Annotated in this window: 62 protein-coding genes, 1 pseudogene and 1 riboswitch (1 of these 64 running past the window's edge); of the genes and pseudogenes, 19 read left to right on the top strand and 44 right to left on the bottom strand. The window is 39.1% G+C overall.

Annotation, left to right across the window (positions count from 1 at the left end):
• Positions 1–159 carry the 3' portion of a class I SAM-dependent methyltransferase gene (locus ACHFIZ_RS15935; RefSeq protein WP_410887621.1) on the top strand. It extends 138 nt beyond the left edge of the window, so only the last 159 of its 297 coding nucleotides appear in the window; its start codon lies beyond the left edge, outside the window; its stop codon occupies positions 157–159.
• Positions 156–422, top strand: coding sequence for a hypothetical protein (locus ACHFIZ_RS15930; protein WP_410887619.1), 267 nt, complete (start codon positions 156–158; stop codon positions 420–422). The genes ACHFIZ_RS15935 and ACHFIZ_RS15930 overlap by 4 nt, the downstream gene beginning before the upstream one ends.
• A gap of 35 nt (positions 423–457) precedes the next feature.
• Here ACHFIZ_RS15930 and ACHFIZ_RS15925 read toward each other — a convergent pair whose 3' ends face one another.
• From ACHFIZ_RS15925 to ACHFIZ_RS15915, 3 genes are all read right to left on the bottom strand, one after another.
• Positions 458–2,137, bottom strand: coding sequence for a protein-disulfide reductase DsbD family protein (locus ACHFIZ_RS15925; RefSeq protein WP_410887617.1), 1,680 nt, complete (start codon positions 2,135–2,137; stop codon positions 458–460).
• A 4-nt stretch (positions 2,138–2,141) separates the two neighbouring features.
• Positions 2,142–2,588: a protein-disulfide reductase DsbD N-terminal domain-containing protein gene (locus tag ACHFIZ_RS15920; protein ID WP_410887615.1), complete on the bottom strand. Its 447-nt coding sequence runs from the start codon at positions 2,586–2,588 to the stop codon at positions 2,142–2,144.
• A gap of 275 nt (positions 2,589–2,863) precedes the next feature.
• On the bottom strand, positions 2,864–3,022 hold the full coding sequence (locus ACHFIZ_RS15915) for a hypothetical protein (protein WP_410887613.1): 159 nt from the start codon (positions 3,020–3,022) through the stop codon (positions 2,864–2,866).
• 569 nt (positions 3,023–3,591) lie between these two features.
• Between ACHFIZ_RS15915 and ACHFIZ_RS15910 the strand changes: the two genes are divergently transcribed.
• From ACHFIZ_RS15910 to ACHFIZ_RS15900, 3 genes are all read left to right on the top strand, one after another.
• Positions 3,592–4,635, top strand: coding sequence for a LacI family DNA-binding transcriptional regulator (locus ACHFIZ_RS15910; RefSeq protein WP_410887611.1), 1,044 nt, complete (start codon positions 3,592–3,594; stop codon positions 4,633–4,635).
• A gap of 63 nt (positions 4,636–4,698) precedes the next feature.
• A complete protein-coding gene (locus ACHFIZ_RS15905) occupies positions 4,699–5,694 on the top strand; it encodes a PfkB family carbohydrate kinase (RefSeq protein WP_410887609.1) in 996 nt (331 codons plus the stop codon).
• A 13-nt stretch (positions 5,695–5,707) separates the two neighbouring features.
• Positions 5,708–6,364, top strand: a complete 657-nt coding sequence (locus ACHFIZ_RS15900; protein WP_410887607.1) for a bifunctional 4-hydroxy-2-oxoglutarate aldolase/2-dehydro-3-deoxy-phosphogluconate aldolase — start codon at positions 5,708–5,710, stop codon at positions 6,362–6,364.
• Between the two features lie 267 nt (positions 6,365–6,631).
• Here ACHFIZ_RS15900 and ACHFIZ_RS15895 read toward each other — a convergent pair whose 3' ends face one another.
• The 13 genes from ACHFIZ_RS15895 to ACHFIZ_RS15835 all read right to left on the bottom strand — a co-directional run bounded on the left by ACHFIZ_RS15895 (position 6,632) and on the right by ACHFIZ_RS15835 (position 19,405).
• Positions 6,632–8,689, bottom strand: a complete 2,058-nt coding sequence (locus ACHFIZ_RS15895; protein WP_410887605.1) for an alpha-galactosidase — start codon at positions 8,687–8,689, stop codon at positions 6,632–6,634.
• A gap of 54 nt (positions 8,690–8,743) precedes the next feature.
• The gene (locus tag ACHFIZ_RS15890) at positions 8,744–10,117 is read right to left on the bottom strand and encodes an MFS transporter (protein WP_410887603.1); all 1,374 of its coding nucleotides are present in this window, start codon (positions 10,115–10,117) and stop codon (positions 8,744–8,746) included.
• Between the two features lie 21 nt (positions 10,118–10,138).
• Positions 10,139–11,596: a tagaturonate reductase gene (locus tag ACHFIZ_RS15885; protein ID WP_410887601.1), complete on the bottom strand. Its 1,458-nt coding sequence runs from the start codon at positions 11,594–11,596 to the stop codon at positions 10,139–10,141.
• Positions 11,597–11,693: 97 nt separating this feature from the next.
• Positions 11,694–12,566, bottom strand: a complete 873-nt coding sequence (gene cysM, locus ACHFIZ_RS15880; protein ID WP_410887599.1) for a cysteine synthase CysM — start codon at positions 12,564–12,566, stop codon at positions 11,694–11,696.
• Between the two features lie 3 nt (positions 12,567–12,569).
• Positions 12,570–13,382: a serine O-acetyltransferase EpsC gene (gene epsC / locus ACHFIZ_RS15875; RefSeq protein ID WP_410887596.1), complete on the bottom strand. Its 813-nt coding sequence runs from the start codon at positions 13,380–13,382 to the stop codon at positions 12,570–12,572.
• Between the two features lie 42 nt (positions 13,383–13,424).
• Positions 13,425–13,814, bottom strand: coding sequence for a DUF3037 domain-containing protein (locus ACHFIZ_RS15870; RefSeq protein WP_410887594.1), 390 nt, complete (start codon positions 13,812–13,814; stop codon positions 13,425–13,427).
• Positions 13,792–14,589, bottom strand: coding sequence for a HipA family kinase (locus ACHFIZ_RS15865; protein WP_410887592.1), 798 nt, complete (start codon positions 14,587–14,589; stop codon positions 13,792–13,794). The genes ACHFIZ_RS15870 and ACHFIZ_RS15865 overlap by 23 nt, the downstream gene beginning before the upstream one ends.
• Positions 14,590–14,643: 54 nt before the next feature.
• Complete coding sequence (locus tag ACHFIZ_RS15860) at positions 14,644–15,162, bottom strand: beta-carotene hydroxylase (RefSeq protein ID WP_410887590.1); 519 nt, start codon at positions 15,160–15,162, stop codon at positions 14,644–14,646.
• Entirely contained in the window at positions 15,162–15,683 is a 522-nt protein-coding gene (idi, locus tag ACHFIZ_RS15855; RefSeq protein WP_410887589.1) for an isopentenyl-diphosphate Delta-isomerase, read from the bottom strand. Before idi ends, ACHFIZ_RS15860 begins: the two co-directional genes overlap by 1 nt.
• Positions 15,680–16,180, bottom strand: a complete 501-nt coding sequence (locus tag ACHFIZ_RS15850; protein WP_410887588.1) for a hypothetical protein — start codon at positions 16,178–16,180, stop codon at positions 15,680–15,682. Before ACHFIZ_RS15850 ends, idi begins: the two co-directional genes overlap by 4 nt.
• Complete coding sequence (locus tag ACHFIZ_RS15845) at positions 16,177–17,013, bottom strand: phytoene/squalene synthase family protein (RefSeq protein WP_410887587.1); 837 nt, start codon at positions 17,011–17,013, stop codon at positions 16,177–16,179. The genes ACHFIZ_RS15850 and ACHFIZ_RS15845 overlap by 4 nt, the downstream gene beginning before the upstream one ends.
• Positions 17,014–17,016: 3 nt before the next feature.
• Entirely contained in the window at positions 17,017–18,516 is a 1,500-nt protein-coding gene (locus ACHFIZ_RS15840; RefSeq protein WP_410887586.1) for a phytoene desaturase family protein, read from the bottom strand.
• A complete protein-coding gene (locus ACHFIZ_RS15835) occupies positions 18,506–19,405 on the bottom strand; it encodes a MerR family transcriptional regulator (protein ID WP_410887584.1) in 900 nt (299 codons plus the stop codon). Before ACHFIZ_RS15835 ends, ACHFIZ_RS15840 begins: the two co-directional genes overlap by 11 nt.
• Positions 19,406–19,490: 85 nt before the next feature.
• Here ACHFIZ_RS15835 and ACHFIZ_RS15830 point away from each other — a divergent pair, with 85 nt between their 5' ends.
• Positions 19,491–20,225, top strand: a complete 735-nt coding sequence (locus ACHFIZ_RS15830; protein WP_410887582.1) for a DNA-formamidopyrimidine glycosylase family protein — start codon at positions 19,491–19,493, stop codon at positions 20,223–20,225.
• Here ACHFIZ_RS15830 and ACHFIZ_RS15825 read toward each other — a convergent pair.
• A complete protein-coding gene (locus ACHFIZ_RS15825; RefSeq protein WP_410887580.1) occupies positions 20,222–20,416 on the bottom strand; it encodes a hypothetical protein in 195 nt (64 codons plus the stop codon). The two genes, ACHFIZ_RS15830 and ACHFIZ_RS15825, sit on opposite strands and share 4 nt — an antisense overlap.
• Before the next feature lie 257 nt (positions 20,417–20,673).
• Here ACHFIZ_RS15825 and ACHFIZ_RS15820 point away from each other — a divergent pair, with 257 nt between their 5' ends.
• The 3 genes from ACHFIZ_RS15820 to ACHFIZ_RS15810 are packed head-to-tail and all read left to right on the top strand — an operon-like array spanning position 20,674 to position 21,915.
• Positions 20,674–21,153 carry an RNA polymerase sigma factor gene (locus tag ACHFIZ_RS15820; RefSeq protein ID WP_410887578.1) on the top strand — a complete coding sequence of 160 codons (480 nt, stop codon included), beginning with the start codon at positions 20,674–20,676 and terminating at the stop codon, positions 21,151–21,153.
• Positions 21,137–21,721 carry a hypothetical protein gene (locus tag ACHFIZ_RS15815; protein WP_410887576.1) on the top strand — a complete coding sequence of 195 codons (585 nt, stop codon included), beginning with the start codon at positions 21,137–21,139 and terminating at the stop codon, positions 21,719–21,721. Before ACHFIZ_RS15820 ends, ACHFIZ_RS15815 begins: the two co-directional genes overlap by 17 nt.
• 2 nt (positions 21,722–21,723) lie before the next feature.
• A complete protein-coding gene (locus ACHFIZ_RS15810) occupies positions 21,724–21,915 on the top strand; it encodes a hypothetical protein (RefSeq protein WP_410887574.1) in 192 nt (63 codons plus the stop codon).
• On the opposite strand, the gene ACHFIZ_RS15805 is transcribed toward ACHFIZ_RS15810, so the two are convergent.
• The 4 genes from ACHFIZ_RS15805 to ACHFIZ_RS15790 form a co-directional block, all read right to left on the bottom strand.
• Positions 21,912–22,217, bottom strand: coding sequence for a PLDc N-terminal domain-containing protein (locus tag ACHFIZ_RS15805; RefSeq protein WP_410887572.1), 306 nt, complete (start codon positions 22,215–22,217; stop codon positions 21,912–21,914). The genes ACHFIZ_RS15810 and ACHFIZ_RS15805 overlap by 4 nt on opposite strands.
• A gap of 99 nt (positions 22,218–22,316) precedes the next feature.
• Positions 22,317–22,838 (bottom strand): plastocyanin/azurin family copper-binding protein, encoded by a 522-nt coding sequence (locus tag ACHFIZ_RS15800; protein ID WP_410887570.1) that lies wholly within the window; start codon positions 22,836–22,838, stop codon positions 22,317–22,319.
• A gap of 257 nt (positions 22,839–23,095) precedes the next feature.
• Positions 23,096–24,298, bottom strand: coding sequence for a PQQ-dependent sugar dehydrogenase (locus tag ACHFIZ_RS15795; RefSeq protein WP_410887568.1), 1,203 nt, complete (start codon positions 24,296–24,298; stop codon positions 23,096–23,098).
• A gap of 249 nt (positions 24,299–24,547) precedes the next feature.
• The gene (locus ACHFIZ_RS15790; protein ID WP_410887566.1) at positions 24,548–25,591 is read right to left on the bottom strand and encodes an NAD(P)-dependent alcohol dehydrogenase; all 1,044 of its coding nucleotides are present in this window, start codon (positions 25,589–25,591) and stop codon (positions 24,548–24,550) included.
• Positions 25,592–25,749: 158 nt separating this feature from the next.
• Between ACHFIZ_RS15790 and ACHFIZ_RS15785 the strand changes: the two genes are divergently transcribed.
• Positions 25,750–26,829, top strand: coding sequence for an NAD(P)-dependent alcohol dehydrogenase (locus ACHFIZ_RS15785; protein WP_410887564.1), 1,080 nt, complete (start codon positions 25,750–25,752; stop codon positions 26,827–26,829).
• A gap of 400 nt (positions 26,830–27,229) precedes the next feature.
• On the opposite strand, the gene ACHFIZ_RS15780 is transcribed toward ACHFIZ_RS15785, so the two are convergent.
• Entirely contained in the window at positions 27,230–27,538 is a 309-nt protein-coding gene (locus ACHFIZ_RS15780; RefSeq protein ID WP_410887562.1) for a hypothetical protein, read from the bottom strand.
• 341 nt (positions 27,539–27,879) lie between these two features.
• Between ACHFIZ_RS15780 and ACHFIZ_RS15775 the strand changes: the two genes are divergently transcribed.
• Positions 27,880–28,287 (top strand): fasciclin domain-containing protein, encoded by a 408-nt coding sequence (locus ACHFIZ_RS15775; protein WP_410887560.1) that lies wholly within the window; start codon positions 27,880–27,882, stop codon positions 28,285–28,287.
• A 184-nt stretch (positions 28,288–28,471) separates the two neighbouring features.
• Here ACHFIZ_RS15775 and ACHFIZ_RS15770 read toward each other — a convergent pair whose 3' ends face one another.
• The 4 genes from ACHFIZ_RS15770 to msrA form a co-directional block, all read right to left on the bottom strand.
• On the bottom strand, positions 28,472–28,867 hold the full coding sequence (locus ACHFIZ_RS15770) for a VOC family protein (protein WP_410887558.1): 396 nt from the start codon (positions 28,865–28,867) through the stop codon (positions 28,472–28,474).
• Positions 28,868–28,966: 99 nt separating this feature from the next.
• Positions 28,967–29,878, bottom strand: a complete 912-nt coding sequence (locus ACHFIZ_RS15765) for a hypothetical protein (RefSeq protein WP_410887556.1) — start codon at positions 29,876–29,878, stop codon at positions 28,967–28,969.
• Between the two features lie 52 nt (positions 29,879–29,930).
• On the bottom strand, positions 29,931–30,185 hold the full coding sequence (locus tag ACHFIZ_RS15760) for a hypothetical protein (RefSeq protein WP_410887554.1): 255 nt from the start codon (positions 30,183–30,185) through the stop codon (positions 29,931–29,933).
• A gap of 196 nt (positions 30,186–30,381) precedes the next feature.
• Positions 30,382–30,870, bottom strand: a complete 489-nt coding sequence (gene msrA / locus ACHFIZ_RS15755) for a peptide-methionine (S)-S-oxide reductase MsrA (protein ID WP_410887552.1) — start codon at positions 30,868–30,870, stop codon at positions 30,382–30,384.
• Between the two features lie 203 nt (positions 30,871–31,073).
• Here msrA and ACHFIZ_RS15750 point away from each other — a divergent pair, with 203 nt between their 5' ends.
• The 4 genes from ACHFIZ_RS15750 (at position 31,074) to ACHFIZ_RS15735 (ending at position 33,387) form a co-directional block, all read left to right on the top strand.
• Positions 31,074–31,520 (top strand): ferritin-like domain-containing protein, encoded by a 447-nt coding sequence (locus tag ACHFIZ_RS15750; RefSeq protein ID WP_410887550.1) that lies wholly within the window; start codon positions 31,074–31,076, stop codon positions 31,518–31,520.
• Between the two features lie 195 nt (positions 31,521–31,715).
• Positions 31,716–32,135 (top strand): VOC family protein, encoded by a 420-nt coding sequence (locus tag ACHFIZ_RS15745; protein ID WP_410887548.1) that lies wholly within the window; start codon positions 31,716–31,718, stop codon positions 32,133–32,135.
• A 10-nt stretch (positions 32,136–32,145) separates the two neighbouring features.
• Positions 32,146–32,994 (top strand): VOC family protein, encoded by an 849-nt coding sequence (locus ACHFIZ_RS15740; protein ID WP_410887546.1) that lies wholly within the window; start codon positions 32,146–32,148, stop codon positions 32,992–32,994.
• A gap of 15 nt (positions 32,995–33,009) precedes the next feature.
• The gene (locus tag ACHFIZ_RS15735) at positions 33,010–33,387 is read left to right on the top strand and encodes a DoxX family membrane protein (protein ID WP_410887544.1); all 378 of its coding nucleotides are present in this window, start codon (positions 33,010–33,012) and stop codon (positions 33,385–33,387) included.
• Positions 33,388–33,548: 161 nt separating this feature from the next.
• Here the strand turns inward: ACHFIZ_RS15735 and ACHFIZ_RS15730 are convergent, their stop codons facing one another.
• Positions 33,549–33,932 carry an RNA recognition motif domain-containing protein gene (locus tag ACHFIZ_RS15730; RefSeq protein ID WP_410887542.1) on the bottom strand — a complete coding sequence of 128 codons (384 nt, stop codon included), beginning with the start codon at positions 33,930–33,932 and terminating at the stop codon, positions 33,549–33,551.
• Between the two features lie 48 nt (positions 33,933–33,980).
• On the opposite strand from ACHFIZ_RS15730, the pseudogene ACHFIZ_RS15725 reads away from it, so the two are divergent.
• Positions 33,981–34,076, top strand: a pseudogene (locus ACHFIZ_RS15725) (DUF6766 family protein); the annotation flags it as partial.
• Positions 34,077–34,085: 9 nt separating this feature from the next.
• On the opposite strand, the gene ACHFIZ_RS15720 reads toward ACHFIZ_RS15725, so the two are convergent.
• Entirely contained in the window at positions 34,086–34,961 is an 876-nt protein-coding gene (locus ACHFIZ_RS15720; protein WP_410887540.1) for a RimK family alpha-L-glutamate ligase, read from the bottom strand.
• 196 nt (positions 34,962–35,157) lie between these two features.
• Here ACHFIZ_RS15720 and ACHFIZ_RS15715 point away from each other — a divergent pair, with 196 nt between their 5' ends.
• The gene (locus ACHFIZ_RS15715; RefSeq protein ID WP_410887538.1) at positions 35,158–35,568 is read left to right on the top strand and encodes a hypothetical protein; all 411 of its coding nucleotides are present in this window, start codon (positions 35,158–35,160) and stop codon (positions 35,566–35,568) included.
• Between the two features lie 31 nt (positions 35,569–35,599).
• On the opposite strand, the gene ACHFIZ_RS15710 is transcribed toward ACHFIZ_RS15715, so the two are convergent.
• The 14 genes from ACHFIZ_RS15710 to ACHFIZ_RS15645 all read right to left on the bottom strand — a co-directional run bounded on the left by ACHFIZ_RS15710 (position 35,600) and on the right by ACHFIZ_RS15645 (position 52,775).
• Entirely contained in the window at positions 35,600–36,211 is a 612-nt protein-coding gene (locus ACHFIZ_RS15710; protein WP_410887536.1) for a GIN domain-containing protein, read from the bottom strand.
• 194 nt (positions 36,212–36,405) lie between these two features.
• Positions 36,406–37,899, bottom strand: coding sequence for a family 43 glycosylhydrolase (locus tag ACHFIZ_RS15705; RefSeq protein WP_410887534.1), 1,494 nt, complete (start codon positions 37,897–37,899; stop codon positions 36,406–36,408).
• 205 nt (positions 37,900–38,104) lie between these two features.
• Positions 38,105–38,932, bottom strand: a complete 828-nt coding sequence (gene thiD / locus ACHFIZ_RS15700) for a bifunctional hydroxymethylpyrimidine kinase/phosphomethylpyrimidine kinase (RefSeq protein ID WP_410887532.1) — start codon at positions 38,930–38,932, stop codon at positions 38,105–38,107.
• A gap of 4 nt (positions 38,933–38,936) precedes the next feature.
• Entirely contained in the window at positions 38,937–39,977 is a 1,041-nt protein-coding gene (gene moeB / locus ACHFIZ_RS15695) for a molybdopterin-synthase adenylyltransferase MoeB (RefSeq protein ID WP_410887530.1), read from the bottom strand.
• A gap of 2 nt (positions 39,978–39,979) precedes the next feature.
• Positions 39,980–41,095 (bottom strand): 2-iminoacetate synthase ThiH, encoded by a 1,116-nt coding sequence (gene thiH, locus ACHFIZ_RS15690; RefSeq protein WP_410887528.1) that lies wholly within the window; start codon positions 41,093–41,095, stop codon positions 39,980–39,982.
• Positions 41,088–41,855 carry a thiazole synthase gene (locus tag ACHFIZ_RS15685; protein WP_410887526.1) on the bottom strand — a complete coding sequence of 256 codons (768 nt, stop codon included), beginning with the start codon at positions 41,853–41,855 and terminating at the stop codon, positions 41,088–41,090. Before ACHFIZ_RS15685 ends, thiH begins: the two co-directional genes overlap by 8 nt.
• A complete protein-coding gene (locus tag ACHFIZ_RS15680; protein WP_410887524.1) occupies positions 41,849–42,484 on the bottom strand; it encodes a thiamine phosphate synthase in 636 nt (211 codons plus the stop codon). Before ACHFIZ_RS15680 ends, ACHFIZ_RS15685 begins: the two co-directional genes overlap by 7 nt.
• Positions 42,468–43,073, bottom strand: a complete 606-nt coding sequence (locus ACHFIZ_RS15675) for a thiamine phosphate synthase (RefSeq protein ID WP_410887522.1) — start codon at positions 43,071–43,073, stop codon at positions 42,468–42,470. Before ACHFIZ_RS15675 ends, ACHFIZ_RS15680 begins: the two co-directional genes overlap by 17 nt.
• Positions 43,073–44,956 carry a phosphomethylpyrimidine synthase ThiC gene (thiC, locus tag ACHFIZ_RS15670; RefSeq protein WP_410887520.1) on the bottom strand — a complete coding sequence of 628 codons (1,884 nt, stop codon included), beginning with the start codon at positions 44,954–44,956 and terminating at the stop codon, positions 43,073–43,075. Before thiC ends, ACHFIZ_RS15675 begins: the two co-directional genes overlap by 1 nt.
• 11 nt (positions 44,957–44,967) lie before the next feature.
• Entirely contained in the window at positions 44,968–45,171 is a 204-nt protein-coding gene (thiS, locus tag ACHFIZ_RS15665; protein ID WP_410887518.1) for a sulfur carrier protein ThiS, read from the bottom strand.
• A 58-nt stretch (positions 45,172–45,229) separates the two neighbouring features.
• A riboswitch (TPP riboswitch) is annotated at positions 45,230–45,317 on the bottom strand.
• Positions 45,318–45,359: 42 nt separating this feature from the next.
• Positions 45,360–46,724, bottom strand: coding sequence for an SGNH/GDSL hydrolase family protein (locus ACHFIZ_RS15660; RefSeq protein WP_410887516.1), 1,365 nt, complete (start codon positions 46,722–46,724; stop codon positions 45,360–45,362).
• Between the two features lie 1,911 nt (positions 46,725–48,635).
• Entirely contained in the window at positions 48,636–51,638 is a 3,003-nt protein-coding gene (locus ACHFIZ_RS15655) for a glycosyl hydrolase (protein WP_410887514.1), read from the bottom strand.
• 237 nt (positions 51,639–51,875) lie between these two features.
• Positions 51,876–52,115: a transposase gene (locus ACHFIZ_RS15650; protein WP_410887512.1), complete on the bottom strand. Its 240-nt coding sequence runs from the start codon at positions 52,113–52,115 to the stop codon at positions 51,876–51,878.
• Positions 52,116–52,205: 90 nt separating this feature from the next.
• Positions 52,206–52,775 (bottom strand): DUF6088 family protein, encoded by a 570-nt coding sequence (locus ACHFIZ_RS15645; RefSeq protein ID WP_410887510.1) that lies wholly within the window; start codon positions 52,773–52,775, stop codon positions 52,206–52,208.
• 271 nt (positions 52,776–53,046) lie between these two features.
• Here ACHFIZ_RS15645 and ACHFIZ_RS15640 point away from each other — a divergent pair, with 271 nt between their 5' ends.
• Together ACHFIZ_RS15640 and ACHFIZ_RS15635 are read left to right on the top strand one after the other, a co-directional pair.
• On the top strand, positions 53,047–53,286 hold the full coding sequence (locus tag ACHFIZ_RS15640) for a hypothetical protein (RefSeq protein ID WP_410887508.1): 240 nt from the start codon (positions 53,047–53,049) through the stop codon (positions 53,284–53,286).
• A gap of 121 nt (positions 53,287–53,407) precedes the next feature.
• A complete protein-coding gene (locus ACHFIZ_RS15635) occupies positions 53,408–53,686 on the top strand; it encodes a hypothetical protein (protein WP_410887506.1) in 279 nt (92 codons plus the stop codon).
• A gap of 335 nt (positions 53,687–54,021) precedes the next feature.
• Here ACHFIZ_RS15635 and ACHFIZ_RS15630 read toward each other — a convergent pair whose 3' ends face one another.
• Both ACHFIZ_RS15630 and ACHFIZ_RS15625 read right to left on the bottom strand, forming a co-directional pair.
• Complete coding sequence (locus tag ACHFIZ_RS15630) at positions 54,022–54,615, bottom strand: nucleotidyl transferase AbiEii/AbiGii toxin family protein (RefSeq protein WP_410887504.1); 594 nt, start codon at positions 54,613–54,615, stop codon at positions 54,022–54,024.
• A gap of 66 nt (positions 54,616–54,681) precedes the next feature.
• Positions 54,682–55,167 carry a transcriptional regulator gene (locus tag ACHFIZ_RS15625; RefSeq protein WP_410887502.1) on the bottom strand — a complete coding sequence of 162 codons (486 nt, stop codon included), beginning with the start codon at positions 55,165–55,167 and terminating at the stop codon, positions 54,682–54,684.
• Positions 55,168–55,595: the final 428 nt, after the last annotated feature.

Here is a 55,595-nt window from a genome sequence, read left to right as displayed (position 1 = left end):
CATATTACGTCTAGAAAGGTTAAAACCATCCAATTGGACATGCGAGAATTAGAATTGGGAGCCGAGACCTTTGATATCATTTTTGCAGCTGCTGTCCTACATCATTTGCGTGATGACGAAGACTGGCTTAATGTTTCACAAAGATTTACAATGCCTTGACACCGGGTGGAAGCTTTTGGATTTATGATTTAATCACCCATGACAGCGAAGCCCTTAACCAGCTTTTTAAAGAATCCTATGGAACATATCTCGAAACGCTTGGCGGACTTCAGTATCGTCAAAATGTGTTTGACTACATTGACTATGAAGATACCCCAAGATCTATCGGATATCAACTGGTTTTGATGAATCGAGTGGGGTTTACAAACGTAAAAATATTGCACAAAAGCATTTGCGTCGTCGCATTTGGCGGTATGAAATAATAAAAAGACGGTACCCGACCTACTATATCTTAAAATTACTTTCCAGCAAAAGCATCCAGCCCGCTTTGTAGGTACTTAGCGTAATCTCCTGCATCAAATATAGCTCCTTGTGGAGTAACCAATGGTTTCAAATCATGACCTGCCAGCACATAAAATGGTTGCGAATTGGTATTGTAATTCGTTGCCTGAAAATCTCCGTTCCACCAGCCAAGGTCATCGGTATTATGCCTCAAGATCTTAGAATAATGAACCTTTTCCTTAGGCATCCTAATCTTACGTTCATCAACATACAGTTGGATCAATACATATTCTTTAATCAGCCTGCCAACTTCTGGTTTTATCCAGACGTTATCTTCCATCCTCCGACAATTTACACAAGCCCATCCAGTAAAATCGATCATTATCGGCTTGTTTACTTTCTTAGCATAATTCAGGCCTTCTTCTAAATCGAAGAAAGGGCTGAAACCAACAGGCTTCTTAAATACATCATCATACTTCACTGTGGAAGGAAACCCTTTGTCTGTACTTGATGATGAAGATCCACCTGACGTCAGGATAAAGTCCTGTGTATTCATTGGAGGGGCTAAACCACTAAGTACGCTAACTGGTGCTCCCCACAATCCCGGAATCATGTATATCGCAAAAGCCAAAGAAAACATTGCCAAAAACAACCGGGGAACAGAGATAAAAGGTAAGTCACTATCATGTGAGAACTTGAGTTTTCCTAACAGATAGAAACCCATCAATATAAAAATTACGATCCACAAAACCAGGAAGACCTCACGGTCGAACCATTCCCAGTGCCAAACCAGGTCTGCAGCGGAAAGGAATTTTAATGCAAATGCCAATTCTAAAAATCCAAGACATACTTTAACGCTGTTTAGCCAACCACCAGATTTAGGCATCGAGCTTAAAAAGCCGGGGAAGATCGCTGAAATCGTGAACGGTAGTGCCAGCGCTAAAGCGAAGCCAAACATCCCGATTGCAGGGCCCAGTAGCGTTCCTTTAGAACTTGCCTCAACAAGCAGTGTACCAATGATGGGTCCAGTGCAGGAGAACGAAACTAATGCAAGCGAAGCGGCCATAAAAAAGATGCCGCCCAAGCCTTTGCTAGTATCCGCCTTCTGGTCAATTTTATTTACAAATGAACTCGGTAAAGTAATCTCGAAAGCACCAAAGAATGAGATGGCGAAAGTAACCAGGATTAAAAAGAAGAAGAAGTTGAACAAACCACTAGAACTTAGCGCATTTAAACCCGCAGAACCGAAAAGTACAGTAATGAGCAGCCCGAAAGCAACATAAATCACAATGATGGATAAGCCGTATATCATTGCCTGACCAATCCCTTTTTGCTTGCTACCTGCACGCTTTGTGAAATAACTGATTGTTAATGGCACCATAGGAAAGATACATGGCATGAAAAATGCCAGAAACCCACCAATAAGGCCAGCAATAAAGGTCTGCCATAGCGTCTTTTGAACTTCTCCCTTGGATTTGGAGAGCTTTACCTCCGCTTTGGTGACGGAATCTTTTGCAATTACCGTCGCCGGTTGCTGAACGGTATCCGAAATGGTCGTATCTGCAACAATCTCTGTAAATTCATCATCTGAAATTGCGGTATCAGTTTGAGAAAATGCTGGGTAAGAACCGCCTAAAAAAAAGAGTACCCAAATTAGGAGTACTCTCAATATAATTTTATAACATCTATTAATCATAATTTTAGCTCACAGGAATTGAAAATTCAACAGTTTCCGGAGGTAAACATTGGTGGTCATCACATACCATAAATTCAACTGATCCTTTAATCACGGTTTTACCGCCTGTTAGCTTCACTTTTTGCTGAAAAGTAACCGTTTTCTCAAAGTAGGAAACATTCATATCAAAAGTTTTCTCAAACTTAGTAACTGGCTTCGGCTCGATAGTTTTACCAACAGCGGCAAAACTTTTCGCAGCCTTAAAGTTGAAGGTCGTTTTGATTGGACCTCCATCCGCGATGTTCTGGGAATAGATATGCCATCCATTATCAATAGTTGCCCTGATTAAAAGAGTAGCTTCATTTTTCGAAGTTTTCTTAGCTAAATAACTCCATTTCACAGGTTTTAATATCTGACTGCTAGCTGAGAAGCTTAGCATAATTCCTAAAGCAATTAAAAATAAATTCTTCATGTTTCGCTGATAAGTGTCTGAACAAACGTACGTAATTACTTCTACTTTCGTTTTAAATTTGGGATAGACCATATAAAATTGACTTACAGTTTATAAAGTAGGCGCTATGTTCCGCCTCCTAACGCAGGGTACAGTTCTACTGCTGCAGACAATTAAGCCGCTTTTAACCTAGCCAATTCCAACTCACTTTGCAACGAATTGCTTTGGGCGGAGATTACTTCCTGATAAGTTGCCATTCCATTTTTAAATAACAGGTTTGCATTCTTAATTGCCGCTTACAGGGTCACAACCCTTTGTTGAATTAAGTTAAACTGCTGCTTCAACTTATCAATCTTCACAAGTTCATCAGAGACCTCATCGACTGTAACAAGTACAATCTGGCTGAGTTGGATTACTATACTTTCGCTATCTACCAATGCCATCTGCCTTTTCATCGTTTGTTTCCAGTTGCAACTGTGGGTAATCTGCTTTAAGACTATTAAAAAGCATAGGCGATCTCCGGGCGCTTCATCAACCTATAACCCAGTTGATGTTCGCTGTAGAAACCATGGTAATTTTTTATGATTATTATAGTTATTTGTTATTTCAACGAGTTTAAGTAATTTAACACTATTAAGTTATTATCGGAAAAAAAGACTTGTAGAAAACAAGTCTTTTTAAAATTTATTCGGTTGTAAATCTGATCATTCCTTTTCATGCATAAGAATCCCTTCTTCGTTGAGAAAATATTCATAGATAATCGGGGAATATTCAATTATATCTGCAATGTTTCTCATGCTCAAAGAATGCCATATCTCCTCGTTCACAATCTCAAGAAAAGCGTCTAAAAAATTCTCTCTGGAGTCCCCCTTTTACCTGGCTATGCGCTCTTTGCTTCTCATCATTATTCTTTATAAACAATCTAACACTGTTAAGCAACAGTATAGAGTGTATTTATGTTATGTATCATATATTTGTCAAACACAATTTTTTGCTCCAAATAAGTAGAAATGGTAAACCTGATATGAACAATAGTATAACCCTCAAGGATATTTCGAAGGCACTTAACTTATCTATTTCAACAATTTCTAAATCATTGAACGATAGCTACGAAATAAGCATAGAGACTAAAAAGAAAGTCCTTGAATTTGCAAAAGCAAATCACTACTCCCCTAATAGGCTGGCGAAGGGCTTAAAGGAAGGCAAAAGTCGGTCAATTGGTGTTGTTGTTTGTTCGCTTGAAAACAATTTCGTCGCACAAATGCTAGATGGAATTGACAAATACAGTACAGATAAGAGTTATCAGATTATCATCATGCAAAGTAAGGAGTCCCATGAACAGGAATGCGCTTGCCTCTCTTTGCTGCACGCTGGAGGTGTAGATGGAATATTAATTTCTCCTGCCTGTGAAAGTGTTGACCTGAGCTATCTGATCTCCCTACAGGAACAAGGCCTGCCTATAGTGCTTTTTGATAGGTTAAGTGATGAGATACAAACACACAAAGTAGGTGCAGATAATTTTAAGGGTGCATACGAGGCAACTGAGCATTTAATCTTGCAAGGTTACAGCAGTATTGCCCACCTAAATACCAATACTAAATTGAGCATTGCAACAGATCGGTTGAACGGCTATAAACAAGCATTGGCCGATAAGGGAATTGAGTTTAGACCCGAACTACTAAGATCCTGCGATTACACTGACTCGCAAACTCTCGCAGACGATTTAGAGGCTGCAATAACATTCTATATGAATTTAAATGATCGTCCGAATGCCATTTTTACGGCAACAGACCAGATTACCACCAGATGCCTGGCTATATTGAGCAAACTTGGCTACAACATTCCGGAAGACATCGCAATAATTGGTTTTACAAATACGGATTTAGCGGAGGCTTTAAACCCTTCATTAAGTACTGTATATCAGCCTGCATTTGAAATCGGTGAGCACGCAGCTAGTAAATTGATTGAGTTAATAGAAAAAAAGCAAAATGACATAGAGTTCGAGACCATCATGTTGCCCACAGAAGTGAACGTTAGAAACTCCACTCGAAAACGTTTGCGTTCTTAGCGCAAAGAACCTTAGCACTTTAAACATTATACCTGTATTATTGTATAAAGTATCCCAATTTAAATGAGGCAAAACCATAACATTTTAGTTTTCGGTGAACTATTGATCAGACTTAGTTCAAAAACTAATGATTTTTTGAACAATGAGCAGGGAGCAACACTGTATCCCGGAGGATCCGAGGCCAACGTAGCTGCATCATTAGCACATTTTGGAAAAACTGTTTCGTATGTTACAGCCGCCCCCGAAAATGCTTTAACATCAAGTGCTCTGAAAGAGTTATCAGATATCTCAGTAAACACGACGAAAGTCCTACAGCAAGGATCACGACTAGGGCTTTACTTTTTACTTTCAGCAAATGGTTTGTCCAATGGTGAAGTGATTTACGACAGAAAGTATTCATCATTTAGCAGTTTAGTAACTGGATCGATAAATTGGGATGAATTAATGAAAGGTCATACTTGGTTTCATTGGTCTGCCCTTACTCCTGCTTTAAATGGTGAACTTGCCCTCGTAATGCTAGAAGCTCTGCAAGCAGCAAATAGAAATGGCCTGAAGATATCAGTAGATTTGAACTATAGAAGCAGGCTCTGGGATTACGGGAAACAACCGATTGAGGTTATGCCTTCCTTAGTCCAATATTGCCATGTCATTATGGGCAACATCTGGGCTGCCGACAAAATGCTGGGTGCAGGCATAGATGAGACGCTGAATAGAAGCACAACTTCATCCCTGTACTTTAAAGTGGCCTGTAATTCTGCAGAGAATATCTTTAAAACATATCCAAATTGTGAACATATAGCCAATACCTTTAGATTTATGGACAACCCAAAACATAACCTTTTTTATGGAACCTATCATACTAAAAACGACAACTTCATTTCGGAAGTATTAGAAACAGAAGAAGTTATTGATCGAATAGGTAGTGGCGACGCTTTTATGGCCGGTTTGATCCATGGTTTAGTAGATGGCTTGCCTGGCAAGCAAATAATCGAACGGGCGACAGCTGCCGGATTTCGAAAATTGTTCGTAAAAGGTGATTTTGGTGATGGTTCTCTTTAAAAAAACAATTATTATGAACTCAAAAATTAACGTACTGGACCAGATCATATCTCATCCTGTAATCCCTGTCTACTATAATGACAATTCAATTACTTGCCTAAACATCATGAGTGCTTGTTATGATGGCGGCATTCGTGTATTTGAATTTACTAATCGTGGAGAAAAGGCACTAGAGAACTTCAAGCTAATGCAAAAAAAGCGTGATGCGGAATATCCCGATCTTCTGCTTGGAATTGGAACCATAAAAACCTCCGATCAAGCCAAAACTTATATTGACCTAAACGCAGATTTTATTGTAAGTCCGATTGTAAATAGAGAACTCGCAGAGGTTACTAAACAGCATGGGGTATTTTGGATTCCAGGATGCATGACTCCTTCAGAGATCGCATTGGCAGAAGAGTTGGGCGCAACTTTAGTAAAGCTCTTTCCTGGAGATGTGCTAGGTATTTCTTTCTTAAAAGCAATTAAGCCCTTGTTTCCAAATCTGAAGTTTATGCCAACAGGCGGCGTGGACATATCGGGGGGAAATATAACGGGCTGGCTTCAGGCTGGCGTTACTGCTTTGGGTTTTGGATCAAAACTCTTCAGTCCACCATCAAAAATTAGTAATGGTAATTGGTTAACCGAAAGATGTAGGCAAATTGGCGACATCGTTATGTCTGGAATTTAAGACGATGCTATTTCTTACTTTGTCTCAAAATAAATATGACAAGCATCGAAGCCACAGACAAACCTGAAATTCCAGGAAATAAGATAAATAAGTAGAGTACGCCACATACGCCTATCAGCGAAAGCACAAATAATGCTCCCTTAACTGGAGATTCCATTTTGAACGCGGCAATTAATGCTAATAAAAAAAAGACAAACGCTAGGCTGTATAAAAACATATACAAAGATCTACTTTCAATGTTAATTTAATATTAAGTATTTCAGCCTGCTATTTACCAAGTTTAATCCTCAAGATAGCAGCATCTTGTTCTCTGACCCTGAACTTTAATAATTTGTATAACTCAACTTCTTTATCTTCAAAGAGTTCTTTTCCTTTATAAAGGTCCTTGGGAAGACCCATTCTATCAAACGGAATATTAAACTGACGGGGTGTTTTCGAATAATTTAGAAGAGCTACGTATAAGAAACCATTGATTGTTCTGTAGAAAACTTCATTTGCATTTTTACCAGTATTTCCTTCTAATGGCATAAAAGCCTTTCCCGATCTTGCGATAGCCAAGAGCTCCTTATTTTGCAGCAAGCTTTCAGCTGGTTTATTCCAATCGCCCGCGACAGAGAAATCGTCACCCGTGATTAATGTACCAGTGATCAATCCTGATGTAAATCTGGCGTTATTACTTCCAGGATCTTCTTCTGAAAACACAACATGGTCTGCATCAATGAAATTGTATAGGTAGGTTTGCCACCAACCGTAGTTTAAGCTATTTAAGGTATATTCTGTATCCTTGATTGTCTTCCAGGCGTCACACGCAATTCTCCTTGTGTGTGCATACCTTCCCGTCGCCATACTTGGTGAAATAGCAGCATAAATAAGCATCTGACCATCCACCCTTTTAACGAGATATTCCATACCAACCCGATACGCCTGCATACCTGTCCTAATTTTCAAATCGTAAAAATGCGTTGACTCCACGGCTGCGTGACCAAGAAAGTCGATCTTAATCATCTTAAAACCACATGCTTTTAGCTTATCAATTACATAGTCAATCCTTCTCTGGGTTCCGGGATGAGTTGGATCTAAGGCCCTTGCTCCATCAAGATCATGATAGCCCTCTCCTACTTTGGTCCACATTTCAGAGAACTTATAAGTGCCTCCCTCTGCCTCCCGGTCGTTCCTAGATTTGAAACCCCAGTCTGTAAAAGGTGCCCAATAAGCCCCAGGCTCTAGCCCTTTACTTTTGCAATAATCAGCAAATTCCTTAAGTTTAGTGAAATCGCCTGTCATGCCGCCTGTAAAGTTATCCCAGAATGAATCCAAATCAATGTATGCAGTTTCTCCGTTTCTAAAATCAGTAAGCTTCTCCGCAAAATAATCAACAACTTTGATGGCCTTTTCATAGCTCAGCTTTTCTTGAATTACCCCCCAGCTGTTCCAGCCAAATGGAACGGGTTTAGCCCAATTGAACACAAAAGGAACCTCCGCAAGTCTGCCTGCCTTTCCATAAGCTTCAAGCCCTATCCTCCAATCGACGAAATAGCCTACGAATATTTTTGGCGACTTTATCAAATCACCTGAAATTGTCGCATGCGGAATTTGGTCTCTGGTAACCTGCTTATCCGAATACCCACCGTACACCCTCAATTCCCTTAGCTGATCACCCTTGCCTTCACTCAGCACTCCTGTCTTCCAAACCATATGTTCTACGGAACCAATAATTAATCCCTTACGACTCGTATTGTCGTAGAATGCACCAACTTCAGCGCTCGCATTTTTAATGTTTGAAAATGTGGATTTTGCATCGTATCTAACGAAGGTGTCGTTATCGAAAGGAACAAAGAGATTCCTATTATCACCTTTCGCATGCAGTATTACGTTGTTGGAGGATAGTGGAGACATGTAATTGCTTTTTATTGCATCCCCTTTCAATAGAACCTCAGTAAAGAAGTATGACAAGTTAGGATAAACATAAAACACCTGCTGCATTTCGGGCAAGCCTTTCTTTCTCAAGAAAAACATATACCTTTTACCGACCCCAAACTGATCATTTAGGGCTTCAATCGTATACGTGTGTACTGTATATTCGTTGCTTTTCAGTACTTGATCCCCACTTTTCACCTCTGCAAAGGCGTCATTTATGATTTGCAGCTTACCTTGATAAAGGTCATATAAACCGGTGGACTGATCGTAGATAATCCTTGAATTTCTTCCGTAGGGCATACTTAGCTGCTTAAATGCAGGCACGCAGCCCATTGATGTTTTAAGCCCCGTTGCAATAATCAGGAGTAAAAAGATACTTCCGGAAAAAGCTTTTATTGATAGATACATATCTACTTCAAATTCTGCTATACTGTAATTGATTCAGCTAATCTTGTCAGGAATCTACAGATCTGTGACTAACTTATACTTGGGTACAAGGGATTTCATAATTACCCATGCGATAAGATATGCTACAGCACAAATAGAAAACATAATGGTGTAGCCTGTTTCAATGTGTCCCAATGCCTTATATTTATCAAACAGGGCCCCTCCAAGTTTGGTAATGAATACCCCTCCCAATCCTCCAACCATCCCACCGATACCCACCACAGATCCGATCGCTTTTTTAGGGAACATATCAGATACAGTCGTGAAAAGATTGGCCGACCAGGCTTGGTGGGCTGATGCACCAATTCCTATAAGGATAACAGGCATCCAAAAACTAATTTGACCCAAAGGCTGCGCTGCCAAGACCACCAAAGGAAAAATAGCAATCACCAACATTGCCTTCATTCTTGCATCATAAGGTGCATAACCATTTTTAATAAAATACATAGGAAACCAACCGCCTCCAACACTACCAATCATGGTCATACTATAGAGAACAACTAAGGGTAACATTATTTGGGTATCTACCATGCCGTACTGGTCTTTCAAATAAGCCGGAAGCCAGAAAAGGAAGAACCACCAAACACCATCGGTCATGAATTTACCCACTACAAAAGCCCAGGTTTGTCTATAATGCAACAACCGGAACCAAGACACTTTTCCGTCGGCATATTCAGACTCTTTTATGGGTTCAATGCCTTCAATTTTTTCATCATTGATATATTCCAGCTCTTCGGCAGACATTCTTTTCTGCTCTTCAGGTTTATCGTAAAACTTGAACCAGAAAATCAGCCACAGTAAGCCCACAGCCCCTATCAATATGAAAGCCGATTCCCAACCCCATTGTTTAGCAATAAATGGAACTGTTAGTGGCGCAAGCACAGCACCCACATTCGTCCCCGAGTTAAATATTCCTGTTGCAAATGATCTTTCTTTTTTGGGAAAGTATTCTGCAGTAGCTTTTATAGCAGCTGGAAAATTTCCTGCCTCTCCAAAGCCAAGAAGAGCCCTTGAGAACATGAACCCCGCAATTGACACAGAGATACTAGCTACGCCGACAAAGCCCATTATTACTGCTATTCCTTCTCCAATAGGGATCGCGAGGGCATGAACGATAGCGCCGGCAGACCAGATCACTATAGCCCAGGCATAGCCCTTCTTCGTGCCTAGCTTATCAACAATACGACCTGCAAAAAGCATGGAAATTGCATATGTAAACTGAAAAACGGAAGCTATATTAGCGTAATCGCTGTTGCTCCATCCAAAAACATCCTCCAGATGTGGCTTCAACAGACTTAAAACTTGTCTATCCAGGTAATTAACGGTAGTTGCAAAAAACAATAGCGCACAGATAGTCCACCTGTAATTGGTTACTTTTTTCCCGATCATTATATTTGGTTTTTATCAGTACTATAGAATCAGCGCCAATCCGGCGATAACCCCATTTTTTGTAATATAACTAAAATATCTTTCCACGGCTAGCTTAAACCCCTCAAAAGCAGTAAGGTCGATTTCCCATAAGCTTTCGTCACTCAAAACAGACCAAACAAAATTCGTTTTGTCAATACCGTTAATGTAATCCAATGAATCGTCAGTAATCTTATATCCAATACCTCCAACTTCTCCTGCAGTCATAAACGTCAGATAAGCCGCAAAACCATATGCAATGTGTTCTGGAACCTTATTGAATCTATTGTAATACTGACTGATAACAGGAATTACCCTGATTTTCAGCTTCATAGTGTATTGGAACGTAATGTTGATCCATTGATGCTTGATAAATGGATTTGAAAACCGATCAAGAACTTTCATAGCAAACTCCTCAGCCTCTTTTGAATTGACTGCATAAGGAATCGCCGGGATAATCTCCTTTTGCATCACATTCTCTATATAGTGCCTCAAGCTTTCGTTAGACATCGCATCTGCAACGGTATCAATTCCTGCCAGAAATGCAATGCCAGAGGCTAGCGTGTGACTCCCATTAAGAAGTCTGACTTTCAGTTCTCTATATATTTCGATATCAGGCTTAACAACAATCCCCTCGTCAACACCTTCAAGGCTAAGTAAATCAGCTACTTTTCGATCACCTTCGATTGCCCATAGTCGGTATGGTTCTGCCATGATCAAGAGATTGTCGGTATACCCAAGCTTTTTTTCCATAGCATTGAGTAGGTATTGGTCTGGTTTACCAGGGACAATTCTGTCCACCAAAGAACTGCAAAAAGTCACATAATCTTCCAGCCATTTAATAAATCTGTCTTCCAGCGAATTATAAGCAATAAGTTCAATAATTATTTTATGTAAAATTTTTCCGTTATCCGGTACTAACTCAGTGGCGATTACAACAAGTCCTGGGGCCTTATCTCCAAGGGCTTTAAACCTTTCATAAAGTACAGCCAACAGCTTCCCAGGATAAGATTCAGGGGTAGACCGATCGATTTTCTCATTTAACAAGACTAGGCCCACTTCTGTAGTATTTGATAAAATAAGTTTTAAGTCTGGGCTTGTAGCAACCTTTAATACTGAATCCCATTCTCCATTTGCATCTAAAACACGACTAATGGCAGAAGATATGATACTCTCTTCAACAACCGCTCCGTCTTCAATTCCCCTAACACAAATCGTGTATAGGTTGTCTTGTTCTACAAAATCGGCCAGCCCTCCTTTACCTGTAGATTTTACAACTACAATGCGTCCATTGAACTTGCCAGCTTTATTGGCTTTATCAATAAAATAATCTGGAAGTCCGCGTAACAGCACTCCAGTTCCAAATTGCAAAACCTTTTCAGGAAGTCCGAAATCGGAAAGCGCAGGAAGATTTATGTTTGCGGACAAGGTGTCGCTTAGGATACTTTTAGATAAAATCATAGAAAATGTTCATACAGTGATAAACAAGTCTACATAATTATACTATAGAATAAACGCAACAACCGGAAATTATTTACGCAATCGTTATCGCTCAGAGCTAACCAAAAAGGTCACTGCTCAAATAACGGTCACCCCTATCACAAGCAATAAAAACGATCAAACCAGAATCAAGCTCCTCGGCAAGTTTTAGGGCGCAAGATAATGCTCCACCACTGCTCATACCAGCGAAGATTCCCTCAGTTTTAGCCATCTTTCTAGCCATTTCAGTTGCTTCCAATTGTGAAACGTCCATCACACGATCGACACGTGATGGGTCAAATATCTTTGGTAGGTAGGCCTCTGGCCATCTTCTGATTCCAGGAATTGAAGATTCAGGAGTCGGCTGGCAGCCCACAATTTGTATCTCATGATTCTTTTCTTTTAGGTACATAGAGTTACCCATGATACTTCCTGTTGTACCCATTGAGCTCACAAAATGCGTTATCTTTCCTTCTGTATCTCTCCATATCTCAGGGCCGGTTGTCTTATAATGAGCCAGATAATTATCCGGATTGGCAAATTGATTCATGAGGTAATACCCATCTTGAGCACCCTTTTCTTCCGCATAATCTCTACACACTTCGATAGATTCAAGCAAAGTAACTTTGGCACCATAAGCTTCCATTGTCAATGTTCGTTCCCTGGTTGAGTTTGACGGCATAACTAACTCTATATCAAGATCATATAAGCTAGCTATCATTGCCAAGGCAATACCCGTGTTTCCGCTAGTCGCTTCAATAAGCTTTGTACCGGTTTTTATGTCGCCACGTTCCATACCAGTTCTGATCATGTTTAACGCAGCTCTGTCTTTAACACTTCCCCCAGGATTGTTTCCCTCAAGCTTAGCAAAAATTTTGACGTTAGTTTTGTTATTTAATCTTTGTATTTCAACGAGTGGCGTATTACCCACAAAATCTATAACACTTCTCATATCCTATCCTATCTTTTTAGTCTCCACTACTTTAATCGTTGATTGATGATAAACTGTTGAATGATTTGGTACACTTTTAGTTAACCAAACATTTCCGCCTATTATACAGGAATCACCAATCAGCGTTTCTCCACCCAAAATTGTTGCTCCGGAATAGATGATAACATGATCCCCGATTGTGGGATGCCGTTTTGTGTTAGCCCTGTCCTTCTCCACACTTAAAGCTCCCAGGGTAACTCCCTGGTATAGCTTTACATGATTGCCTATAACCGTTGTCTCACCTATTACAACACCGGTGCCATGGTCAATGAATAAATGTTCGCCAATAGTAGCTGCCGGGTGAATATCTATTCCTGTAATCGAATGCGCATATTCAGTAAGGATTCGGGGAATGATCGGAATTCCAGCCTTCAAAAGATCGTTCGCGATTCGGTATAAGGCAATGCCTAAAAATCCAGGGTAAACCCTGATCACTTCAAACTCACTTTGAGCCGCGGGGTCTCCAAGGTAAATCGCCGTAATGTCATTGTTCATCTTCCTGTACAACTCTGGTACACCCTCAAAGAATTTTTTAGCAGATGCCTCGTTATCGCAGTTTTCCAACGCATTAGTAGCATTGAAGATCATAATCAATTCCTTTTCCAGTTTTAAAAACAGTCTTTTAATTTCATTTACCGAGTAGTCAGGAGTGGTAAGGCGTTCGGGGTAAAGTAGATTAAGTAGATTGATTACCCAATCAGACACCTCTTCATTGGATGGCACAGCCGCTATTTGATTCTGTTTACGATGTATCTGTTGAAAAAACTCTTCGTTCATGATGGTATAAGTTTAAAAAGCGAAATATGATTTAAAGTTTAATTACGTCAGCAATACGAGCTGCTGGTGAAGTTTTGTGAGTGTGTCCATAGAGCTGAAACAATAACCCGGATGTACACGGGAAGTTTGGATAGTCGTACTTCGCATTGCGGTGAGCCATCTAAATCTCGATACTGCGTCTAACTCTGCAATTGGACCTCCCTTATTTGATCCAGCACATATATTTTGAAAAGCGCTCAGATGTAGTTCCATCTCTTGCAGATCAAACAATGGATTAAACACGGCTAACCTTGAATTGTCAAGATGATAAATCATGTTCAGGGACTTGTGTCTGGCACAATAAAGAATGACTCCGATATTGATAAACTCCTCTCGTTCCACTTGGGGAACCCAACGAATCACTGCGTACTCAAATAAATGTTGCTCTTGCATTGTTGGCTTCGTTTATAAAAGTTTCGGAATTTAAGATGCGTAATTTTAAAAACTGAGCATAGATGTCTCTCATCTCTTCTGCCGTTTCATCCGCTCCTTCCTGATGCAGGAACTCGTCGGGGATTAACGAAACAATCTTGTCAATCTGGTCATCAGTAAGTGTAGCTTTGAAGTCTAAATCAACTTCCTCTAATAACGAAGCTTGCGGAAGCAAAACGTGATCTTTTATCAATACAAATGGCCTAACTGCCTGCTCTTTCCAGTTTCCCATGGAATGATGAAAATACAAGCAAGCGCCATGGTCAATTAACCAAAGGTCTTTATGCCACATTAACATATTAGTATTTCTGGGCGTACGGTCCATATTTGTTAACAAACAATCCAGCCATACAATCTGAGATGCAAGCTTATATGCTACAGTAACAACTGCGGGGTCATAAGTTATTGATCCCGATAAGTAGTGGATTCCCAAGTTCAATCCCACACTCGCTTTTAACAAGTCCTGAATCTCCTCATCAGGTTCTGTCCTCCCAAATGCTTCATCTAATTGGACATAAACGATTTCGGGGATTTTAAAACCAAGCGCACGGGCTATCTCTCCTCCAATAATCTCTGCAATGAGCGCCTTTGTACCTTGTCCGGCACCTCTAAACTTGACAACATAAAGAAATTCATCGTCTGCTTCAGCTATAGCGGGCATAGATCCACCTTCCCTCAAAGGCGTAACGTAGCGAATCACATTAACTGTTCGAAAATTTGAAGGGTCGTGCTTCATGTTTGGAAATTTAGTCCTAATTTCTGAAAAAGCACAAATTTTTGAAAAATATGACTACGCGTTAATCTTATTGTCGCGGCGAAGTTTATTCACGCCAACTCGCTCATGCTTTTTATTTTTGGTTTCCCAAAAATACTTCACCGGAACCCACAACATTCCAAAACACTCACCGTCCTCTTTTCCAAGGTGCTTATGGTGCATTTTGTGAGCCCTCCGAATGGCTTGGAAATACCAGTGATCTGAATTCCGGAACACCTTGAAGCGCTGGTGAATGAAAATATCGTGAACAAAAAAATAGGCCGCTCCATAAATAGTTATCCCAATACCTATATACAAAGCGATCGAGATACCGAAAAATGAACCAAGTGCCAGACAAAGGATACCTGGTATTGCGAAGATCAGGAAAAAGGAATCGTTAAACTCCAAAAAACCTTCCGTATCCTTCTTATGATGATCTCTATGTAATGCCCACAACCATCCATGCATCAGGTATTTATGTGTCAACCAAGCTACTCCCTCCATCACAAAAAAGGTTGCTCCGACAATTAAAAAACCTCTTAGAAATTCTCCCATTACAATAATCGTTTAATACTATGTTGTACTCGTTCAAAACAAATTTTTAACCATTCAGTATATTCATCCTGATTCTCTTGCATATCCCTGGAAAGCGCTTCCATAGATATATATTTAAATGCTGAAACTTCTAACGGATCAGGAATTGGTAAATCATCGCTAACTCCGAAATAAACGTGATCATATTCATTCTCTGCTATTCCGCCTAATAATTGGGCCTTATAAGTAAAATTGAATGCATATTGCAAGTCACATTCCATACCCATCTCTTCCTTAAGCCTACGATGGGCTGCATCCACAGTTTCCTCTCCTAATCTTGGATGGCTACAACAGGTATTGGTCCATTTGCCACCCGAGTGGTACTTATCAATAGCACGTTGCTGAAGTAACAACTCACCCGCTTTATTAAAGATAAAAACTGAAAATGCCCTATGAAGTTTACCATGAACATGGGCGTCCATTTTATCCATAGTTCCCAATACATTGTCTTCAATATCAACAAGGATTACTTGTTCAGTCATTTTGTTAATTTCTTTAGTTCAATTATACTACAATATTTAGAATCAGATAAGTAGCTTAATATTCGACTTTTCAATTCGGTATCTTTAATAGTACTATACCCATTTATCAACTTCGTTTTATCTATAAAAATTTCCTCATCGTACCCTAAAAATCCTGGCAAATTACTTTGAATGGAAAATCTCAAAAACCTAAGTTCCAAGTCTTCAGGATCGCGGACTATTGATTCCTCAATTAAAATTTTTCCATTTCTAAATTTTTCGAGTTTATTAAATGGATTGAATACATGCTTCGCTAGAATCATCTCTGCAACTCCTTTGTAACACAGCAAAACAGGACTGGAGTTATTATCAACCTCCGACAATGCCCTTGAGAACTTCTCCGCTGCTGATTTATTGCTAGCAGCTTCATAGAATAGACTTCTTACTACTTCAACTTTTGGTTCATTTTTAGAAATCATACCCATCAAAATTGTCGTGATAAAAAGGAATTTATTCATATAGCATTCATTTTATAGCGCAGCATGGAGTCAAACATTAAACCAAATTTCTGTCTGTTCGAGATTCTAATCCTCTCAGACATTACCTTTTCCGCATTACATTTTTTTATCTTATTAAAAAGCTCCTTATAATAAATGTAAGCCAGGTAAACTCCACTTCCTGATGTTGAGGGCAACCTCTTGATTCCCTCTAAACCCTCTTTAAAATCCTGCTCGATATCCTGTTCAATTAACATCTTCTCTGCGTTGGTAAACTTCGAGAGATCTAAGTTAGGAAAATAATTGCGACTAAGATTTTGATAATCGGCTTTTAAATCTCTAAGAAAATTAATCTTTTGAAAGGCAGAACCCAGTTTCATTGCAGAATGTCTCAATTTTTCGTAGGCAACGTCATCGCCATTGGTGAATACCCGCAAACACATCAAGCCCACAACCTGAGCAGAACCAAGGATATACTGGTCAAATGTTTCTAAGGTATATTCCGTCCGCTTCAAATCCATTTTCATGCTTTCCAAAAACAGCTCGATCAGTTCCATCTCTATTCCAAATTCGTTTACGACTTGTTGAAAGGAATTTAAAACCGGGTTCAAGCTAATCCCGTGATCAATTGCTTCCAAACAATCAGTCCTAAACTTTTCAAGCAGATACTCTTTGTCGTAATCGTGAAAACTATCAACTATTTCATCTGCTAAACGAACAAAACCATAGATCGAATATATTGGATTACGAAGTTTTTTATTTAAGAAAAGTATGCCAAGAGAAAAGCTGGTACTGTAGCTTTTAGTAGTTAGCTTACTGCAATCGGCAGAAAGCTTATCAAACATTTCTTTCATAAATTAGGCTTTTAAATAGTTAATCAATTGTTTAGCAGCTACATTACCGGATATTATTGAAGGAGGTACTCCCGGTCCGGGCACAGTTAGTTGCCCTGCGTAATATAAATTGGGGATCTTTTTATTGCGAATCGATGGTTTTAGATTTGCCGTTTGCATTAGCGTATTAGCTAAACCATAGGCATTTCCTTTGTAAGAATTATAATCTACCTTAAAGTCTTCAACGCAGTAACTCTTATTATAGTCAATATTGTTTCTTATATCGTCACCCGTATATTTTTCTAACCTATCCATAATCATATCGAAGTACTTTACACGCAAAGCTTCAGTGTCTTCAAGATCAGTAGCCAGTGGCATCAAAAGAAAAAGGTTTTCATGACCTTCTGGAGCAACACTATCGTCAGTTTTCGAAGGACAACATACATAAAATAGTGGTTTAGCAGGCCATTTCGGATCCTTATAAATCTCTATAGCATGCAGTTTCAAATCCTCGTCGAAAAATAGGGTATGGTGCTTCAAACGGTCTACTTTTTTGGTCACTCCAATATAGAAAATCAAACATGAAGGTGCAAGTACTCTCTTATCCCAATATTTTTCTTCGTAATTGTTAGTTCCTGTTAGCAATAGCTCCTTTTCAATGTGGTGATAATCTGCGGATGCAATAACACCGTCAAAGCTTTTCTTAAACGTATCAAATCCTAATTCTACAGCGGAATTACCTGATTGCCTGATTGAAGCTATTGGCGATCCAAGATGAAATTTCACACCTTGCTCTTCTGCTACGCTTTTCATTCCTTCTATTACCTTCCCAAATCCTCCTTTCGGATACCAAGTACCGAGTTTTAGACCCGCATAATTCATAAGGCTGTAAAGTGCCGGTGTATCTTCAGGCATGGCGCCGAGAAATAAAACCGGAAACTCCATAAGTGCGATGAGCTTTGGATGGCTAAAAAACTTTCTAACGTGCTTACTAAATGAAGTGAATACCTGCAGTTTGAAAACTCCTTTAATAAGGTCGGCATCCAAAAATTCAAATATCGACAGACCGGGTTTATAAACTAGCTTCTCGATTCCTACCTTATATTTAAAAGCAGCCTCAGCTAAGAAGACCTTTAATCGCTCAGCGCTACCAGTTTCGATACTTTCGAAAACGGAACACAGTGCATCAAAATCTGCTGGAATATCCAATACGTCATCCATTCCATAGACCACGGTAAAACCAGGGTCCAACAATTCTAGCTCATAAAAATCTGAGGGCTTATGACCAAAATCGCTGAAAAACTTATCAAACACATCAGGCATCCAATACCAACTTGGGCCCATATCAAAGGTATATCCATTGTCGGTTTCTAATTGCCTGGCTCTTCCACCAACCTGCTCGTTTTTTTCATAGAGGTCGACCTCAAAACCACCCTGAGCTAGATACGCAGCAGCACTTATCCCAGCAAATCCAGCACCGATAACTGCCGTTTTTTTTATCTTTTTTTTATCATTAATTACCATTTTCCGATGTTATCATTTGCTTCTCCAAGTCGTCTATAGACTTCATCAATCTTAAATTACCTTCCATTACTGCATCGCCCAATACCATTGAATTACCCGCTACATGAATGATCTGATCAGGAAAAGCCAATGATAGCTCGGCCAGATAATCAGGGGCTGAATTTATTATCCGACTTCTTACCATAAATAATAAGAGGTGATCTACTTTCACATTTGTCGTAACATCTTTTATAGAATCAATTGGCACCTTTGCACCTAGGTAAATCACTTTGTTGCCTGACAACTTCAAGAGATAATTAGCGAAGAGCAGTCCAATATCATGGTCTTCATCATCCGGCAGGAACAGTACCCATGTTGCTTTAACAGCCACATTTTGTTTGATCTCACTAGTGGCAACGGAAATCTTTTGCCGGATGATATTAGACAAAAAATGTTCCTGTGCAGGACATATATTGTCGCTTCGCCACATCAAACCAAGTCTCATAAGTAGCGGGTACATGATGTTAATATACGACATTTTGAGACCATACTCATCAATGGCGAGCGAAATCAATCGATCAAATTCTATTTCATTGTAAGCCAGGCCTACACTAAGCAGTTGAGAGATATAGTATTCATACTTTGCAATCGGTGATGCTACCTGGTCTAGCTCCTTATCAAGCAGCGTTTTCATTTCAAGCTCCGTTAGCGAGCATACGCGAGAGATCTTTAAACCAGACTGGCTTAAACTTACAATATTCAATAAACGTCTGAGCTGATTATCGTCATAGAAACGGGTATTACCAGCAGACCTCCTTGGTACGAGCGCATTATATCGGCGTTCCCACATCCTGATGGTATGGGATTGAATGCCCGAAAGCTGTTCAAGATCTGATATTGAATACGTCATTGATTGTCTAAATATTTTAATATAAATCTAGACAAACATATCAAAGATTAGGATGTTTTCCTAGTTACTTGAACAAAATAAGAAAATGCCCGAAGGTCCGTCTATACGCATATTAAAAGAAAAACTGGAACACCTTCATATCAAAGGACATACAATCCTGGAGACTGCTGGTAATGCCCAAATTAACTATGACAAAATCAATCATAAAAAGATTGTTACATTCAAAACATGGGGCAAGCATTTCCTGATTTGCCTGGAAGATAGTACCATTCGCATCCATTTGATGATGTTCGGCACCTACCTCATCAACGATCGTAAAACCACCCCATTAAAATTAAGGCTATCCTTTGATGATACAGAACTCAACTTCTATACCTGCGTGGTAAAACTAATCGAAGGGGATTTAGATAAATTTTATGACTGGTCAGCGGATATTATGTCAGACACTTGGAGCACGCCTAAAGCAGTAAAAAAACTGAGAGAATACCCTGATCGCTTAATCTGCGACTTACTATTGGAACAGGACATTTTTGCAGGCGTAGGGAATATCATAAAGAATGAAGCACTATATAAAGCTAGAATTCATCCGGCTAGTGTAATAAGCAAAATCCCTCCTGCTAAACTAAATTTAATTATCAAAGAAGCACGAGATTACAGTTTCGATTTCTTCAAATGGCGAAAGGAAGAAACGCTCAGCAAACATTGGGAAGTTTACACCAAAAAAAGGTGCCCATTAGAACACGATATTAAAAAGATCAACCTTGGTAAAAATAAACGGAGATCATTTATTTGCGAAACTTGTCAAAAGCTTTACAACTAGTACAGCTTTGTAGAATCAGTCATGAACACCCTGATGACTTGCATATATTCCCCGCCTTTGGCATCCTTATACTTTAAATTTACGTAGAAAGCACGATACACTGAAACCAGGAACTCCTCAAGCCGTTCCACTTTTGATTTATTAGTAATCCCCAGAATTGTTGATCGCCATTTATCATTTCTAAAGTCCATATCATGCGAATTAGCATACCACACAACCACATCAATTAGCTTATCGGCAGTAGCTTGAATTGCGACCTTTACTCCTTTAGCGCTTACGGAAGAAGTCCATTTGCATATCGGATATGTATGGCGTTGCTCGGCTTACTCTTGCGTAGCGGGTTTTGAAGTAATTTTTCTCAGCCACATACAATTCATCCCATCAGAGGATGTAACATTTCGAAGATGCCCGTATCATACGACACAAATAAAGGACATTTAGCACAACCATGCAAGATTTTGAGAACATCTATAAAACTTATTCGTCACAGATATTCCGGGTATGCATGGGTTACGTGAATGACCAAGACAGGGCAAAAGATCTTGTACAAGAAACGTTCATCGCGGTCTGGAAAAACCTTTCAGGATTTAGAAATGAGTCAAAACTCAGCACCTGGATCTATCGCATAGCAACCAACCATTGCTTGAGAGCATTAGAAAAAGATAAACGGATTACCAAGGTTGAAATGCCGGAGAATATCGCTGCGATTGAGGAAGAATCTGCCGAAGAAAAGCTTGCGTTTCTCTATAGTGCAATTGCTGAACTTGCAGAAATGGAAAGGATCATTATCTCATTAGAACTTGAGGGACTACCACAGGCACAGATCGCTGAGATCACTGGACTGGAAGCTGGAAACATCAGGGTAAAAATCCACCGAATAAAAGAAAAACTTGCTATTAAATTTAGGGAACATGGAAGATTTGAATAACCTCCAAACATTATGGCAATCCGCCAGGCCATCAAACTTGCCAGACGGAGATAAAATACAAAAAAACATTAAAAGATTCCGCTGGATAAAATTGCGGAACAAGGTCTTTTCTGTGACGGTATCTGTTTTGGTAATCTTGGCATCCTTAGCCCTATTGGCGACGGATAAAGATCTATTAATGAGCACAAAAATTGCATTGGCGTGTAATATCGCTGCCTGTGCGATACTGGTAATAACTAATTTGCGATCGATGAAGAGGTTTACCAAGCTTAAAGACTTCAGTAATCTGGAATTCCTTCAGTTTTTGCATCAAACACGTCGGAACCAGGCCTACTATCATAAACGAACAGAAGTAGCAGGTCTTATTTTAATTACAATCTCTTCCGTATTGTTTCCTTACGAATTTACTGTCCACAGCATTGTACTTACCATTATAACTTACGTGATTGTTTTGAGTTGGATAATGACTCTTTGGTTCTACATCAGGCCAAGAAGTTTCAGTAAGCATTCGCGAAAGTTGAGCGCTGAACTGACACACTTTGAAAACATTATAAAACAAACACGTTAAAAATGGTCAAACAAGTAAAGAAGCAATCCGCAATGCTAATCGGCTTTGGCCTGTTGATTGCCGCATTAACATCCATGTGGAACCATATTCATCCCTTATCTGATCTACTAATAGGTGGCCTAGCAGGTATTGAACTAGGTATGGAAACGCTTGGCATCTGTGTACTTTTATACGATTCCAGTTCAAAACCCTAGATTGGTAATATCTTGAAATTTCTAATAATGTATTTGCGTCTTGAAATGAAGTATAAAATGCCAGCGATCCAATTAACAAACAAGAATCCCGCAACCCACATCACCTTTTCTGACGTTTTAATACGATCACTAGAGATGATTTCAATTAACACCAGAATAATGTAAGTTAGTGTTGAAATCCAGGCGATTGTTGAAAGCAATAGAACTGGAGACTGGATGTGCATAATCTTCAAGACTAAATAAGTAAGAACGGAAACCAGTGATGTACCAAAAGCGATTTTGATTAAGAGATCTTTGTTCATATCGTTATCATATATAAACTAAACTACTAAATTTATCTTTAATAAGAGAGCCCCCTAAAAGGAGGCTCTTTTGTGGAGTAAACTCTTAGATTGAAACTATTACTCAACAATCAGTGTACCTTTCATCAGGGTATAATGACCTGGGAAAGAGCAAATGAATGTATAGGTGCCTTTCTCTGCGATAGTAAATGTGATGGTATCTTCTTCGCCACCACCCAAAAGTTTCGTATGTGCGATGATTGAACCTTCCTCTGATTTGGGGATGTATTGGTTGTCTTTCGCCTCAAGCGCTTTAGCTGCAAATGAATCAACATCAGTTCCTGGTTTCAGGATCACAACATTGTGCCCCATTGCGGTGATGGGAAATTTACCAGTATGCTTTAAAGTTAGTTTAATTGGCTGCCCGGCAGTTGCTTTAAGCGCTGTCAAATTGTATTTCATTTGATCGCTAGCTTCTAAATTTAAAACGGTCTCTGTCACAGGCGCAGCTGTAACAATAGAAGTGTCTGCAGAAGAAACAGTCGCTGAATCTGCAGTAGTTGTAGTTTTTTGATCATTTCCGCATGATGCAAGTGTAGCTGCAGCAAATAGGAATGAAAGGATTTTGAATGATGTTTTCATATGTTTAAGGTATGTTTTTTTGTCTTGCGACGTTTATAGGATACAAAGCTAGGTAATTTTATTTGACTGCGTTGGACTTTCACTTTTTCTTTCTTTTCCCCCACCATATTAAAAATCCAGAAATAGGAAGTGAAGCACAGAGAACACCGGTTTGTTCTAATATGGGGTGTGTAAAGAAAGTTTTAGTGTTTGTGGCGTTGTGTTATCCCAACTTAGTATGTTGAGAGCCAGTAAGCTTCCTTCAGTAAGATTCATAACTATTTTTCTGCTACGATTTTGTATAATGCCCCTTTACCAGATTCCAGCATTGCTGTTATCAGGTATAGTTCTCCAGCTTGATCTTCACCGAAGCTGGTGATTTGCCAATATCCAGCATCTTTGGAGATAGAAAGCTTTTCTCTTAACCACTGTGGCTTTTTGGTATCGGTCAATGTCCATAGCGGACCCATCCAGTCGGCAAACAAATATTTACCAACCAAGGCTGGGATTTTCTTTCCACGGTATACAAAGCCACCTGTGATGCTAATTCCTTCCTTGTGCGCGTAATCAGTTATTGGCTCAATTGGATTCTTTGGAGTGGGATCTCCATTGAACTTGCTGTTCTCGTGCAACCCTTCTCTAACTCTCCAACCGTAGTTGCCACCTTTAGTAATGATGTCCACTTCCTCCCAGGCATTCTGACCTACATCTCCCGTGAATAATCTTCCATTCACTTTATCGAAACTAATCCGCCATGGGTTACGTAAACCGTAGGCATAGATTTCTGCCTTCGTGTTTTCCCGACCGACAAAAGGATTGTCTTTGGGTATCACGTAGGGAGCAGTATTCACATCAATTCTCAGAATTTTACCTAGTAGCGTGTTCAGATTTTGTCCATTACCAATATCCCCATGACGATCATCACCTCCACCGCCATCTCCTACGGCAATGTATAAAAAGCCATCTGGACCGAACTTAATATCGCCACCATTATGGTTAGCTTGTGGTTCATCAAACTCCAATACTACTTTGCCGCTTTTCATATCGGTAAGATCCGGGTTTTGGCCTGATGCGGTAAACTCCTTTACAATGCTGTGATGGTCTACACCTGCGGTCTTAGAAATTCTTGAACTATAATAAATATAGTACTTGTGGTTTTTAGCATAATTGGGATGAAAAGCCAATCCAAGCAAGCCGCGTTCATCTGAGCCTTCTCGTTTTAGTACATCCTCTTTGATATCTAAAAATGGTGTTGGGAGCAGTGCTCCTTTTTTGATGATCCGAATTCGTCCCTCCTGCTCGCAAATAAATAACCTGCCAGATTGATCTTTTGGCTCAGCAAAAGAGGTTAAGCTCGCCAAATTATCAGTAATCAGTTGGACCTTAAGTTTTACCGGCGAGTTGCTTACCTGGCCGCAGGCAACTGTAAGGACTGAAAGCAGTGAAAGTATTGTAGCAGTGGTAAAGATTGATTTATTCATAGTAAAGGTTTAACAAAAAATATACTAAGATTGTTCAGTTGCCAATCGCATTTAATATTTAGCCAATAGGGTTAAAAAGCCATGGCTTGAACTTGATTTAAAAAACGAAAAAGAATTTAACACCATTGTGGTGGCAGAGCAAAAGGCAAATATTAAAAGTTACAAGCTTGATTATTAGGATAAGGCTGCCTGAAAAGAAATTTTAAGGGAGAGAAAGAGATAGCCCCCAGACTATCTCTTTGTTAATAATTAAAGTGTTGCAAGGTCAATTACAAAACGATAGCGTACGTCACCTTTTACCATGCGCTCATATGCTGTCTGAATGTCCTTGATGTCAATCATTTCAATTTCTGAAACAATGTTATGCTCTGCACAGAAATCAAGCATCTCCTGAGTTTCGGCGATACCTCCGATGCCAGAGCCTGCTAAACTTTTTCGTCCGCCAAGTAAGCTAAACGCAGATATAGCGGCTGGTTTAGGTGGCGCACCAACACAAATATGGACTCCATCAGTCTTTAAAAGACCCAAGTACATATTTATATCATGCTCAGCAGATACCGTGTCCAGAATAAAATCAAAGGATCCCCTTGCAGCTTTCAGCTGGGCTGCGTCTTTAGTTACTACAAAATGATGTGCACCCAACTTCTTAGCATCTTCTTCTTTATCTGGCGAGGTACTCAAAACGGTAACCTCAGCGCCAAACGCTACACCAAATTTTACTGCCATGTGCCCAAGACCGCCTAATCCAAGAACGGCAAGCTTATGGCCTTTTCCTACTTTCCAATGTCTCAGCGGAGAGTAAGTTGTGATACCTGCGCACAATAGCGGAGCTACCGCGGCTAGGTCTAATTTATCAGAGATGTGCAGTACAAACTCTTCTCTTACTACGATGGTTTTGGAATAACCACCATAAGTAGGCGACGAACCGTCACGTTCCATACTGTTGTAAGTGCCGGTATTACCCTCTAAACAATACTGCTCAAGGTCTTTTTTACAGTTCTCGCAAGTTTGACAAGAGTCTACCATACACCCAGTACCTGCAAGATCTCCAACTTTAAAGTTCTTTACATTGTTACCTACTTTGACAACGCGACCAACGATCTCGTGCCCTGGTACCATCGGAAAAATCCCTGGAAACCAGTCATTATTAACTTGATGTAAGTCGGAATGGCAAACCCCACAGAATAGAATATCAAACTGCACATCACTTGGGCCAACTTCACGACGTTCAAAACCCCATGCTTCTAAATCTACACCGGGAGTTTGTGCTGCGAATCCTTTAGTTGCTATCATATAATTTTGTTTTTTATGTTTTAAGTATGGCGCAAAAGTAAGTAATCGGAAATATGCTATGTTAACCAGATTGTAAAGTTGCTGCAATATTGTGTAACATTTCTCTAAACCTTTATAATCAAAGAATGTTTACTTTTTGTACTAAAAAATATGTGACTATGGAAAAGATCAAAACTACAGGGTATGGAGCTTCCGGATCTCTGATTGGCGGCAAAACTTTAGAGCCAATGGAATTTGAAAGGGAACAGCCAAAGACTGATGAGGTACTTATTGATGTACTCTATTGCGGAGTGTGTCATTCTGATTTACACCAGATAAACAACGACTGGAAAAACACAACTTACCCTTGCGTACCAGGACATGAGATCATAGGTCGTGTGCTGACCATAGGTTCTGGTGTATCCAAATTTAAAGTTGGCGATATTGTAGGTGTAGGATGCATGATAGACTCTTGTAAACATTGCAAGCCATGTATGGAGGGAGAAGAGCAATTCTGCGAAGGACCAGTTGGGCAGACCATGACATACAATGGCTATTGGAAGCCAGATGGTACAGGCTTCAACACTTATGGTGGTTATGCTACAAATATTGTTGCTCAGGAGAAGTTTGTCATGAGCATTCCTGAAAGTTTGGATATCAAAGCTGCTGCTCCAATTCTCTGCGCCGGTGTAACGACTTATTCACCTTTAAAGCATTTTGGAGTTAAGGCTGGTCACAAAGTTGGCGTTATTGGAATCGGTGGTCTGGGACATATGGCTGTTAAAATAGCAAAGGCGATGGGCGCAAGTGTCACCGCGATTACGCGTGATGAATCTAAGAGAGAAGATGCGCTTGCTTTAGGAGCTGATGAAGTATTGATTTCCGGAGATGAAGAGGCAATGGAAGCACACGCTACTACATTCGACTTCCTGCTATGTACCATCCCTTATCCATTTGATGTAAATGAATACATTCCGCTAATTAGGCGACGCGGTGCGATGGTTACAGTCGGGTTGCTTGGTCCTTATAAAAGCGCCACTAACAATATGGAGGTAGCAAAAATGAGTAGTACTTTAGGTGCATCAATAATTGGTGGAACTGTAGAAACACAAGAAGTCTTGGAATTCTGTGCAAAACATAATATTCTACCTGAAGTTGAAATGATTGACATCAAAGATATAAATGATGCTTTAGCTAAAGTAAAGGATGAAGAAGTGCGTTTCCGTTACGTAATTGATATGGCTTCTTTAAAAAATTAAGTATTAAAATCACTACTGTCCTGTAAAAACCGGTTATAAAAAAACAGGTGTTTTAAATAGGTTTGAGGCTCATTTTAGGTTTGTTTGGAAAAAGAACCCCTTACCCATCAAAAATAGAGACTTGCACGGTTATTTTTTGAAGGTTTTTTAGCCGCCATTCTTTTTCAGATCTTTGAATCAACTCGGTGAGTTATGCTTTCCCGTTAACTTTTACCGGACGGTAATGATTAAGAATGAAATAATTGCGGCTGTCAACAACAAGAAAAAATAAGGCCTTTATTAGAATTAAATACAAAAATCGTAATGATCAGCTTTCACGCAGAACTTTAAAAAACTTTAAAATTATAACAGTGAAAGAGGATAGTATGGATGTTTCTTATTTAGTTGGATTCTGCCAATCTTATATCTGCTTAAAATAACCCGTGTCTATCTTAGATAGCCTTTCCGAAATAGAACTTCGTCGTACGCTTTCATCTTTATCAAGATTGAAAAGCGTTTTGAATACAGCATAATTGAAGGTATCTTTCAATGTTCGCTGACTAAGTTTCTCGTTGTCCAAAATGCCATAGAGCAGTAAATAAAACATCTTTCTTCCGTACAATACCTTTGCGTAATAGTCGATTTTGGTGGTCAGCGACAAATTTGCTATCAATGCTTCGGGAATGAACCCTAATAGGTTTTTGACGTTTATTTCATGATCCTTAAACACTACCACATCTTATCGATTGTCAGCCATTAAGATAACGATTGAATATGATAAAAACAAATTAAATAATTGATAATAAGGTAATTAATTAACAAAGACAAGACCTATAAAAACAAAAAAAGTCGGAAGAAAAATCTTCCGACCATGACTGGACAAAACCCCTGGATCTCCAATAAAAAGAAAGAAGGCATTTTTGAAAACCTGATGAAAAGAATGATCGTAAACCCGCCTTATATCTATAAAATGATTATCAACTAAACCCCTATTTCAAATAATTTATTTAAAATTTATTTAAACAATCCGTGATACATCATGTTTAATATCTAAATAAATATCGATATAAAATGGAAAACATCGTAGAAATTGCATCAGGTAACAAAGACTTTAGTACGCTAGTTGCTGCCGTTGTGGCTGCAGGTTTATCGGAAACGCTTAGCGGAAAAGGTCCGTTTACAGTATTTGCACCGACTAACGAAGCATTTGCAAAGTTACCTGCGGGTACAGTGGAAGAACTTCTAAAGCCTGAAAACAAGGAAAAACTTGCTTCAATTCTTACTTACCATGTAGTAGCAGGTAAAGTAATGTCCAAAGACTTGTCTAACGGACAAAAAGCTAAAACTGTTAACGGTCAAGAGATAACAGTTGCAATTGGAGACGGTGTTAAAATTGAAAATGCAACAGTAACAACAGCTGACCTTGAAGCTTCAAATGGGGTTATTCACGTGATTGATTCCGTGATTATGCCTAAGTAGTAGTATTGAATATCCATGCGTGTCCGTTTAATGAACGATACGCATGGTATTTATTTTATAGATATACCCTCAATGTAACGCTTACAAAAGATGACGTTGTTGGTTATTTAGTAAAAAATCATTACTGTCCGGTAAAAAGTCAGTTTTAGTAAAAATAGGTGATTTTGATCTAACGGAGTTTATGTTATTCCATGGGATTATAACTGATCTCCCAGTAATTATGCTCCGGATCAGTTATGATTCCTGAATAACCTCCCCAAAATACTTGTGAAGGTTTCCTGATTATATTGACTTCCTTAATTTCTAAAGCCATAAAAACCTCATCAGTTTCTTTTAAAGAGTTTGTATTTATTGTAAAATAGGTTTTCGGAAGTGCGTTTCCAGCTTTGTCTTGTCTACCTAGATATTCTGAATGTTGTTGTTGCTGGTAAATGGTGAAAGCTAATCCGTTTTTTAGTCGGAATGTAACAAGCTGTTCTGATTCTGCTTGAACCTGCCAACCGAAAGTTTTGATATAAAAACTCTTTAACAGGTCAAGGTCTTTTGCAGCAATGGTTATGGCATTTATTTGAGCTCTCATAAAAGGGAATGATTTACTAGTTCAAACATAATAAATTCATCCGGAATAATGCTGTGCAGGAAACATCCTCAAATAAAAAATGCGCTTTACAAGTATATTTTACAAGGCTGATGATACGCCGAAACGTAAGTAAGCATACTTATTGCGATAGTAGATGTTATAAGGATCTTCACCATAATAGCCTGCAGCTGCCATAAGGAAAGATTTGTGCATAAATGGAAAACTGTAGTGGAACGATGACTCCGTATTAAGTCGTTTTTTGACGGAGGCTATTTTATATTCTGCCATCATATTTATCGCATAAGATAACCCAGCATTTAATCTCCAGGTTTCTCGTTTATAAACAAATTTTCTAATTGAAACCGTATAATTGAGCCTTGTAAATCCGTAATCATATTCGAGGGCCTTTTCATAATCAAACCAACGGTGCCATTCAAATCCGGCTTCGTTATTAAATTGGTAGAAACTACGAACATTTAGGGCCCTTCTGGTGCCGAAATGAAAACTTGCTGTCAAATAGTTGGTGCTAAAGTTTCCAGTCCTTGTATTTATACTGCCGTCAGGGTTGAGTGCCTCCCCATCCTGACCATTTGAATGATGAGTGAACCGAAACGATGCATATTTATAGTCCTCTTTATCTATGTTAATCTGGTAATAGAATATGCCTCCCAACTTTAAGCTCGGTGTTCTTACTCCGGCAGATCGCTCATCGATTACTTTTACGATAAATTCAGGTATGAGCGCAAATGCAAATCGCGAGTGTGTTGGAGCAAGCAGAAAGTAAGATGTAGTGAGCTTGCCTATGAGTACAAATTTGATCGGTGCGCCCAGTTCCCCCTTTGGCGAGGTATATGACATATCTCTATTTGCCTTGTAGATGGGTAAAAAACTAATTATTGAATCTCCCTGCTTGAGATCGACGGCTTTAATTGACCCAATACTGGATTTTTGTGCATATAGTATTTGAGGTAGCAAAAGCAACAATACCATATGCAAGCAGTTTATTCTCATGAATTCGTGTTCTTCAAGAAGCCTAATCAATCCAAATTTTTTACTTTAGTGATTAATTTGCTAATCGATTTGACATTTCAGTATAGCTGTCTTTGAGGCTTATCATTCTTCCACTATTTGTATCTTCCCTACGAATCTTCATGAATTTCTTAGTGGAAAAAAGACTACTAATTATACCACCCAGTGCGATTCCCGCAAGAAGAGCTACCGCAAGTTTGCCATTATGCTTTGTTTCCTGAGCAAATAAATTTGCGACAGTAAAGTAATTTTTTTCATTCTCAGATTTACCCTTTGGAAGATATGTCATATTAGTACATTTTATGATTAGATAACAATGATTATTTGAAAAGGTTCCTAAGTAAATCTATAAAATTTGTTACCTACAAATAATTGTTGAACCATATACATATATACTATTATCGTAACTCTTTGCCTCCTATGGGCTAGATTGGGCGAAGGAAGTATTTCAAACAGATAACACCGGTAAACAATTTAATTGTATATTATAATGTCCAGTCAGGACGCTCAAAATGACAAGTGTATCCATAAGGATTTTTCTGCAGATAGTTCTGATGCTCCTCTTCTGCATTCCAGAAATCAACTTCTGGAATTATTTCCGTTATTATTCTACCTGGCCATTTACCAGAAGCCTCCATAGCTGCAATTAATTCTTTGGCGGTCTCATGCTGCTTTTCATTAGAATAAAAAATAGCGGACCGATAGGATGTACCTAAATCATTCCCTTGTCTGTTGCGCGTGGTAGGATCATGAATCTGGAAAAAATATTCTAATAACTTGCGGTAAGACAACTGCTCAGGATCAAATGTAATCTCAATACCTTCAGCGTGATTACCGTGATTTCTATACGTCGCATTAGGAACTTCTCCTCCTGTATATCCTACAACAGTAGATTTTACTCCAGGGTAATGGCGAAATAGTTCTTCAACTCCCCAAAAACAACCTCCTGCTAAAATGGCTTTCTCAGTACTCATATCAGTTTTAATTATTCCTCAAAGTTAGCATTTTGCTGCCGACAAAATATGGCCAATTGCCTGCTATTTGTAAAATCTTACATCAGCCATATTGCGTATTTTTGGTAACTAATACAATATACCTCCCAAGTTCGGAAAGCAATTTAAATGTTCTCAAACAAAGAACTATCAAAGCTGTTAGATAGAATAAAAAAAAACTAACTATGAAAGCTACAACAGTATTAAATGAACTAATCGAAATCAATAATGACCGCTTTGAAGGATTCCAGAAAGTAACTGCTGATATCAAAGACGAAAACATTGACTTGAAGGAAATCTTTCAGGAATACAGCTCACAAAGTCATAAATTCAGTCAGGAGTTAACCGCCCTTGTTGCTGCTGGCGGGAATGACGTTGAAACTGGAAATAGCATTGCTGGAACTATACACAGAGCATGGATTGACGTGAAGGCTTTGTTCGGTGGTGACGATCGCGAAAGCATCTTAAATGAAGCTGAACGCGGAGAAGATGCTATTAAAGCAGCCTATAAATTAGCCATTGAAAGCGGCGATTTAAGTGGCGACGCGCTTGCAACAGTAAGTAGCCAGGCCGATTCGATTAAAACCGCACATGATATAATCAAAGGGTTAAGAGACGCAGCGAAGATCTAATTAAAACCACGTTAATTCTAAAGAGCCATCTAAAAATGACTCTTTTTTTTACTTAAGAAATAATACCATTTATCTACATCCATTATCGAGGATAAGGAAAGAGTTAGCCCGAGAAAGTTAGTTCGCATTTCTTGCCCTATGACAAGTGGAATTATTGACAAATACGCTAGGTTTGATATACCAAAACTAGACATTATGAAACTTAACCCTTATCTAAACTTCAATGGAAATGCAAAAGAAGTATTTCAGTTTTATCAATCAGTACTTGGCGGGGAACTGTTAATCCAGAAAATGAGTGATTCTCCTGGTACAGAAAATTTGTCTGAAGAGGAGAGAGAAATGATGATGCATATTTCGTTACCGATTGGCGATGGACAATTCCTAATGGCCTCAGACTGCTTACAATCTCAAGGCCATATCTTATCTTTTGGCAATAACAATTATATTTCTGTTTCACCGGATAGTCGTGATGAGGCTAGTAGGATCTTCAGTGGACTATCTGAAGGTGGCGTAGTAGAAATGCCGTTAGAAGATATGTTTTGGGGCGATTATTTTGGCTCTTTCACAGACAAGTTTGGAGTATCTTGGATGATTAATTTCAATAGTAAATTATAGATTTCAAAACATGAAAAGTTCAATATATCCTTGCATTTGGTTTGATGGCAATGCACAACAGGCTGCTGAGACTTATTGCTCAGCATTTGAAAATTCAAGCATACAATCATCTAATCCAATGGTTGTTATCTTTGAAATCATGGGGAAAAAATTTATGGGTTTAAATGGTGGCTCCCACTATAAACCAAACCCTTCAATATCCTTTTTTACCATCTGTGCTTCCAAAGACCAACTTGATGCAGCCTGGAATCTTCTACTAAAAGATGGGCGAGAATTAATGCCACTTAACAGTTATCCATGGAGCGATCATTATGGATGGCTGGAGGATAAATATGGAGTGTCGTGGCAACTCACGCTAGGTTTGCAATCAGAAAAAAAACAACCTGATATTTTTCCTAGTTTGCTTTTTACAGGGGAACAAAATGGTAAAGCAGAAGAAGCCATTAACTTTTATACCTCACTTTTTGAAAATTCGAAAGTGGAGGTAATCTCAAAATACCAATCTGGTGAACAGGATATCGAAGACAATATTAAGTATGCGCAGTTTACGCTAGACGGACAACGTATTTCTGTAATGGACAGCTCGCACAATCATGCTTTTAATTTTAATCAAGGCGTTAGCCTTGTAGTTAACTGTGATACGCAGGAACAAATCGACTATCTTTGGCTAAACCTCACTAAAGGGGGGCATGAAGATAGATGTGGCTGGTGTCAGGATTCTTTTGGCGTAAGCTGGCAGATTGTACCGACCATCCTTGGCAAACTAATGGCTGATCCACAAAAATCGCCAAAGGTTATGGAAGCATTTATGAAAATGACGAAATTTGACATTCAGGCGCTCAAAGAGGCAGCATTGTAACCTAAAAAATTTAATATGAAAAGCAAGATTCTATTTGTTATTTGCCTGCTATTTGGTTTGATGTTTATAAATGCAGGGCTTAATAAATTTCTTAACTATTTGCCTATGCCCAAAGACCTACCTGAAAGCATGACGAAGGTTATGGGTGCTTTTATGCAGATTAGTTGGTTTTTTCCTTTAGTCGGATTAATTGAGATTATCGGCGGCATTCTGTTTATAATACCCAAATTCAGGGCTTTAGGAGCAATAATTATATTACCAGTAATGGTTGGAATTCTTTTATTGAATATATTCGATGCACCCTCAGGATTGGCTATAGCATTAGTTATGTTTGCTATAAACATCTGGGTAATAATTGAAAACAGAGCTAAGTATATGCCTTTAGTAAGATAATTATTTACCGGTATAATATAATTAAGCCCGGCACCTCCGGCGCCGGGCTTAACAACCTTAAAAACCTTAATAGAAAATCTGTTTATATAAACGCTTGTGTTTCTTCAACAGATGTTAATTCATATAACAATTACTCCCGTGTGACAAACTTTATGTATTTGTTATTTGCCTGCACCCGATTCGTTCTTTCGTGATCTACTTTTCCAAGCTTTTCCACTCTCTGTAACTTTTTTCTTATCCTTATCCCCTATTTTAACTGTCAATTTTCGTCCACGTAGTTCGCTATTATTAAGTGCCACAACTGCTCGTTCGGCACTCTTCAAACTTTTCATTTGAATAAAAGCGTATCCTTTACTTAAACCAGTCTTTGGATCTTCAACAATGTTTAAATTTTCAACAGTTCCGTATTTGGAGAATAGTTCCAATAATAAAATGGGTGTTGTATCTTTAGGAAATCCAACAATAAAAATGCTTGTCATAGTACTTGTCGTGGGTCTTGTCGGTAAAGATAGCTTTTTGATAACTAAGGTATAAGAAATGCCCATGATTAAGCCAAAAACGAATTTTCCCTTCTTCTACATAAATTTCTTTCCGTAGCATCTAATGTGTTCTTCAGGATTTATCTGCGACAAAAAGGATCTCCAAAATCAAAACCTGTAGATGCACCACACATGGAAACGGGTAAATAGCCAATATTTCTAGGAAATTAGTTTTAAGAGTGCTTGATGATAGTGATCCAGTGCCATTTCATTCGTGTCTAAGAACAGGTAAGGCTCAATGAGTTCTAATTCCACTAAGACCAAATCCCCATCAACAACTGCAGCATCGACTCGGGCATATAAACAATCCTTCGCAAATGAGGTAACATAAGCCCTAGCCTTTCCAATTAATTCCTGCGAGGGTTTTTCTTTATGAACCGTTCCTCCAAAGGTAGACTGTACTCTAAAATCGCCGCCCGCCGCCTTTTTTAAAACCGCATGGCTAAACTCAGCTCCAAAAAATAGAAAGGACCATTCACCGACTTCTTCAATTTCTTTAAGAAAAGGTTGGACGATGAAATCTTCGTTCTGTAGCAATTGGTTAACTTTTATAGTATGTTCATTCGCCGTGACGGGAGTCACCTTGAAGGTGTTTTTAGCTCCTCCAGAAACAACTGGCTTCACGATTATTTTATAAGTTTTAAAAGTTTGGAAATAATCAGCCAACTCTACTTTTTGACCTTGAGATAAAAAAATAGTGGGGGTAACTCTAAGTCCGGCTTGTTCGATATCTTTTAAGTAGTGTTTATCTGCGTTCCATTTCAATATCGAGAAGGGATTCAATAACCTAACATTACGTTTCTCCATATCCTCCAGCCAGGAATAGAAGTCGGCGATCAAGTCAAAATAGTCCCAAGGCGATTTTATAATAGCAAGATCATATTTCTCCCAAATAACATCTGGGTCATTCCAGATTTCCTTAGTGACAGCTATCCCCTTAGAATGCAGGAAATCAGTAAGCAAATCATCTTCGTTTGAAACATTGATTGCATGGTAGGCACCTTTATCTTTATAAGTTACAAGGGCAATGTTCATGTTACGTTTTTTGCTCCGAAGGTAAAAAATAAATGACTACAACAGTTCGTTTCAGTGCTTATTCTACAAGCAACTCTAATTATTTGAATTTATAAAGAACGCTACTTTAAACGCTACCTTTTATGCTCAACAATTAACCCCACATATATATCAGAAAAAGATAATATGCGTTAACTTAGTACAAAGAATCACCGTAATGAAACTATTTAATCTCTTACTTACTGCATTGCTACTGACCGTTGGCACATCTTCTTATAGCCAAACTAAAAACGGTGCCCCTCAGATAAATTCTCTTATGATAGATGGGAAGAAATCACCTAGTATTGTCCCATTAAATCCTGGCGAGAAATACCTTATAAAGGTCTCTGTTACCGATCCCGAAGGTGATCAGCTTACAGCTAAGTGGGAACTTTACGCTAAATCCGAACTTTTTGAGGCGGTTGAAAAAAAGAGACAACCAATTGCTATACCAGATATGGTTACAGGATCATTAGAGAACGTTATGCTCGATGTGCCTATGAAACCAGGAACATATAGGTTGGTTTTGACAGTTAGAGACAAATATAAAAACAGCAGCAATTCAGCAATCGAGCTTCGTGTGCTTTAAATGTTAAATTACTGTATTAAAAAAACCTTATCTACTTTGATAAGATCATGGATGTTCTATCTGCTGCTATGATTGCTTCAGTGGCATATGAATCAGATCTTAAGCTCGCAAAATCACCTAGCTTTACATTTTTCATATTACTCGTAATCATTGTGCTGTGTTCAGCACTGCCGTTGAGTTTTAATACCGCATTGTCTTTAATTACCGTATATAAACTTTTCGCTGTTGTTGCGATCTTTGCAGAAGCATTTTGATTGAGGAACAATTGAAGATTCTTCACATCAAAACTATTTCTGGTAACAACCACCGATTGTCCGTATGCCTCTACCCTTTGCAAATCTTTTACCGTAATGTTAAGTGTCACTTGACTAGATTCCGTTGAGTTGATGTAAAGGGTTTGACCTTTACTTAACACTGATGTATTCTTCGAATTATAATTGTATGCTCCAACTACACACTCTTTGTCGCCCTGTGTCAAAACGATTTTTACGTTTCCACTTACCCAAATCCTGTTAAAGCCTGTTGCCAAATAAGCTTTTGTTTCCGTTACAATTGGCTCAGCTGCAAATGTTGTCATTGCCGATGAAGTTAATACTACTGCTGTTAAAGCTACTGCGATTACTGTTTTTGTTAGATTTTTCATGTCTTTATATTTTATGATTTTCTTTGTTTTTCTGTTATTGAGACGTCGTTAGAACAGAAACGTTGCACTAGAAAATCCAATAATATACCAGCTTTAGTAACCTCTAGACAAACGCCAGTAATTTCTCGACGAACGAGGCGATCGGCTTCAAGAAAAGCACAACGGATAAGAAAGGCCAACTGTATTTATAAGGTTTATTTTAGGCTAAAACTGCTGAATGTTGCAGAATGATCAGGCGTTCCCAATACTGTCAACCCAACCCTAAGTGCCCTATCCCATGGCGGTAGGAAGCTACCATCGACAGGCTCCGCATTTATTTTAACAAAAGACTCGTTGCCAATGGCATAATAGAATGTAAACAAATGATTCTGCTGAGCATGTAATTTTAGTTTCACTGGAAATTTCCCGGTAGCTTTTATTGATGGTAAAGAAATGGTTTTAAGAATGCTAATTTCTCCATTTTTAACTTGTTTCAAAAGGACTTTCCCATCATTTACCGATGCGAAGATGATTTGCCTATCATCTCCAATAATAGCTATCCCTGCCTCCGCAGTAGCCTTAATGATCACCGCTTCGGCGGTATAATCTGAATGGTTCACCGACTGGCCTATATAGGCACCTGAAACATCAGGCAGCGCTGAAATCTCCAGATACTTCTTCCCCAAGTTTAATTTAATGTCTTTAAAAATACTCCACTGCCAATAGAGACTCAGGCTTTTCCCAGAAAAATCATCTGATTTTACCACCCTTTTAGCGGTATATTTCTTGTTGTTTTGTTTGAATTTAATCCATCCATCAGTTGTAAACTCAAACTCGATAAGTAGTCCTTGTCTGCCAGCATAAACACTTTCTTCAGCGCTATATCCGTGGTATAAAAAGTAATTTTTCCCATCTTTTTTAACAGGAGTACCATGACCAGGACAAGTCCAATTGTCGGTACTGGCTAAAACTGGATTGTTAGCATATTTTTCCCATGGACCTAAAAGGTTTTTGCTTCGTGCAATTCCAGTTCCGTAATTGCACTTGATACCACAACAGCCTGCAGCAGCATAGATTGCATAAAAATATTCACCATTTTTAACAATTGATACGCCTTCAACGAGCCCGTTCTCCCAAGGTTGATCCCCTCTAAACAGTTCTGTTTTCTTGCCTATCAGCCCAGTACGATCCTCCTTCATCTCCATTGCCCAGATAGGGGTAGGTTTTTGAACGCTATTACCATCTTCTTTCCAAATCATATACAACTTACCATTGTTGTCTCGCATAGGAAAGGCATCGATTGAACCAGCGGGTTGGCACATTAAGGGTCCCAAATCTGTATATATACCGTCTGGTTTATCAGCAACCGCAGCCCCTATACAAAGATTACCGTCTTTCTTATGAGCAGTATAGTACACATAGACTTTACCCTTGTCATAACTTATCTCAGGAGCCCACATATAAAAATCTGCCCATTGGGGCAATACTTTAAAAACTGCACTCTTTTGGGTCCATTTTTTTAAATCTTTAGAATGATAAATTGGAAATGCAGGCATCCAATTGGATGTAGTACCGGCTGCCCAGTAATCTTCTCCAATTTTGACTACCGATGGATCGGGATGATCACCAGGTAAAACGAGTTCTTGTGAATAGGAATTGTTGAAAAAAGATATAAAAAGAAGGAAGATTGTTAGCTTCAAAAGTTTCATCGTTCGTAATTGCTCAAATTGTAAATTCAGACAATTTAATAAAACCATTTTAACAAACTTCCAACTGAACTGACTTTTTTGCTCTCGTTCAATTTTATTAATTACGATATGAATCTCACATCAGTTTCCAAAAGTTAAGAAAATGGATCTAGGGTATGTTCTTACAAATTTTTCATTGTAGCTTCCATAGCTGTATAATTAAATTTCATTTCTTAATGCGTAACTTTTCTGGATCAAAAAAGTGATTTAAAGGGCCATGGCCATCCCCAGTCTTAACGTCCTTTCCATGAGCAATTGCTTGTTGAAGATATATCCTTGCTTTAGAAATAGCATCAATCATAGTCTCTCCTAAAGCCAGGTAAGATGCAATTGCAGAAGAAAGACTGCAGCCGGTACCATGGGTATTATTGGTTTTTATGGCCTTGGAATGAAATACATTATGGTCACCATTTTTATTCAAATAAACATCAAATAAATCCTCCCCCTTCAAATGACCTCCTTTAATAAGCACTGCATTGCTTCCAAAAAGAAGGATTTTTTCAGCAGCCAGCTTCATGTCTTTAACATTTCGGATATCCATGTCTGCCAATATACCTGCTTCATCCAGGTTTGGAGTAACCAATTGAGCAAGCGGAAAAAGCTGTTCCTTCAACACTGAAATCGTATCCTCTCGCATCAATCTATCTCCACTAGTTGCCACCATTACCGGGTCACACACTACTGGGATCATAGGGTATCTTTTCAATAAACAAACAAGTGAATGCGCGAGTTCGGCACTATAAACCATTCCAATTTTGATTGCCAAAGGCTTCATATCTTCAATTACTGCCTCGACTTGTGCGCTGACAATACTAGCGGGAATCGGGTGAATCATGGTCACTCCCATTGTATTTTGCACGGTTACCGCAGTGATCGCTGTGGTTGCAAAACACCCTAAAGCAGATATGGTCTTCAAGTCTCCTTGAATTCCTGCACCTCCCCCGCTGTCTGAACCTGCAATACTCAACACTACCGAATAGACTGAACGATTCATTTGATCAACCAAGTCCATTTTTTAAACTGTAAACTGTTCCGCTGTAATGTGAACTCACAAGTTGAACTGCCATCCGGCTGCGCTGTCCCGTCTGACAAACGAAAACGATTTTTTTATCAGAAGGAAAGGTATGTACCTGCTCCTTTAACTCATGCAAAGGAATGTTTCTTCCACCGATGCTGTTTTCTTCGTACTCATAAGTTTCCCTTACATCAATAATCATCAAGTCCATTTCATCATCCCTCATCCAATTGTCCAGCGTTTGCCGGTTGATTTCAGGTATCGCTGGAAACTGCAGTTCTACAGGAACCTCCACAGGATCTTTTCGCCGAGGAATTTTAAAGTAATGAGTGGTGTTCTGAAGGGCATTGATCGTCATCAATGTACCGGATAACGTTTCCCCTAACTCACAAATTATCTTGATCGCTTCATTAGCCATATACAGTCCTACAATCCCTGGTAAAACACCTATTACGCCGATCTCCGCACAATTTGGAACACTACCTGCAGCCGGAGGTTCAGGAAAAAGGTCCCGATAGTTCGGACCACCGAGATAGTTGAACACAGAGACATAGCCTTCAAACTTAAATATCGAACCAAATACCAGGGTTTTATTCATCTCCACGCAGGTATCATTGACCAAATAGCGAGTTTCAAAATTATCAGAACCATCAATGATCAGCTGATGATCCCCAAAAATACGCATGGCATTATCAGCTGTTAAACGCTCTACAAATACATTAATCTTTACGTGGGGATTTAAACATAAAAGTTTCGACTTAGCAACCTCTGCTTTTAACTTTCCAATATCTTCAGCAGAATACAAGATCTGCCTGTGCAGATTGGTTAAATCAACTTCATCATCATCAATGATCCCTAGTTCTCCAACTCCAGCAGCAGCTAGATATTGAAGAATCGGACAACCCAAACCTCCGGCACCTACGACCAATACCTTTGCAGCTTTCAGTTTTAACTGTCCCCCAATACCGATCTCAGGCAATATCGTTTGCCGGCTGTACCGTTTATTTTCTTCTTTATCCAACATAGCTAAGAAGTTAAACTGTTATCCCAATCTTTCCAGATCGGTTCATAGCCATTTGAGCTGATGATTCTGGCAATCTCAGCCGGACTACGCTCATCACTAATCTCAAACTGCTCCAGCGATTCCGGTTCCACAACGTACCCACCAGGATTAGTTTTAGAGCCTGCACTAATCGCCGTGATGCCCAACTTGATGATGTTGTCTCTGAATAAGGGAGACTCACGGGTAGAAATCGATAGCTCAACTTCTTCATTGAAAAGACGATACGCACAAATCAACTGCACCAATTCCCGATCGCTCATTACTACTTTGGGCTCCAGTCCGCCACTAAAGGGCCTCAATCGAGGAAAAGAAAGGCTGTACTTACTTTGCCAGTATTTTTTCTCCAGGTAACTTAAATGTAAAGCGGTAAAAAACGAGTCGGTACGCCAATCTTCCAGACCTATCAATACTCCCAGTCCCATTTTATGAATCCCCGCCTCACCCAAGCGATCAGGCGTTTCCAATCGGTATTCAAAATTTGACTTCTTCCCTTTCGGATGGTGTTTTTTGTAATCTTCCTGATGGTAGGTCTCCTGATAAACCAACACCGTATTTAATCCATAAGGTATCAGCTGCTGATAATCTTCCACATCGAGCGGCTGCACCTCCATCGATATCTGCGCAAAATGTGGTCTGATCAACTCCAGCACCTTCTTAAAGTAATCAACATGGACGGTTTGGTTGGCTTCACCTGTCACCAGCAAAACGTGTTCATACCCCATTTGTTTGATAGCAGCCACTTCCTGCATGATCTCTACGGAAGAAAGTGTTTTACGCCTCACCTTATTATCGTAGCTGAAGCCACAATAGGTACAGATATTATTGCATTCATTGGAGAGGTACAAGGGCACATACATCTGAACCACATTGCCAAAGCGTTTAGTGGTTAAGCGCTGACTAATACTCGCCATTTGCTCCAGGTAGCCAGAGGCAGCCGGAGAAATCAGTGCCTTGAAGTCTTCCAGTGTTCGATTTTGAGTATTAAGCGCCATCTCCACATCTGCGGAGGTCTTCGTGTAAATGCTTTTCTTGGTCTCTTCCCAATCAAAATTTTTGAAAATACTGTTGAAATTACTCATCTAAAAAGTTGGTTAAAGGGCTACTGGCCACAGCCTGAATTCTAGGAATAGCTAACCTTGCTTCATAAGCCATTCTTCCAGCCTGGACTGCCAATTTGAAAGCTTCTGCCATTGCTACCGGGTTTCCGGAAACTGCGATCGCGGTGTTGACTAACACGGCATCTGCGCCGATTTCCATAGCTTGAGCAGCATCAGATGGCGAACCGATTCCCGCATCGATAATAACGGGAACATTGCTTTGACTGATGATAATTTCCAGGAAATCTATCGTTTTCAACCCTTTGTTGCTGCCAATTGGAGATCCCAAAGGCATCACAGCTGCCGTTCCTGCGTCTTCTAGCCGTTTACATAACACCGGGTCGGCATGTATGTAAGGCAACACAACAAACCCAAGTTTCGCGAGTTCTTCCGTCGCCCTTAATGTTTCGATTGGATCAGGCATCAGATATTTAGGGTCCGGATGAATCTCCAGCTTAATCCAATTCGTTTCTAATGCTTCACGAGCCAATTGTGCGGCGAAAACAGCTTCCTTTGCATTTCTAACCCCGGAAGTATTGGGCAATAAATTGATGTGCGGGTGCTTCAAACGAATGAGCAGGTCGTCCTGCTCGTGATTTTTTACATTTACCCGCTTAAGCGCCACCGTTACCAGTTCTGATCCAGAAGCCAGCAAAGCCGCTTCCATCTGCTCAGAAGAACTGAATTTTCCCGTGCCCGTAAACAAGCGTGATCGGAATATTTTGTCTGCTATTTTTAACATACTGATTGTTGTTCGGTGATGGATTGCACAATTCTTTGACGTTCTTTAGCAAAAGTTATGGCTCCCGACATGGCCACACCGTGGACACCTGTTTCCATTATGCCTTTTACATCTTCAGGAAGTATTCCACCGATGGCGATCACCGGGATATCCAAACCAGATAACCGCATTTGTTTTAAAATCTGCCTGTAGCCTTCTATTCCTAAAATAGGGCTCAATTTCTCTTTTGTTGTGGTGAAGCGAAAAGGGCCCAAACCGATATAGTCGGCACCTTCAGCAACTCTTGCTTGTATGTGAGTAAAAGTATTTGCAGTCCCTCCTATAATTACATCTGGACCAACAATCGTTCTCGCTAAAGGGATAGGCATATCCTCCAAACCCAAGTGTAGGCCATAAGCGGCCACTTTTGCAGCTATTTCTGGATGATCATTTATGATTAATCTTGCCCCGTAAATCAGACAAAGTTCTTTCGCTGCGTGCGCACAGTCAAGAATTTCCTCATACCCTTGATTTTTAGCCCGCAGCTGGATCCATTTGCAACCTGCATCCAACGCCAGCTGAATGGCAGCTATTTGCGAAATTTCACTGCTATGTTGAGATACATAATGTAGTCTATCTATAGTTTTCATTAGCTATTACTTTTATCAAATCATTGAACTTTTTTAAAGCATTTGCAGGATCGCTCCAAATGGTACCAAGAACCGCTGCCCCTTTGAAACCCATATTTTTAATTTGCAGGATATTTTCTGAAGTAATCCCTCCCAAAGCGATTACCTCCGTTGCTATACGCACATCCAATGCAAAATCAGGAGGGACAATACCTAAATAACCCGGTTTGGAAAGACTGCTAAACACCGGACTAAAAAAAGCGTAATCAAAGTCCTCAAATGTGTATAATTCAGCTATGGAATGAGCTGAAGTACTGCATAAATACTGTTCCTCTGCATATCTTTCCAAACCAAGCTTGAAAACGTTCCTTAAATCTGCCTTAAAGTGTAGTCGTTTTATCCCGAAATCCGCTGCCACCTCATGAAACTGGTGTAAGGCAATACGTGAGTAATATCGAGGATCAATCTGCTTCAACAGCTTGACCACACTTTCGCGGCTCGCATTAGGTTTCCTCAGATGAAAATATTGCAAACTCAATTCGAACAAGGCATTGATGGTATGGTGTTCATCAACCAAAGCAACTGGACTTGAAAGAACGATCAGTTTCATTAGAAATAGATTTCGCTTCCCTTTTGCAAAAACTCTTTCGACTTCTCCTGCATTCCCTTAGCAAGTGCATCATCATCAGCCACTCCATGTTCTTTAGCGTATTCCCGTACATCCTGTGTGATCTTCATAGAGCAGAAATTGGGACCGCACATGGAACAGAAATGAGCAATCTTAGCGCCATCCGCTGGAAGTGTTTCATCGTGAAACTCTCTTGCCGTATCCGGATCAAGAGACAGATTAAACTGGTCTTCCCATCTAAATTCAAACCTTGCTTTGCTCAACGCATTGTCGCGGTACTGTGCACCAGGATGCCCTTTCGCCAGATCAGCAGCATGGGCAGCAATCTTGTAGGTGATCACACCGTCTTTCACATCCTTCTTATTTGGTAAACCGAGATGCTCTTTTGGGGTCACGTAACACAACATAGCAGTTCCAAACCAACCAATCATCGCCGCTCCAATTGCCGAAGTGATGTGGTCATATCCCGGGGCGATATCTGTAGTCAGCGGACCTAAAGTATAGAATGGTGCCTCTCCACAGTGAGCAAGTTGTTTGTCCATATTCTCTTTGATCATGTGCATTGGAATATGGCCCGGACCTTCGATAATGGTCTGAATATCATGCTTCCAAGCAATTTTTGTCAATTCGCCAAGCGTTTCGAGCTCTCCGAATTGGGCAGCATCATTTGCATCGGCAATACAACCTGGTCTCAATCCATCTCCTAAAGAAAAGGCAACGTCATAAGCCTTCATGATCTCACATATTTCTTCAAAATGAGTATAGAGAAAGTTCTCTTTGTGATGCGCAAGACACCATTTGGCCATGATAGAACCCCCGCGAGATACGATGCCGGTGATGCGTTTAGCGGTAAGCGGAACGTACCTTAAAAGTACCCCCGCATGAATGGTGAAATAATCAACCCCTTGTTCTGCTTGCTCTATCAACGTATCTCTGAAAAGCTCCCAGGTCAGGTCTTCTGCCTTTCCATTCACTTTTTCTAAAGCCTGATATATCGGCACAGTTCCTATGGGAACAGGGGAATTACGGATAATCCACTCCCTTGTTTCATGGATGTTCTTACCGGTCGACAAATCCATAATCGTGTCTCCACCCCATCTACAAGCCCAAACTGCCTTCTCAACCTCTTCTTCAATGCTTGAGGTAACTGCTGAATTACCAATATTGGCGTTAATCTTCACCAGGAAATTCCTACCGATAATCATAGGTTCTAGTTCAGGATGATTGATGTTACATGGGATAACGGCTCTTCCGGCGGCAACTTCAGCGCGGACAAATTCTGGAGTGATGTATCCTTTAGGCGTATTTGCACCAAAGTTTTGTCCTGCATGTTGATGCGTCATAACCTCAAACTGATCCTGCAATTGTTCCTGTAATAAATCAATCCGCTGATTTTCGCGAATGGCAATATATTCCATCTCCGGAGTGATGATTCCCTTTCTGGCATAGTGCATTTGAGACACATTCATACCGGGTTTAGCTCTGTAAGGCTTACTGATATGCGCAAATCTTAAGGCATCTAAGTCATGATCATTAGCCCTAATGTTCCCATAATCCGAGGAAATAGCATCTAGCTGATCCACATCTCCGCGATCTAAAATCCATTGCTCACGTAACCTGTAAATTCCTTTTTTGACATCAATTTCTATGTCGGGATCTGTGTACGGACCGCTGGTATCGTAGATCGTTACGGGCGAATTAGGTTCTGTTTCGCCAAACCTGCCATGCAATTTGGTTTCACTGAGGATTACTTCTCTCATGGCAACTTCAATATCATGCAATTGACCTTTAACATACACCTTTCGTGATGCGGGGAAAGGCGACCTGCTGATTGCCTGATCCGTTGGAGTTTTTTCTTTTTTCATAATCTTACGTTTTAGCCGCCTTGGGTTGCTTTGATAATGGTAAGATGGTCTCCGGATCTAAGAAATTGTGCATCCCAGGTTTCCTTAGCTATAATTTCTTGATTGATAGCCACAGCGATCCCGGTAGACGGTAGCTGAAGGACATGGGTAAGTACTTGCTGCAGAGAGCAAATATCTTCTACTAAATAGGTTTCTTGATTTACGGTGATTTCCATTTTGCCAGAATTGCTAACTATAGGAATGCACCCGTATTAAGGAAGGAAAAACGACGTGGAGTGTCGTTCTACTTTTCCCTTCGGCAGTACTAACTGCATCAGGTTCAAAGGGTATTTCTCAGCACAAGGCACCCCTAAAGTTTTTACTAAGGTATATAAATATTTGAAAAGTTACGCTTTTAAATTAATTACTTCGCCCACTCAATTGCGTTTGTACTCTGCGCTAAATTAGTCAAATCGTTTTTTAGCAATCTATGTAGCCCATCAAGCGGAGCATACAATTCCAGGCTTGATTTTAGAAATGTATTGTCGCTCAGGGCCTTTACCTCGCTTAAATTCATGCCTGATCGGTAAAACAACCAATCCTTAGCCACAACACCTTTACCTTTAGTGTCGCCAAGGTAAAGATCTTGGATCGAAAGCTTTTCAGAAGCGTTGACTTGTTGTATGCTGTCACAGTAAAGAATAGTCTCTCCGCGGGCATAATAATGGGTTAATATTATTTTATGCCATTTACCATCATCTATTTTAGTGATTCCTTTTATGGTCTGCGCTTTTGCGGATTTGTATTCCAGCAAACCTTTGCTATTTATGCTTATATTAATTGTATTACTGGTGCTTTCAGTCAATTTCAATACCTGACCTTTAACCTCGGTTTTTATAGTTATAGCTGTAGTGAAGGCATGCAAAGCATTATCCGGCTTAAAATGAAGGAGTTTATGTTGCTTCTTATCCCAATTTAAATAGGATGCATCTATGAATTTTGGTTGAGATTTGCCATTCGCTAAAGCATCAAATAAAGATGGAACTATCGCGTAACTCATTTCGGCATGACCTGCATCATTGGGGTGAGCGCCGTCGGACCAGTAATTAGTTGCCCATTTGCCAGTTCCATCATCCACCGCTCCCAGCAAATTTATTGACGGCACATTTAAAGCATTTATCCAGAGGTTCAGCTGCTTGACGTAGTTATAGTCCGCTTCGTTAAAATCATTCCGGGTATAACAATTGGCAATTACGGGTACATATCCACTATCGCGTGCTATGGAGATCATCTTTGTCATATTCGTTTTGAACTGCTCGAACTTTGGTTTACCGAATTCATGAATACCCTCATTACCCAATGATAAAGCGATGACCACATATTTAGCTTTTTGCGGCACCAAGTCCCGCTGCCACCGCGCCATTATCCTTTCGGTATTATCGCCACCTATCGACTTATTTACCGTTGACCAGGCTTTGCCTATTCCATTGGCGTCACGCTTTTTAAGCAGCTTGCTGTACATGGAGGTATAACCAAAATTCTTGCTAGCTCCAGTGCCAGAGGGTACTGATGAGCCAAGATAGACGATCTTCAAGGTATCTAAAGATTTGTTTATCCTGCCAGTATCTGGCACAAACGCATTTGCATGAGCATTGAGGCCTAAACAAGCAAAAAAGCTGGTTAACAGAACAAACGCGGCTATCGATTTAATTGTAATATCATGTTTCACAATGCAATGTATGTAAAACGGCCGTTTTACGGGAAGCTTACAAATATTATATCTGCCCATACCACAAGTTTTTCATTAACTTTTTTTTACACTCTGCTGCATAGAATCCTGACTCCTCACCAGCCTCCGCCGGCCATCATCCCGGTAAGCATAGATCAAACTACTGAAGCTGGCGTCAGTTTCTTCAGTAGAGCTTGTCCCACTGAACCAGGAGGCACTACATACCTCAGATTACCCAGGTCATCATAAACAGAGCAGGTAGACAAAGCGCTACTTTGATGAAACGTTCTGGTTGATATGTGGTTTGTACTGAAGTTTTTCAAATACCGCTCCGATATGTGTTTTATGGGTGTTTCCTTCGGGCCGAGTGCTAGCAGACCCGAAGCAGACCCGAAGCAGACCCGAAGCCGAGACATAGCTGAGGGCACTAGTAATAAACTAGTAACGCAGTTCTTTGTAGCCCTGAAATAGGGAAATGTAGAAGTATTTAGTAGCATAATTAGAAGCGGCATTGGTTGATTGCTTAAACGAACCTACAATACTGATATTAAAAAAAAGCAGATTTTACACCTAAAATGGGTTAACGGAACACTTAAACTGGTAAATGTGCACATAAATCCTTAAGTGTACACTTAAAATGCCAACTGCGCACATAAGAATTTAAGCGTTCAGTCAGACCGATATGTGAATTTAACGATAAATCGTATGTTTTCTAAGCAGCACCATAGTTCTATACAATCAACTTAGGAGAAAAACCTAAGGGCAATATTTATTAATACGTCAAAGAGCGATGCTGAACGCTTCACAGCGAACAACCAAGATTCCCATTTGATCAATCATGGTGCAATTGGAAATAAGGATAAGTGCTAGCAATAATCCTAAAGTGAATGGTGAATTGTGACTAAGAAGAGAGGAACGTTGTACATGTCAGCCTGAGGCTGATCATTTTCCAGATCATTTAATTTGATCTGTTAGTTTATTGTTTTTAGTTGCATCGCGATCGCGAACTTTGTTATGCTGTTGTTAACGGCGATAGTAATCAGCTTCTAGTTAATGCGAATGGTGTTGATAATCTGATTAACAAGCCCCCATTCAGGAACATTAGTATCTTATATTACAAGGTACGAATAATTAACGTAAGAAACAAATAATTTCTTAATAATGATACATTAATTTTGTAATTATTATTTTAATTGAATTTATTTACTTTCATTATAAGAAACGACTACCATCGGTCCTCATTCCAAATTTACTTTAACGAGCAGGCTGTGGTCTGAACAACTAGGAAACAACTAGGTAACTCAGAGCATACTCGTTGGGCAAAACCATGCCTTTTCCCAACGAATGTGCTCTTTACCCCCTGTTAGTGCGCGGTTAGTGCAGTAACGACAAGAATTACATTATGAGTCATTTGTGGTAAGTTATTGAAAATACGGTTACGGTACAAACAAATAAGAATTTTAATTCGTATTCAAATAAAAATTTGATTAAAGTTCATTTAAAATATTTCATATAGGAATTATAATACGCATAAACGTATTATAATGGTTACACGGGCAAAGTTTTTTTGGATTTACGCACACAGGAGTTAATTCCACATCTTAGTAAAGTTAAATTATTCGGCTACTAGTGAGATTTCCTTGTGCTGTATCTTCCCAGGTAGAATGAAAACATTACATAGCACCATTAGCAGCTTTTTTATACTCATGATTGAAAAAATAATCCAGCGTTACTGTTTTGGTTTGGCCACTGCTAAGAAAAATTCGAACCCATCCAAAACCAATATACCAACGGCCTTGCCCCTGAGGGTAAATGCACAAAAGCATTTTCAATAGTTGTACTAATGCCCTTTAAAAGAGCAGAGGCTCTATTTGTAAACTGAACTACTTTTGGGTTGTTGCGCAAAGGCAACTACTTGTAATAACAGGAGCGAAAAGCTATAAATTAGAATTCTTTCCATTCAATCGTTTCTTAAAAAGTAACAGCGTCTTGTATGTTTAATTGAACCGGGCCTGTTAACCCTGCTTGTCTTAATTTACTGTTGGGACGATAATAATACCATATAGAAAAAGTTTTACGCCCCTGTGCTGGCCGTGGTTGATTTTTTATAAACCATTCAGGGTAACTTTTCATTGCTAGGCCTCTTTCTCCGCGGTCTATTCCCCGTTCAAAATCGGCAGGCTCTTGTTCATCTCCAATTAACCTATTTGCCCAATTATTGGTAACCGCAATTTCTAATGTATTTATTCCCGCTTTAGCGGCACTTGATATATCGATCACATAAGGCGGGTACCAAATAACACCAAGGTCTTTTCCATTTACTTTCACAGATACAATGTCATTCAATGTTCCGAGATCAAGAATTAATTGCTTTTTAGTAGTGATTGAGGCAGCAGGAATACTTAATTTATTTTTATAAACGGCTGTACCGGCAAAATATTTGATTCGGTTTTCTGGGTGAAGATTAAAGTCTTTAAGTGCTTTAAACTTGGCAATAAAACCACTGTCCAATTTTGGTTGAAAGTTCACCATCCAATCGCCTGTTACAGGTATTGTTTTCATGGGCTTAACTTTAATATTTTTAGTTTTACCTGAAACATATTGCACAACAGCATTTGCAGCAATAGCGGAACTAGCAAATGGCACATTTTTTTTAGTAATTCCGTAATTGACTATGGTGTTATTTTGCCATGTGATGCTAGTAGTATGATCTTGTTTTGCAACTGATTTTCTGAATACAATAAAGATGGCCTGATAATCCTTTAAGGATAATTGTACAACTGTGCGTCCATTTTCTTCTTTCCATATTGGAGCCTTCATCATAATACCATTTTCTGGTTGCCATAATTCAGGTTGCATGCCCATTATCTTAAAAGACACAAGGATATTTTGCGCATTTTTGCCCACGTTTCCTACAAAAAAAACGTCACCATTCTCCCCTGTCCGATGAATCACTTTTACAGCTTGTACGGAGTCTGCTCTCTCTACGATATAAGTTGAAGTAAATGTCACTTTTGCAAATGCGTCTTTGATATTGGTGAATAGAAAACCTTTACCATATTGATTTTGCGAACTACTACCCCACATATCATTAGCCATTTTGGCCACCGATTGATCACAAGCTGGAAAGTTTTGAAGGCTATAGGATTGTGAAGGTTTTGAACCCACTATAATGGCACCATCAGTAACTAGTTGTTTTAATTTTACCAATACTTCTGGTAACATTTTGTTACTTTTTGGAAGTACTAAAAAAGGATATTGCCTACCAGAAGGTAATAAGATTTTACCGTCAATTACTTTTATAGTGCTACTTAAGAAATCATTTTTTGAAATTACATCAGAGGCTTGATTTTGCGCATTTTCCAAGCACAAATAGTCGGCTGTTTGCTCACCATATTGCAACATTGCCTGCGTACGACCTAACCAGGAAAAAAAAGCTTTACCAGGTTCGGCCCAAGTTTGGTAACGGCTAAAATGGGTACCCCACCAACCCATACTCATACCTGGCTGATATTTATCATCAAAAGGCTGGTGAACCCAATGGTGCAAAATGAGCCTGTTAATACCTGCGCTATATGCGCCTACAGCAGTTGGCTTTAAGAAGGCAGGGTCTTCTGTGTATTGGCTAAGATTAGGACTACCTGTAAATGCTTCTGCGCCAACAACGGTTCTACCAGCCGCCCTTGCTGCCGAAACAATATTGCTGTCGATGTTTGCGTTACTACCTGTCCAGAATTCAGCCATTGGTATATCCGCCAATGCCGAACCTTCTTGGGTATCAAACGGTCCACCGTAGGCTTCAAACTGCAATTGCAGCTTTGCATCGCTAAGCAATTTTTTTCCTATACGCCAACCATTTTCAAAGTATAATTTATTGATAACATCTTTATAATCCCATTCGAAACGAGCGGTTTGTTCTGTGGAGTTTCTAACTTTAGGTTCCGTTTTAGAATTTGTAATGGTTTGAGAAAATGTTAATAACCAAGGAAGCGGATCATACCCTTTATATTTTATAAATTCCTCCTGAAAATTATCGGTCCAATTTTGATTTCCAGCTTCGTAACTGTCTATCAGCATGTGTTTAAAACTATTACCCAGATAAGGTGCTAAGTGTTTTTTTACAGGATCTAATACAGTATTCCAATGAAAATTAGATTGTTCAGCACTCATTTTGTCTGCCTCCAGACATTTTGTTATTAACTCATCTGGAACAGGATGTGGCGTTGACATGGTAGAGGCATACCCCATTCTGTAAATAATCCAATCACCTTGCGGTAAGGGCTTAATTAATTTTCCGGTAGAATCGAAATAAGTGGTTAAATTCTTTACTTGTTCAAACTTTGCGGTATCAGCTGTTGCAATAGCCAGATAAGCAATGTCTTTATACCAAGTAGAAGGAACTGGCGGCAAGTCACGACGACCCCAGCCTTGATCTACAACTGGATCAGGCTTTTCGATAGTTAACTCTTGGATATTATTAGAATTTACAATTACTTTTCGCCATACTAGCTTTTTCATACTACGCTCTTCTGTAACCCAGGGACCACCAGTAGTAGAATAACCTACGGTATTATGTAATCCTATTTCAAGCCCTAGGCGCTTTGCCTCTGCCGCGGCATGTTTCATTGCATCCCAATATGCCGGGCTGCGATAGGTTTGCTCCGGCCATGGGTTGTTTAGGATAGGCACATGCGACTCTTGTACAGAAGAACTTAAATTAAAAATTGTAGCACCACCAATTCCCATTGCTTTCATAGCTTCCAAATCTTTAGTAATCCCAGACTTAGAATAATTGGAACCCATCCAATGCCACCATACATAAGGTTTTGCATGGGTAGGTGGATTTAAAAAATTAGACTCTAAGGGATCTTTTGATAAAGATTTTTGCTGTGATATAACCGAAAAAGGTGACAACAGTAATAAGATTATCGCATAGGTGCCTAATATCGATGCTTTGAATAGTAATTTGTTCATTATTTGGCTAGTTTCTTATGTAAATTCATTTGTTGTAGGTAAATCTATTTTAGTAGGTTTTACTTGCTGGTTTTTCATTAGGATTTCTGCTGTAACACAAATCTGAATTGTGATAAAACAAATACCATTTATCTTTAAATTCAACTTTTGAATGGTCAGCTTTTGGGGAAGCTTACACTCGCACAGCCCTGTCACCAATCAGTGTGCAATTATTTAATCCAGAGTGCTTTATGTCATTCAGATAATGATGTCATGTACGCTTGCTTTACTGATGTCCATGGAGTAGAAAACCCCTTTTACATAAGTAAACAAATGAAGTTTATATCCAAAATACCAAGCCTTGTTCACTGCGGAATACCCTTTATCAGGAGCTGTATCAAAGTTTTCTCTGCATATTCTTGAGGATTTTTCCCGAACGATTTTACAGATTGGAACAGGAATAGAATCTACAATAAATACATTTTCTCCTTCATTCATTTGTTTAGCCAGGTGTTCATTAAGCTGCTGCAACCAGGGAAAGATTACTTTTCTTCTCCGTGTAAATAATTTGGAGCCATAATCTATCCATTATAAAATTGCCATCATGAATGACTTGGTTTTTGGATTTCCATATGCTTGAACAGATTTTTTTAGCTTTACTTTGTCCATACTGGAAACTCTTTCTTTCACTCTGTTTAATACCTTAGTGGAGTCTTCAGCTATGTTTGATATATTGTTTAGAAGGTCAACAAGCAAAAATTCGATCGTTGCTTTTCTAGGGAATGAGGGTTTATCTACAAAATTGAATATGCGGTTCCCCAATTTTATCTCACCCTTGCGTTTGTGATTATATACAATTGATTTATTGTACAATTGTGTGGTGCCCACACCTAAACTATTATATAGATTTGGGGAAGTGAGCAGAAAATTATCGTCCTTTAAAAATTTGCTAACCAATTTTTTTTCATCGGGGGGCAATTTCCCGAATACAGACAATCTAGGATAGTGATAAAGTCCATTGCGAAGCTTAACCAATACTTCGTCTTGAACTAGTTGTGCCAATTCACGATCTATTGCTCGAGAATAAGAGGCAAGATCTTCCCTACGGTAAACCTCTCCACGCCTTATATATTGTTCTAGCTGACTTGAATTCTTCATAACGATCACTCTAATTATCTCAAAAATACAAAAATAAGATCAAACGTTTAAAAATTTAGGAAAATTTCATGCAGAAAAAGGTGATAGTACAATAATAGTGGTATTCTTGTACTGTGCTGATAGTTAAAGTAGTAATGCAGTTGACAGTTATAATATTACACTTCCCTTCTATTTCCTCCAATCTTCCCAATCGAATTTTAAGGTTATGGATTTTTATTGTTATTTTTGTGTAAAGCAGTTTTCTGTTAACATGCTTGTTAAACTAAGAGTTATGACAGTTGCGACAAAAAATATTATAGATGCATATTCTTCCTTATTTGAGGGTTTGGATTCATTTACCAAACTGGAACTAATAGAACGTCTCTCAAGATCACTAAAGAAAGAAAAGAACACTAAGGAAAAAACATTTTTTAAGTCTTTTGGTGCATTTCCTGAAGGCAAATCTGCTGAAGCTATTAATGAAGAAATCAAAGCATCCAGAACTTTCAGAGATAAAGACCTTAAATTCTAATGCAATACATTTTAGACACTAGTACCTGCGTATTCTACTTAAGAGGTAAGCTTGACCTTGCTTCTATCATACGTGAGAAGGGAAGAAAAAACTTCTTTATTTCTGAATCACTGTTGTCGAATTGAGATTTGGTGCTGAGAATAGTGATAATCCAGAAAAAGCTCATAAGGCTGTAGATGATTTTGTCAAGGGGTTATTTATAATACCGATAATTGGCTCTATAAAGCGTTATGCTAAAGAAAAGGTTCGTCTTCGTAAAATGGGGAAACCAATTAATGATGAATTTGCCTTATTGATTGGAGTAAAATCTGTTGAGAATAATTTAGTATTAGTTACTGATAATGTTAAGGATTTTGAACGTATAGAAGACATTCAGATTGAGAATTGGTATCAACGCTAAACAAGCCATTGATAAAAACACATTGACAACAAACGTCTCTCATTTCAAGTGACATTCCATCACAAAAAATTAATCCTCCCTTTTTGAAGACAAAATATTCTTAAAAAGAATGTATACATCTATGCTGAACAGACATTTTTTTTTAAGCTACCGGAGTAGAAACGTGCCCTCTATAGGAGCAATGCACAATAACTATGTCCCAACTTTACATTAAATTTGGTGATCGATTAAAAGCCTTCGGCGACTTCTTCCTAGGTGGAGGCTTCTTCAGCCTCCACCTAGGAAGAAGTGATGTTGACACAGTTCAGCTTACACTCCCACATTAATTATTTTTGCTAATTATTGTACGCCTCTAGAAGTTCTACGAAATCTAATTTAATTAACTCCCAATGTTTGCCTTGCAAGCAAATTGGGTCAATTTCGTTATCCGCTTTTGTAAAGTTTTCTAACTGTTTCACTATTAGTTCTCCATCATGACCATAAGAATACCTTTCTTCATGTAGTGCTATCATTTTAGAGATAGGGTACTGATCTAAAACTTCATGAATATCCCAAAAATCCTTTTTTCTTCCTGCATCTTGAAAAATTTCCATTTTCATTGCTATAATTTCATCAACTGTAGCCAGTCTTAATCCTTCTAAAACAAAAGGTTTTTGAATATAAGGGTCTGTGTAGTTAATATCAAGTTTAACATTGTCCACCTTACTTTTTCCTACCGAATAGGATCTTCCATTTGCAACAAGCATTCCGAATGAGCCATCAACATAAGGAAAACTATCTTTTAAAAATCTGTCTATTTGATTAAAATCGATTGACCTGTAAGGGGCATCTGTAAACAAGTCTATATCAACCGACATTCTATGTCCTAGTTGTAAACTTAGAGAAGTTCCTCCAACAAGTCTAAATTGTTCAAAGACTGGAGATTTCATTAACAACAATAATGCATCTCTCAAGGTGTCAGTTACAGTATTCCAATAAAGCATAAATATTCTAGCTTAATTATGTTTAAGGTACTTACTGTTTGGTTGTTTTGAGACAATATCCTTTACGATCTGTTCCCCGTAGAATCTTGTTATTTCTTCTTTTTCTTCTTCGTTTCCCCTTTGGAAAATCCGTTCGATAACAAATTCTTTATGTAAGTCCCAATCAATATTATCCATTTTGATATCCCAAAACAATAGCGGACGAATTAGCTTTAAATCTGGAGTTGTTACGATTTTTTGGATTTCTTTTTCCTTTTTAATGTCATAAAAAGCTTGAAGTGTCATTAAAAAACCCTCTTCCAATCCTAATGCTTTTTCAATTCTTAAAGATAAATTTATATTCATAGCTCTATTGCCTTTAGTTATTGCACCAATGGTTTGTGGATACTCATGCAAAGAAATTGCAAATTGCCTTTTAGATAGTTTCCTTTTCTTTAGCTCATGCTCAATAAAGAAACCGGGATGAAGCCCTTTTAATATAGATAGCTTTTGAAACATACACAAATGTAAACAAAAATGTTTACACTTTAAATATGCTGGGTTCCAAAAAACCTGTCACAATACATATGAAATCAAATGAAAACATAAGAAATACAAGTTACTTCCCGATACAGAAAGTAACTACATCTGATTTTCAATTAGTTACGCCAAATAAGGAACAAATGGGGAACAAAAAAATTTGGAAAGTGAAGACGGAAGTTCAGAGGGGGTACATCAGTGGTGATTTCTCCAATAATCCTCACCTTTTTACAAAGTATAAACAAAAATACAAATTGGCTCTTACACAGTCAAGTGATACTTATACCTAATATCCTTTAAACTTTTCATCGACTCTTGGGCATTCAAGTATACTTGAGGTACGAAAGTATTCTTGTTAACTGACCGAGGCGGGTGAAAAAAGAACGGAGCTCGCGGAGTGAATGCAT

The sequence above is a fragment of the Pedobacter sp. JCM 36344 genome, from assembly GCF_046546555.1.
Classification (GTDB): Bacteria; Bacteroidota; Bacteroidia; order Sphingobacteriales; family Sphingobacteriaceae; genus Pedobacter.
Note: the sequence above shows the minus strand (reverse complement) of the source record. Positions and strands in the feature narration are given on the sequence as shown.

Bases quoted from the DNA above. Each gene is read 5' to 3' on its own strand.
- ACHFIZ_RS15925 (WP_410887617.1), bottom strand. From the start codon at position 2,137: ATGATTAATAGATGTTATAAAATTATATTGAGAGTACTCCTAATTTGG.
- ACHFIZ_RS15920 (WP_410887615.1), bottom strand. From the start codon at position 2,588: ATGAAGAATTTATTTTTAATTGCTTTAGGAATTATGCTAAGCTTCTCA.
- ACHFIZ_RS15915 (WP_410887613.1), bottom strand. From the start codon at position 3,022: ATGAAAAGGCAGATGGCATTGGTAGATAGCGAAAGTATAGTAATCCAA.
- ACHFIZ_RS15910 (WP_410887611.1), top strand. From the start codon at position 3,592: ATGAACAATAGTATAACCCTCAAGGATATTTCGAAGGCACTTAACTTA.
- ACHFIZ_RS15905 (WP_410887609.1), top strand. From the start codon at position 4,699: ATGAGGCAAAACCATAACATTTTAGTTTTCGGTGAACTATTGATCAGA.
- ACHFIZ_RS15900 (WP_410887607.1), top strand. From the start codon at position 5,708: ATGAACTCAAAAATTAACGTACTGGACCAGATCATATCTCATCCTGTA.
- ACHFIZ_RS15895 (WP_410887605.1), bottom strand. From the start codon at position 8,689: ATGTATCTATCAATAAAAGCTTTTTCCGGAAGTATCTTTTTACTCCTG.
- ACHFIZ_RS15890 (WP_410887603.1), bottom strand. From the start codon at position 10,117: ATGATCGGGAAAAAAGTAACCAATTACAGGTGGACTATCTGTGCGCTA.
- ACHFIZ_RS15885 (WP_410887601.1), bottom strand. From the start codon at position 11,596: ATGATTTTATCTAAAAGTATCCTAAGCGACACCTTGTCCGCAAACATA.
- cysM (WP_410887599.1), bottom strand. From the start codon at position 12,566: ATGAGAAGTGTTATAGATTTTGTGGGTAATACGCCACTCGTTGAAATA.
- epsC (WP_410887596.1), bottom strand. From the start codon at position 13,382: ATGAACGAAGAGTTTTTTCAACAGATACATCGTAAACAGAATCAAATA.
- ACHFIZ_RS15870 (WP_410887594.1), bottom strand. From the start codon at position 13,814: ATGCAAGAGCAACATTTATTTGAGTACGCAGTGATTCGTTGGGTTCCC.
- ACHFIZ_RS15865 (WP_410887592.1), bottom strand. From the start codon at position 14,589: ATGAAGCACGACCCTTCAAATTTTCGAACAGTTAATGTGATTCGCTAC.
- ACHFIZ_RS15860 (WP_410887590.1), bottom strand. From the start codon at position 15,162: ATGGGAGAATTTCTAAGAGGTTTTTTAATTGTCGGAGCAACCTTTTTT.
- idi (WP_410887589.1), bottom strand. From the start codon at position 15,683: ATGACTGAACAAGTAATCCTTGTTGATATTGAAGACAATGTATTGGGA.
- ACHFIZ_RS15850 (WP_410887588.1), bottom strand. From the start codon at position 16,180: ATGAATAAATTCCTTTTTATCACGACAATTTTGATGGGTATGATTTCT.
- ACHFIZ_RS15845 (WP_410887587.1), bottom strand. From the start codon at position 17,013: ATGAAAGAAATGTTTGATAAGCTTTCTGCCGATTGCAGTAAGCTAACT.
- ACHFIZ_RS15840 (WP_410887586.1), bottom strand. From the start codon at position 18,516: ATGGTAATTAATGATAAAAAAAAGATAAAAAAAACGGCAGTTATCGGT.
- ACHFIZ_RS15835 (WP_410887584.1), bottom strand. From the start codon at position 19,405: ATGACGTATTCAATATCAGATCTTGAACAGCTTTCGGGCATTCAATCC.
- ACHFIZ_RS15830 (WP_410887582.1), top strand. From the start codon at position 19,491: ATGCCCGAAGGTCCGTCTATACGCATATTAAAAGAAAAACTGGAACAC.
- ACHFIZ_RS15825 (WP_410887580.1), bottom strand. From the start codon at position 20,416: ATGGACTTTAGAAATGATAAATGGCGATCAACAATTCTGGGGATTACT.
- ACHFIZ_RS15820 (WP_410887578.1), top strand. From the start codon at position 20,674: ATGCAAGATTTTGAGAACATCTATAAAACTTATTCGTCACAGATATTC.
- ACHFIZ_RS15815 (WP_410887576.1), top strand. From the start codon at position 21,137: ATGGAAGATTTGAATAACCTCCAAACATTATGGCAATCCGCCAGGCCA.
- ACHFIZ_RS15810 (WP_410887574.1), top strand. From the start codon at position 21,724: ATGGTCAAACAAGTAAAGAAGCAATCCGCAATGCTAATCGGCTTTGGC.
- ACHFIZ_RS15805 (WP_410887572.1), bottom strand. From the start codon at position 22,217: ATGAACAAAGATCTCTTAATCAAAATCGCTTTTGGTACATCACTGGTT.
- ACHFIZ_RS15800 (WP_410887570.1), bottom strand. From the start codon at position 22,838: ATGAAAACATCATTCAAAATCCTTTCATTCCTATTTGCTGCAGCTACA.
- ACHFIZ_RS15795 (WP_410887568.1), bottom strand. From the start codon at position 24,298: ATGAATAAATCAATCTTTACCACTGCTACAATACTTTCACTGCTTTCA.
- ACHFIZ_RS15790 (WP_410887566.1), bottom strand. From the start codon at position 25,591: ATGATAGCAACTAAAGGATTCGCAGCACAAACTCCCGGTGTAGATTTA.
- ACHFIZ_RS15785 (WP_410887564.1), top strand. From the start codon at position 25,750: ATGGAAAAGATCAAAACTACAGGGTATGGAGCTTCCGGATCTCTGATT.
- ACHFIZ_RS15775 (WP_410887560.1), top strand. From the start codon at position 27,880: ATGGAAAACATCGTAGAAATTGCATCAGGTAACAAAGACTTTAGTACG.
- ACHFIZ_RS15770 (WP_410887558.1), bottom strand. From the start codon at position 28,867: ATGAGAGCTCAAATAAATGCCATAACCATTGCTGCAAAAGACCTTGAC.
- ACHFIZ_RS15765 (WP_410887556.1), bottom strand. From the start codon at position 29,878: ATGAGAATAAACTGCTTGCATATGGTATTGTTGCTTTTGCTACCTCAA.
- ACHFIZ_RS15760 (WP_410887554.1), bottom strand. From the start codon at position 30,185: ATGACATATCTTCCAAAGGGTAAATCTGAGAATGAAAAAAATTACTTT.
- msrA (WP_410887552.1), bottom strand. From the start codon at position 30,870: ATGAGTACTGAGAAAGCCATTTTAGCAGGAGGTTGTTTTTGGGGAGTT.
- ACHFIZ_RS15750 (WP_410887550.1), top strand. From the start codon at position 31,074: ATGAAAGCTACAACAGTATTAAATGAACTAATCGAAATCAATAATGAC.
- ACHFIZ_RS15745 (WP_410887548.1), top strand. From the start codon at position 31,716: ATGAAACTTAACCCTTATCTAAACTTCAATGGAAATGCAAAAGAAGTA.
- ACHFIZ_RS15740 (WP_410887546.1), top strand. From the start codon at position 32,146: ATGAAAAGTTCAATATATCCTTGCATTTGGTTTGATGGCAATGCACAA.
- ACHFIZ_RS15735 (WP_410887544.1), top strand. From the start codon at position 33,010: ATGAAAAGCAAGATTCTATTTGTTATTTGCCTGCTATTTGGTTTGATG.
- ACHFIZ_RS15730 (WP_410887542.1), bottom strand. From the start codon at position 33,932: ATGGGCATTTCTTATACCTTAGTTATCAAAAAGCTATCTTTACCGACA.
- ACHFIZ_RS15720 (WP_410887540.1), bottom strand. From the start codon at position 34,961: ATGAACATTGCCCTTGTAACTTATAAAGATAAAGGTGCCTACCATGCA.
- ACHFIZ_RS15715 (WP_410887538.1), top strand. From the start codon at position 35,158: ATGAAACTATTTAATCTCTTACTTACTGCATTGCTACTGACCGTTGGC.
- ACHFIZ_RS15710 (WP_410887536.1), bottom strand. From the start codon at position 36,211: ATGAAAAATCTAACAAAAACAGTAATCGCAGTAGCTTTAACAGCAGTA.
- ACHFIZ_RS15705 (WP_410887534.1), bottom strand. From the start codon at position 37,899: ATGAAACTTTTGAAGCTAACAATCTTCCTTCTTTTTATATCTTTTTTC.
- thiD (WP_410887532.1), bottom strand. From the start codon at position 38,932: ATGAATCGTTCAGTCTATTCGGTAGTGTTGAGTATTGCAGGTTCAGAC.
- moeB (WP_410887530.1), bottom strand. From the start codon at position 39,977: ATGTTGGATAAAGAAGAAAATAAACGGTACAGCCGGCAAACGATATTG.
- thiH (WP_410887528.1), bottom strand. From the start codon at position 41,095: ATGAGTAATTTCAACAGTATTTTCAAAAATTTTGATTGGGAAGAGACC.
- ACHFIZ_RS15685 (WP_410887526.1), bottom strand. From the start codon at position 41,855: ATGTTAAAAATAGCAGACAAAATATTCCGATCACGCTTGTTTACGGGC.
- ACHFIZ_RS15680 (WP_410887524.1), bottom strand. From the start codon at position 42,484: ATGAAAACTATAGATAGACTACATTATGTATCTCAACATAGCAGTGAA.
- ACHFIZ_RS15675 (WP_410887522.1), bottom strand. From the start codon at position 43,073: ATGAAACTGATCGTTCTTTCAAGTCCAGTTGCTTTGGTTGATGAACAC.
- thiC (WP_410887520.1), bottom strand. From the start codon at position 44,956: ATGAAAAAAGAAAAAACTCCAACGGATCAGGCAATCAGCAGGTCGCCT.
- thiS (WP_410887518.1), bottom strand. From the start codon at position 45,171: ATGGAAATCACCGTAAATCAAGAAACCTATTTAGTAGAAGATATTTGC.
- ACHFIZ_RS15660 (WP_410887516.1), bottom strand. From the start codon at position 46,724: ATGGGCAGATATAATATTTGTAAGCTTCCCGTAAAACGGCCGTTTTAC.
- ACHFIZ_RS15655 (WP_410887514.1), bottom strand. From the start codon at position 51,638: ATGAACAAATTACTATTCAAAGCATCGATATTAGGCACCTATGCGATA.
- ACHFIZ_RS15650 (WP_410887512.1), bottom strand. From the start codon at position 52,115: ATGAATGAAGGAGAAAATGTATTTATTGTAGATTCTATTCCTGTTCCA.
- ACHFIZ_RS15645 (WP_410887510.1), bottom strand. From the start codon at position 52,775: ATGAAGAATTCAAGTCAGCTAGAACAATATATAAGGCGTGGAGAGGTT.
- ACHFIZ_RS15640 (WP_410887508.1), top strand. From the start codon at position 53,047: ATGACAGTTGCGACAAAAAATATTATAGATGCATATTCTTCCTTATTT.
- ACHFIZ_RS15630 (WP_410887504.1), bottom strand. From the start codon at position 54,615: ATGAAATCTCCAGTCTTTGAACAATTTAGACTTGTTGGAGGAACTTCT.
- ACHFIZ_RS15625 (WP_410887502.1), bottom strand. From the start codon at position 55,167: ATGTTTCAAAAGCTATCTATATTAAAAGGGCTTCATCCCGGTTTCTTT.